This is a genomic window from Terrimonas ginsenosidimutans (assembly GCF_022012415.1).
Taxonomy (GTDB): Bacteria; Bacteroidota; Bacteroidia; order Chitinophagales; family Chitinophagaceae; genus Terrimonas_A; species Terrimonas_A ginsenosidimutans.
Genome location: NZ_JAKLTR010000007.1, coordinates 230,685 through 288,355 on the forward strand (window position 1 = coordinate 230,685; position 57,671 = coordinate 288,355).

The window sequence follows — 57,671 nt, forward strand, 5'->3', positions numbered from 1 at the left end:
GATACTCCAGGGTTTTTGATACCTGGTCGGACCGGAGATAATCCACGCCCATTACGTAATAAGCTCTCGCGAGGCCCGGATCGTCTTTGATCTTTGTCGCTAGCGCGATAGCCTTTTCTGCATAGAGCAACCCTTTCGCCGGATCCACGTACTGCTGGAAAAAAGCGATATCATTCAGTAGTTTCACGCGGATAGTATCTTCTTTCAAATACTGTCCTTCTGCTTTTATAAGGGAATCCAATTCTGGCTCCTGTGCCTGCGTGACGTTCAAGCTTAAACAAAAAAGTAAAAAGGCGGCCGTATACCTTAGGATCATAAATTCATTATTATCAATACAAATACATATCGTTTCGTTCAATTCGGACTTTTAACCCTGTCTGGCGTAGGTTCCCGCTGATTACGCAGATTCAATTATTCTTTCTCAAGAAAATATCTTTGATGTTCGATCATGTAGCTATTGGGTGTCACAGATTTCGCAGATAATATTCCGCTATCAGCCTCTGATCTGCGTTATCTGCGCTCCCAACCTGATAGATACTCCGAGGCAATATCTTGTTTCCGTTATTTCAAGCGTAAAATCTGCGTTATCTGCGGGAACCTACGCAAGTACAGGTCAAGACCTTTCTCACTTCATGACATCAATACAAATCTATTTCAAAACACCCTCCAAACCTGTCTAACCTTGCGGGATGTTCATTTTATAGGATGAACAGGTCCTGATTTTGTGTGAGCGATCCTTTACATGACACTTCCGTTTTCTTTACACAACCAAACCTTCACTCAGCCCCGCTGAGGTGTCGCCCACTCAGTCACCGGCCAGATCAGTTCGCCCTCCACTACCTTGTTTACCATCTCTAAATTATCACAACTTTCTGTCATGAAAAGAATTCTACTTCTTACCGTGCTGATTACCTGGTTCATCAGTGCCGACGCCCAGTGGAGCAATACCACCAACCAGTTCTATGACTCGCTGGATATGCCTGTGGTGCAAATGGCGAATGATCAAAAAAATCCGTTGGTACTCAAAAGCGAACCGGATGGCGGTTATGTGGTGATATGGGAAGATAACCGAGCCGGAAATACCGATATCTATGCCCAGAAATATGATAAGAATGGCCATCGGCTCTGGGCGGAAAACGGCGTACCCGTCGCCACCGGAACTGATGGTCAGGTGTATTCCTACATTGCGAATGCCCAGACCAGTGTTTACAATTATCGCAATGTAGGCCATGCGGCAACGGATGCTGCGGGAGGCTTTTACATTGCATTCACTACCTCAAATCATAATGATGTGTACGTGCAGCACATCAAAAACGACGGTACCCGGGCGTTTGCTGCCGAGGGGTATCCTGTCGCCGTTCATACAGCAACCACCGACCCTTACTATGCACAGCCACAGCTTATTGCCGATGGCAGAGGAGGTTTCTTTATAGGATATTATGTAAGAGACCCGGCCAATCATGTGTATGTGTACTGCTACAAAGACGAAGGGGGAACCCTTAAAAGGTATGGCGGCGGGATTATGAACCAATATGCCACCCAGGAGATCAGCGATGCATCATGCGGAAAGCGTTATACGATCAATTATACCAATGCCGGCACAGCCAAATCCTTTATTATTTTCCCCGACCTGCAAGACGGTTGTGGCGTTATCATGGCCCAATCGATCGGTTCAGAAAAAGTTTTTCCCGCTTATAACAGGCTCGCCCGGGTGAAATCAAATTCTCACGTAACAAAAGATATATGGGGGGAATCACCCAGCGCGATCATTTATCCTGACGGCAGCAACGGTGACGTAACTCCGGAAAGACATGAATATTTTTATAGACAAGATTCCGTGGTGAGACTTTATTCTTTCAGTCAACACCACTCGAACGTAAGTTGCAATATCATTCTCAATTACCCGGTTCCACCCGGGCAGGAACCAGACATACGCCTGGTAGAATACACCAATTTTTACGTGGGAAGTGTGGGCTATGCTGCGCTGAAAGCGCCTATTTATGATATAGACCGAGTATTGGCCACTGTGCTGCCTACTGACGGAAATATCAATGCGATGCTGGTAACCTGGAATGAACGCAATTATGTCAATAATAAAATTACCGACTTTGTGACAAAGGGATATTCGTTAGCGTTAGAGAAATACGACAGTTTACCCTATCAGTTGACAACAGACACGCTTTATCCTAATTTAGTCTATAATCCTCGTCCGCCCGACGGATTAAACAAACTCAACCAGGGATCAGGAGAATTAGACACCCTGATCGCTGTGCCTGGTTCCAACTATTTTTATGATTTTACTTTTACCGGTTCGGGTAACAGGGCTTTCCTGGCTACTGCGCCGTTGCCTGTTCTGGGACATAATACTCAGAGTAATGATTCTATTTTCTACCAGGAAATAAAATTGAGCCGGATGACGGCCGATTCCTTTGCTGTAAAAATCAATACCGATCAACCTAATGGCCTACTGATCGGTACTGGTCAATCTACCAGCAACAGCGTTTATATACCCACCCCCGGTATTGCCGGTGATGGCGCAGGCAATGCTGTTTTTTATTATGGCAAATCTCAACGAGCTATACAGGCAAGTCCTATCGGCGATCGCGGAAAGTTGTGGTGGGGGGCTACAGGTACTCCGCTGAACACGGGAAGGTGGGACCGTAGTTGGACCGACCCATCAGCACCTTATATCTATATGGATAAAGACGGGACGGGTGTGGCTGTTTGGTTTGACTCCAGGAAAACCGATGCTGGCTATACTGGCTACAATGTCTATATGCGGCATTTAGACAGCCTGCTGAATCCGGCTTATCAACCGCCGGCACAAATCCTGCGGCCCATCAGGCAGGGCGTATCTGCAAGTACTATTGCCGATCCGCAGCTCATGGCAGGTTCCAGCCAGGCATGGACTGGTTTCCGGGGGATTTCATACGACGGATTCTATTACACGCCTCTTGTTTCCATTAAAGATGACTATCCTTTAGGGACGGTCAGCACAAGTGCGTATGATCATGTTGGCGCAATACGGATAAACACGGCAGGCAGGCCTTACCTTAACCGCAATTATACCATTAACGTAACCAATCATCCGGCAAACGCTTCCATTCGTGTGCGACTGATCTTCACCAAAGAACAGTTCGATGCACTGAAAGCGCAGGATGCGTCTATACAGGACCCGGGAGATCTGATGGTGATCAAGCAACCATCCACGGGTGTTGTACCTGCTTCATATACGATTTCCTCCGGTGATCAAAACATACAGCCCAGCGGATGGGGAACCTTTGAAACCACCGTTGATAATGCGACCGTGATCACGGGTTACTATCTTGAAGTGGTGATCAGTGATTTCAGTAATTTCTTTATCACGAGATCCAACATAGTACTCCCGGTCACCTTGCAATCATTTACGGTGAAAGCGGTCAGCGGCACTTCGCTGTTGCAATGGGTCACCGCATCGGAATTGAATAATGATCATTTTGATATCGAGCGGTCTGCTGACGGAAGAAACTTTACCACGATCGGTCGCGTACAGGGTAACGGAACTACCAGCATTCGCCAGGATTACCGGTTTACGGATGCGGCGCCGCTTACGGGACAGAACTATTACCGGTTGGCGCAGGTGGATCTCGATGGCCATGCGACCTATTCGCAAACACGGTTGCTGTCATTTAATGCGCAGGCCCGTGTGATGCAGTTATCTCCCAATCCTGCAAGATCCACGCTGCATATCTTGTTGCCGCAAGCGGCTTCAGGGCAGGATGCTGTTGAATTGTACAATCTTTCCGGAAGGAAGGTATTGGTACAGTCCGTATCGGCAGGAACGGTGCAGTTGGATGCGGATATCAGTATGCTGGCACCGGGGATGTATATTGTGAAGTTTGGGGATCAGCGTATGAAGGTGATGAAGCAGTAGGAGAGATAGGGTGGAACTACATACATTATTTAAGACGGCGTCTTCCGAAGGGAAGGCGCCTTTTGTTTTGGAAGCTTCGGAGGGAGGCCGTTGCCATATGCTGAATTATTCATGGTGCATGCGTTTTTTATGGCCTGCAATGTGGGAGATTGCGCATAGCCCACGATTTCAATCGTGGGGGAGGGAATGTTCGATCGTGTTTTATAGTTCAGATGCGTTCCGCTATTGTCCGCCCACGATTGAAATCGTGGGCTGGGGTTTGGACGGCACCCCCTGTCATATGCTGAATTCATGGAACATGCGTTTTTATGACCTGCAATGTGGGAGGTTGCGCAATAGCCCACGATTTCAATCTTGGGGGAGGGAATGTTCGATCGTGTTTTATAGTTCAGATGCGTTCCGCTATTGTCCGCCCACGATTGAAATCGTGGGCTCGGGTTTGGACGGCAGCCCCTGTCATATGCTGAATTCATGGAGCATGCGTTTTATCGCCTGCAATGTGGAAGGTTGCGCAATAGCCCACGATTTCAATCGTGGGGGAGGGAATGTTCGATCGTGTTTTATAGTTCAGATGCGTTCCGCTATTGTCCGCCCACGATTGAAATCGTGGGCTGGGGTTTGGACGCAGCCCCTGCCATAGGCTGAATTTATAGAGCATGCGTTTTTATCGCCTGCAATGTGGAAGGTTGCGCAATAGCCCACGATTTCAATCGTGGGGGAGGGAATGTTCGATCGTGTTTTTATAGTGCAGATGCATTCCGCGATTGTCCGCCCACGATTGAAATCGTGGGCTCGGGTTTGGACGGCAGCCCCTGTCATATGCTGAATTCATGGAGCATGCGTTTTATCGCCTGCAATGTGGAAGGTTGCGCAATAGCCTACGATTTCAATCGTGGGGGAGGGAATGTTCGATCCCGTTTTTATAGTTCAGATGTATTCCGCGATTGTCCGCCCACGATTGAAATCGTGGGCTGGGGTTTGGACGCAGCCCCTGCCATAGGCTGAATTTATAGAGCATGCGTTTTTATCGCCTGCAATGTGGAAGGCTGCGCAATAGCCCACGATTTCAATCGTGGGGGAGGGAAGTTTCTAAATATAACGCAGCATCTCTTCCTCTATGCAAAAATGATAGTAAAGATGTACATCATTAAATTCACCAGCAGCACCATTGCATACAAGCCGTTCGTTCGTCCTTTGTTCAAGGAAAGCATTACAGTAAAAACAGAAAGTCCGAGCAAGATCATCGATTTCTGGTCCAGGCCAAGAACAAGCGGCAGATCCAGTACTGTACAAATGATGGCTACGGTAGGAATGCTAAGTCCGATACTGGCGAGCGCCGAACCCAAAGCGAGGTTAATGCTGGTCTGGTACTGATTACGCTTGGCAGCCCGGATAGCGGCTATGCCTTCGGGTAATAAGATCACCGCCGCAATGGCTACACCCACCAGGGATGTCGGCAAACCGGCCCCGACCACTCCGTTTTCGATCACCGGTGAAAGGCTTTTAGCCAATAAGATCACCACCCCTAAACAAACAACCAATAACACCAGGCTGATTACAGCGTCTGTTCGTGTAACAGCTTTTTCTTCTCCGGTGGTTTCCGCCAGGAAATAGCTGCGATGACGTACCGTTTGGGTAAATAAAAAAGAGGCATATATCACTACACAACTACAGGCGACTGCAATCAGCTGTGGACCACTATAAGTAGGCCCCGAGATACTTGTAGTAAAGTTTGGTAAGATCAACGAAAGCACCAGGATGGATACAAGGCTGACCAAAGCGATCGTAACACTTTTTGCTTCAAAAGACTGTTCTCTGAACTTCAGCGCACCCAGCAGCATGCTAATGCCGAGAATGCCGTTCAAAATAAGCATGACAGCGGCAAAAAGCGTATCCCGGGCATACGTTTCGGCGCCGGGACCACCTGTTAACATAAGCGAAACAATGATAGAAGCTTCTAACACGGTTACGGCTACTGCCAGGATAATAGTGCCGTACGGCTCGCCTACCTTGTGTGCCACCACTTCAGCATGATGGACCGCAGATAACACGCCGATCATTAAAGCAATGATGGCCAGCAAATTTATTACTGTACCGCTGCCGATTGGCGCGAACAGGTAAAAGATCCATGCAGTAACCGGTGCGATATAAGCCCACTGAAATAATTTCTTCATAAAGAAATCTTTGAAAACTGAAGCCCGAGAAGGTGATCTGATATGGCGTAAAAATGTATTAATCAATCTTTAAAGCCATCAAATTTACAAATAAGTAGTTATATCGGTGGGGATGAATTCAGAAAAAAGGGGAAGTATGGGAGGTGAAGATCAACCATGCCTAGATCATTTGCCGCATTCCAACGAAACCATGATTTCGATTTTTTGAGATAGTGCAACGGTAGCCGTTTCTGTTAAGAGAGACCCTGCTCACACCTATATTGAACCTAACAACAGTCAAGGGTTGTGCGTAGCCGGAAACATACGCACAACTCTTGACTTTAATTAGGTTCATTGCGTGTAGGGAAGAAGGTACATTTTTTTTACAAGAGAAGAACATCAGGAACAAAACATATGCGTGAGCATATTTCATCGTTTACTCACTCAGCAACCATCTTTCGGAGGGATACGTTTATAAATCATTTTACCATCCCGTTCAACATATTCGCCCGATACTATTGGATATGCATACTTAGGTGCGTGCGATACACCACGGCTTCTCAGAATGATTTTGTCATTAACTTTCAAGCTCTGCAACTGCTCCAATTGAGACTTCTCCACGTCAAATTTTACAATATAATCGACACCATCAATCCTGGCCATCACACCGAAACCCAATCGTGATCCCGGAGGAAGAGAAAGAGAAGTTATGACCGCCTCCATATCGGTATTGCTCTTTATTTTAGCAGCACCGGCGAGCACTTTTTTACCTTCGGGAGATTCTGTCCATTTTGTGTACTTTATACCCTCCGGTGTAGCCTCCCAATTGCTCAATGCGGTTTTCTTTTCTTCAGCAGGGAGTGGCTTTGGGGTTGATTCTTGAGAAGGTTCATTTTTGATTTCGCGATTGGCGAATACCAGTCCGCTTACCACGACCAGCGGTAAGATCAGCGCATAAATAACTTTTTTCATATTTTTTGGAGGTTTAGTTGACATACATTTATCTCCTGATAGACCAGATCCTTTAAGCCATTTTTTAGTTTTCAGATCTGGTAAAATTTGATAGAGCGAATCTACTTTTCTCCTTTCAGCTTGAAGGGGCTGTATGGTAAATTAAAGTGTAAACTTTGTAAATTATTGTAAAGAGCTCTCAGGGTCAGGATGGCCTGAAGTTAAATCCTGCTTTTTCCGCAGGCAGCCTTGTAGAACTCCGACCTTATCAAGGTTTTCCCGGATATAGATAAGGTAAAGAATTTCCATAGAAAAAATCTCTGCTGAATAATAGTTTTCTCTTAGCAGTTCCGAATATTTGAACGATATTGCCCAAATCGCAGCGAAAGTTTATCAGCTCTGATGGAGACATTGCAGTAATCGGCTCTGCGTTAGCGGTATTAATCATGTTCAAATAGCCAGGAGCCACCACCTCTATGAAGTCATTTAAGTTACTGCTGATCACAGCAGATCACCTGCCATATACAGCTGGGATCCGGGAATCTATTTCCCAAATAGCGCCTGATTGTTCAATCATGGCATTCGGGCAGTTTGCAGGACTGGGGGAAACTGTTATGCGCCAGGGAATTGGTGCGGTAATTTACCCATTTGATCTTGAAAAGCAATTGAAAGACGCGTTGCAAAAAGCAAGGGTGGAGCAGCCTGAGCTATTGCTTATCACGGTGATCAACCCTTCCACTGACCCTGCATTACTGAATGATACGTTCAGCGACAGTTTTGTCTTTGCAGACCAGACCGACCGGCTTGGTTTTGCACTGACCTCCGCCTCCGTAAACCGCCGGGCAGGCACGCTTGCCTCGGGTCTGGAGGCGAGATTACAGGAGGCTGAACAGATCGTCCATAATATTTTTCATCAGCATCCGCTGCCAAAATGGATCTACGATTTTAACACGCTGAGGTTTCTGGAAGTGAACGAGGCGGCTGTTGCCCATTATGGCTATAGCCGCAAAGAGTTCCTGGAAATGACGATCACAGAGATCCGGCCAGAAGAGGACGTGGCCCAACTCGCGGCTGACCTTCTCCGTGTTAAAACTGAGCCAGATGTCCGTAAAGGACAATTTCGTCACCGGAAAAAGAACGGTGAGATCATTTTTGTTGAAACAACCGCCTATTTCGCCCCGGGGCAGGGTAAAGATGCAAGGATGGTGGTCGTACGGGATGTCTCAGATGCGGTCCGCATTGCGAAGGAAAAAGAATTTGCGAGCAAGAATCTGGCTGCGCTTATCAATAATACAGATGACCTGATCTGGAGCGTCGACGCTGAACTTAAACTGATCTCCTGTAATACGGCGTTTGAACGCTTCTTTAATAAACTCAATGGACATAGCCCTGTAAATGGGGAAGATGTGCTTACGCCTTCACTCGGTGAAAGCATAGCAAAGGTGTTCCGGTCGAATTACAACCGTGCATTGTCCGGCGAATCATTTTCTGTAGTAACCCGTTTAGGCAAGCCCGTGGCCCGCTGGGCGGAAATGTCATTTTATCCTATTTATAGTGAAGATCGGATCATTGGAACCGCTTGTTTCAGCCGCGATATTTCCAGCCAAAGGAAAGCCGAACAGAGTCTGCGCCGGCTGGAAAGAAATTTGAACTACGAAAAAGTGCAGGCTCAGAAAAAGGTAACGCTCGCTATACTCGAAGGGCAGGAGCGGGAACGGAATCATATCGGGCGTGAGCTGCATGACAATATCAATCAGATCCTTGCCAGTGCGAAGCTGCGGCTTAGTACGATCGGGAAAAGCGAACAATCAGTTGCGGAACAGTTAAAAGATCCGATGGAACTGATCGACTCAGCGGTCCGTGAGATCAGGGCACTTACCCGCGGATATGTAGCCCCGCTTAAAAGTTATTCGTTAAAAGAGATGATCCAGTACCTGCTTGACACGGTACACGCAACAACCTCCATAAAAGCATCGTTTGAATACAGCCTTAAAACGGAGAATTTTAACAATGACCTCAAATTAAACCTTTACCGGATCGTGCAGGAGCAGTTGAACAATATCCTGAAATACGCAGAAGCAAAAACAATAAAGATCCACATTGGTAAGTATTATAAATTCATCAGCATAGTAATATCAGATGACGGAAAAGGCTTTGATCCGTCTGCGAAACGTGCAGGCATCGGGTTTTCAAATATGACGAACCGCGTAGAGTTGTTCAATGGCGAACTCAGCATTGAAAGCCACCCGGGTCATGGCTGCAAAATGCATATCGTAATACCAGCAACGGCGGAAAATTCGCCGGAAGTGGAAACGGTGACCAGTTAGCAGGAAATTGAGTTTTTCACGACCGGGAATTTATATTTTTCAAGCCATTTTTATTTCTCGGGTTGAGATATTTTTCTTTAGCTGAATGAACGCGGCAACTTTCAGGCGTTGCTCGGATATCTTCGGCCCAACACGGCTATCGCAACGGTCGGCCGCCAGCAAAAATCAGGGCTGCAGTTGGTTTATATAAGCCACCAATGCCCGGCAAACGCACTACTTCCCCAAACAATAATCGCGTGCATAGCTTTACAGGACTCTCCTCGAACCACCCGGCCGTCACTGCAATTATTTCAGACAGTGATAGTCGTTGCAGGGTTACAAACGACATTTTATTCCCGGCACTATGCTATCGACAGCGGAGCAACAGTAAATGATCATATACCTCTGAACCAATAAACCCTTCCCTTTCAACTACAACATTTCGACTTTTGGCTACATCCATCTTCTGATGACTGTTGAACTTCGTGTCAACAAAATATCAGAAAAATGGCATTAAAAAGCAGTACGAATAGTCTTCTCCTCACGCTCTCCTTTTGCATGATCAGTATGCTGTCCATTGCGCAGACAACTGGTAGTTTCAAAGGAAAAATCATCACACAATCTACCAAGCAACCCATCATGGGCGTTAGTATTCACATAGATAATACACAGCTTGGGACTACTACAGATACTACAGGTGTATTTACTGTTAACGGTTTACCTATTGGTACGTATGCTGTAACTATTTCGTCTGTTGGGTTTCAAACAAAAAATATCAGCGAAGTAGTTATAACACCGGGCAAGACCTACTATTCGGAAATAGAGCTGTTGGAGTCGGCTTCCAGCCTGAATGAAGTGGTGGTAAGATCATTTAAAGGAGAGAATAATCCGCTGACACCTGTTTCCACATACGCTTATTCCAGGGAAGAAATTTTCAGGAACCCGGGAGCGCAGGGCGATATTATGAGGGCTTTGTCCAGCCTGCCGGGTGTGGTAAGCAGTGGGGCTCAGTTTTCAGCCATTGCAGCAAGGGGACAGGGAACACAGGATAATGTATATATGGTGGATGATATCCCAATGTTCAATCTATCACACATGGAAGCGGAAGGCTTTAACTCGGGATTCAACGATCCTAACGGAGGACGTTTTAGCATTTTTGCACCACGGATCATCGACAATGTACAATTCCAGAACGGAGGATTTGATGCGGTTTACGGAAGAAAATCATCTTCCTATCTTGGGCTTGGCATCAAAGAAGGAAACAAAGAAACATGGTCGCTTGTAGGTCAGTTCGACTTGCTGGGAGGTACTTTAATAGCCGATGGGCCCGTCTCCAGAAAAACCAGTCTGTTCGCATCGGCAAGGTATCAGAACTTTGGGTTGTTGCAAAGGGTTCTGAATATGGAAAACCCGATAAACGTTGGCTTTGGCGACTATCTTATTAAAACCACCACACAGCTCAATGCAAAAAATAAGCTCTCGTTTATAGCTATGTATAACCCTGAAACCCCCAGCAGGGGTATTGATGATGTTGGATCGGGGTATAACATAAATGAAGATAACAGCCTGGGTACAATACTTTTTGATCACAAAAGTACCAAAACGCTGGTAGGGCTGAATTTGCGGACTTTGCTTGATGCCAAAAGTTATATCAGGAATGTACTCTACTTCCGCTCATCCACAGTGGATAATGCCTTCGGAGATTTTATCCCATCATTAGATGCTGAAGGTGTAATACTCGATCCTAAATCTGGCAGATTTGAAGATGATCTGCGCCGCATAAAAAACAATCAACAGGAGGTCGGCTATCGTTCCATCTATACCAAACGGTTTAACAAACTGACTTTTACCGGTGGTATAGATGCAGCCATGTTGAATTTAGATTATGAAAGATCGCTTAAACGCACCGATACCGTTTACACATTCCGCAGTCACGACGAAAGGCCTGGCCCAGCGCAGTATTATCAAATTTTAGACCCGGCTCTTTATAATTCAAGGTTTGATAACAATGCATTTAATGGATCTGGTTATGTGGCTGTTTCTTGGAAAGTGTCAAATGCATTTACCCTTAACCCAAGCGTCCGCTACGATTACACAGGCTTTACTGAACAGCATACTGTGTCACCACGATTGAGCGGTAGTCTTTTGTTAAGCGATAAACAAAGTATCAATTTCTCTTCGGGTATTTATTACCAGGATGCTGCATATTCTGATGTGGCGGGGCAAAGTGCGGGCAATAAACTGAAAAACGAACGCACATTTCAAAATATACTGGGCTATAAATATCAATTCTCAAATGATCTGAAATTGGTGATAGAAGGTTGGCATAAGCAATTTGATGATCTGATTGTGCAGCCCAACCGCGTTCAAAGTTACCTGAACAACAACGGCACAGGGTACGCCTATGGTGGAGACGTAAGTCTTACCAAAAGGCTTTCTCAAAAATGGTATGGAGCGATCAGCTATTCGTACATGGAAAGCAAACGTGACGATAATAATGGCCTCGGTGAATACGACTACACTTTTAACATTCCGCACAATTTTTCCTTGTTGGGCAGTTATAAACCCAATAGCAAGTGGATTTTTTCCGGAAAATTCAGATACAGTACGGGCCGGCCTATCGATGAATACATTGTTCATTCAGATGTGTTGACCAACCCGGACATGCTTCGGTATTCACAGGAGATAACTGCTATCAATGGCCGAAGGCTTCCGGATTATATCAGCCTTGATATCCGTATAGATTACACCATACCGATGAGGAAAGGCCTGTTCTCTGCATTTATAGACCTGGCTAACATTAACAATCAATTCAACATAAATGCTGAGATCTTTCTGCCGCAGACCGGCAGAGTGTTCAACAGTGGCCTGGGTGTGTTCCCGACGTTTGGTGTAAGAGTTGAAATGTAGGCTACTTACAAAAATGATGCATGTCAGAGTGAGGCAGCAGGAGATACTATCAGAATAAAAACTAAAAAATAAATTCTACAATATGAATAGCATCAGACAAGTAAATCTGGGAACGCAAGGACTTGCAGTACCGGCAATCGGACTTGGATGTATGGGGATGACAGAATTGGCAGGGCTCAAAACCTATGGGCCCGCCAATGATGCTGAGTCTATTGCCACCATTCATCGTTCGCTGGAACTCGGCGGAAATTTCCTGGACACCGCCGAACTATATGGTCCTTTACTGAACGAACAGCTGATTGCCAAAGCTATTAGCGGCAACAGGCACAAATACATTATCGCTACGAAAACCGGAGTAGAGATTGATCACAACGGAAAGTATACAGGAAAGGCAAACGGCACCAAAAGCTATGTAAAGAAAGCCGCGGAGCGTTCGTTAAAAAATCTTGGTACCGACTACATCGATCTGTATTATCTGCATCGTCTGGATCCTGAAACGCCTGTAGAAGAAACGGTAGAAGCGCTGGGCGGGTTAGTAAAGGAAGGCAAGGTAAAATATATCGGGCTTTCCGAAGTCGGCTCGCAAACTATCAGGAATGCCCATGCAGTTCACCCTATTACGGCTGTGCAATCAGAATACTCGTTGTTCGAAAGACAGATTGAAGAGCTGGGAATTATAGACACCTTAAAAGATCTGGGGATCGGTCTTGTGGCATACTCGCCGATAGGCAGAGGTTTCTTAAGTGGTGAATTAAAAAGTCCGGATGATATTGCGGCCACTGATCTCCGGAAATATTTGCCCAAATTCCAGGGGGATCAGTTTTACAAAAACCTGGAACTGGTAAATGAAATCAAGAAAGTTGCTCTCGAAAAGAATGTTACGTCAGCACAGCTCGCGCTTGCATGGATCATGGCTAAAGGCCATGTGCCTATCCCGGGAACAAAACGGGTGAAGTATGTGGAAGAAAATATAGCCGCTGTCAACATTTCGCTTACGGATGAAGAGCTGAACCGCCTGGAAACGATTATTCCATTGGGCACAGATACTGGTGCAAAGTATAGCGAAGAGGGAATGAAAAGCATTAATCGATAAGTAAAGCGCCTGGGATTCCATACGTCTGAAAATTCAACATTGTAATTCTTCAAGTAAAAAATATATAAATGAAAACTACTAATAACCATCTGCATTTGCACAGGAAGGAAGAAAAAGATAAGCTGTCAGGATTCTGGTTCATGGCTTCTAATGCCATTCCGCTTATTGGATTCTTTCTCTATTTTAAACATAGAAATGAATATCCCAATAAGGCAAAAAGAGCTTTAACGAGTGCCCTGATCGGTATCCCCTTTGCCATAGCAGCTGGCTATATCATGAATAATTATATTCTTAAGTGAATAGCTGAAGCCGGAGAAGTGAAGAGGATCAGACGACACATCAAATCAAGGATAAACGCTCTATTATGAAATACGCAAATAACCCGTCGGATCATCATAACCCTGTGATCGGGCGGGGATGTCAATCGCAAGCAGCTAAGGACATTACTGTTGAGGATTTTCTTCCACCATCCATTCTGCAGGACGGACAATTTGGAATATTTACGGATCTGTTCCATTATACAACCATAGTGGATAATGGTTTTCCGGTGTATTGCATCGGTGTGTCATCTTCTGTGGCCGAAATTTCTTTTGGCCCGGGTGAAGTTTACGAAGTGAACGCTGTGAGTGCTATAATTATTCGCCCGGGTGATGCGATCCCTTCAGTGGAAAGATCAGGGCATCTGCCCGGTGTATTTGTGTTTTTTACCAATACGTTTTTGCATGCCCTTGGGGAGGACAACCTTTCAGTTCCGGATTCATTTTTATTAGGAACAGCAGGGCCCGTTATTCCGCTTAAAGACAATGAAGCGGTCAGCATAAGGATATTATTCGAGCGGATATTTCAATTGATCACCAATCTGTCGACGTTCCCCAGGGAGCGGATCGCAAGGCATCTGGTCATTTGCTTGCTGCTCGAAACTCACAGCATCCTGTCAGGATATCAACGAACTGGTCAGCTGCCCGACAAATCCCAACACTTACTGTATCATCGGTTTAAACAGCTTGTAGTAATGCATGCAAAATATGAACGGAGTATTCTCTTTTACGCGTGCAGGCTAAGGGTGTCGCAGAACTATCTATACAAGATCATAAAGCAGGTTTCCGCTATTTCACCGAAGGTGATTGTCAATGAGCAGATCATAGTAGAAGCAAAAAAGTTGTTGAAGCAATCATGCCTGTCAGTTAGTGAAATAGCCGATTCGCTGAACTTTCCTGATCTGTTCGTTTTTAGTAAATTTTTTAAAAAGCAAACCGGCATGTCTCCATCTGTCTTCCGTAAGAAATATGTTCTGATGGGCTTGCCGCTTGCCCTCACGGGGGATAGTGGTAATGCAGAAATGCTTTAGGAAGGTTAAGGAATTATCCACGGAAGCGTAAGGAAATTCGTATTCATTTTAAAACGGGAACGGTCGCCACGAGAGGACCTTGAGTTGTACAGACAGTGCATCATGCGTCTACTGATTACCGTATTCATCAATCTTGCATCATGAGACTAACAGGGCTTATATATTACATTCTGCGGAAAATACATTCCCCGTTATTTCATTTAAAACGGATCGGCATCTCCTGTGTCGTCATTTTTCATTTAGCAGGGTGTATGCAGCCAGAGCGGGCGATATGGAGGCAAAACGCGGGTGGGGTATCAGAGCCGGTCGAGTTCTCTTTTAGTGGAGTAAGACCGATCGACAAAGCGCTGCATGGGCAGGTTGTCCGGATTCATGGCCGGCTTATGTACAACTTCGATGAGTCTGCAATTTATCCCATCTTCGAAGAGAGTGATGTGAAACCATTGTGGATGTCTCTTGATAAAATGGATTCAAACCTTCACTTTTTCTTAATGACCCATGATCAATCGGCTGTTTCTGTTACGGGTAAACTCGATACGCTGACCGGGACATTCGATCAGTATAATTATGAGTTTTCGATCAGGGATATCAACGTCATAGAAGTTGTACGGTCCATCGTCAAATAATGTTTCGCAATACAATTCATACAATAGTTTCGGATCAGTAGCCAGGTAAAGTTTTCGATTGTGGGTGGTTTTTTTATGCTCAAGCCCTTCCTGTTCAGGGAGGGCTTTTATGATCAATCTAACTGCAGGTGCTTTGTCCGCCGGTCTCAACCGAGAGGGCAGGAGAGCCAGCTCACCGTTGCAGGGATAAGAAGATACTTGAATCATAGAGAATGAGAACGGGCTTTGCAGAAACCGAACCAAGAGGGATCCTTTGGAACTATAATGCTAAACGGGTGAACAATGGTGTGCCGGGGATCAGGGTAATTGTGGTAGCACCCGACATCCCAGGCAATGAAAGAGTGCTGGAAATCACAGTGTGATCAACAGCATGTTCTGGGCTCAGCCAGGAATTTATCTGAATTGCAATATATTTTTATTGTTTATCAATAATTTTATTACATTTATAACAGGATTTGACCTGTGAAAGATCAGACGTTGTCAATAGCCTAATCAACCCAATCATTTTGGGCAGATGGTCAGGCATTTACCCTGATGGCGGCTGTAGTCTGTGTTATTGCCACTAATTAAAAGAGGGAGTTGAAATCCAAAACGAAAACAGTTCAACGGTTTGGCTGTGCCAGTCATTGGGAACCTGGATGTGATGATGTAAACTAAATGCCCCTGTAAGAGCTTTCTGAAAGAATGGATTTGACATTATTTAATCTCTTCTATCTTAAAGAAAGGGAAGGCAAGGGCGATCCGCTTTAGCACTCCAGATGCAATTTGCAAAACCTTAGACTGCGCCAGGGAGATATGCTGGAATACTTAGGTGACGACAAAAGATTTCCGAACCGCTTACAAGAGGTCATTGCAAATGACTTTGCTATAATAATACCTAACTAATTTTTGACCAGAATATCAAACAGATGGTGAAGAAGCATTCGGTTCTGATATGTATCATTACTTCAGTGATACTAGTGGTAATAGCAGCTTTGGCCTATCCAGGCGGCTCATTGCTGGACAAAAATTCTATAGGGTTTAACTGGTCGAAAAATTTCCTAAGCAATTTGTTCGCAACAAAGGCGATAAATGGTTCGGAGAACCCCGGTTGGATATGGGCAGTTATCGGAATGGCATTCCACTCGGTTGCTTATGGGATTTTTTTTATCAATATGTCAAAAAAGGTCGCTTCAGGACTACTGGCTGATATTTTTAAACTTATCGGCGCTGCCAGTATGATATTTATTTTCCTGATCGCAACACCCCTGCATGACCTCGGAACAATATCGATCATTTTGACATTGACAGGTTTATTTATTATTACGGTATTGGTCCTGAGGTCAAAACTTCACTTACTTAAATTCTGCTGTATTATTTGCTTATTGACTTACTACTGTTTCTTTTCCGTTTTTGGGTTAGGTTATATGGGTTTGTCAGTCATAATGCAGAAAGTGTATATTATATGCTCGATGCTATTGGTTTTAGGCCTGGAGTACTTTACCAAATATGAGGACTTCATACACATTAAAGCGGGAGGACAAAAAATAGAAGCAGCGAACCGCTGACACCAGGTTTGGCGGAGCAATCGATAGACAGCATATCCCACCTATACATATGGCGGACATAATTATCTCCCGGCAGTAGTTCTTAAGTTCGGCTGTCGGTTTATAATTCAGCTGCGGTTCCAAATCCGGCATTGTTTGCGTTGCAATGATCGCTTATCTCGTTCATTGTGTTGGAAGCGCGGCTCCTCCGCAGCTGATTTCCCTTACACAACAGACCCGTCGCTCAGCCCGGTTATCTGGTCACCCACTCAATCAGGGCAAATTCCCATGCCCCGGCCATTTAACTTGATCTGCCGTTAATGGCTTAAAAAATTTAATGCATGAAACACACTCACCTGCTGCTGTCTGCCACATTATTCGCCCTTATCTTCTCTTCGGGCTGTAGCAAAAACAAGAATAACAATGGGCCAGGTACGCCGGGTACTGCGAAATATCCCGCAACCATAACCAAGACTGATGCATCCGGCCGGATAGCCACCACGTATGAGTACAACGACAAAAAACAACTCATCAGCCATAGGAGGGAAGACGGGGTGAGGCGGGATTTCGGCACAGCCATCATCGTGGAGACGGTTCCTACGTTAACGTTTACGGCGACCAATACCTGGGTTTTTGAAAATATGACTACTCAAAACGTCTACGACGGCGGTTCGGTCAGTAAGATGATGTGGGAATCAAAATACGTATTCACAAATGGCAGTTCACGAACGGATAAACGCGGGATCCCTCTTTTCACAAGTACAGCGGATGGCCGGATGGAAAGCTCTCAGACCATGTTGTATGTCCCTGATCCTGCTACGACCCTTTATTACACCTATGATGATAAGAAGAATCTCAAGCAGATAGAATTTTTTCAATCCACTGACCCCTCGCGGCCATTCAACCGGTTAAAAGTGACGGGCGTAGACGATAAACCATCTGCCTTCAGTGCCGTGCGCGGTTATCAATGGTTATCTTACCCTCAGGCATATGCAGTGGATTATTCATTTGCATTCTGCGTTAACAACCCTACGCAGATCGTGATTGAATCCTACGATCGGGCCAGCAATTCCTACAAGGTGGCTGAGCAGAATGATTTTACATATGCCTATGATGCCGAGGGGTATCCCACCACGATTAATATCAGCGTTACTTATTACGGAACTACAACGACAAGAAGCAGCGCGTCGTATGCGATTGTATACAAGTAATCCGGAACGAAAACGCAAAGTAGCCGATGTTCGAGGGGAAGATCCACTCATGGTTTATTTCATGAGTGGATTTGTTATGTCTTTCAACTACTGCTTTTAACCGATAGCCAGGATACTTTTGCACAAATGATAAAGGAGAAATAGGGAAGCTTTACCTGTTTATCTGATCTCTGACATCACTTCAGCAAACAGCCGGATAGATTTTACACGGTCTCCGATATCGTACGCGGTTGAGGCCACAATAAGCTCGTTCACTCCTGTTTCGTTTATAAAAGCCTGCACTTTGGGTTTCACGCTCTCTTTGCTTCCAACAAACGAATATTTAAGCATCTGGTGAACCGAAGGGTGATTGAGTATCTCTTTTAACTCGTCGGTCATTTCGGTCGGTGGTTGCAAGGCCTGGGGCTTACCGGTTAAAACGCCGACAAACATCCTGATCAATGTGGTGAATAATCTTTCCGCTTCTTCATCAGTGTCAGCTATACAAATATTTATCCCTGCCATTGTATACGGCTGATCTGAAAATTCGGATGGCTGAAACTCCTTATTGTAAATAGCTAATGCTTCCAGTAAATGCGAAGATGCAAAGTGACTGGCAAACGCATAAGGCAATCCTTTTTGAGCCGCCAAATGAGCACTATCCGTGCTGGAACCCAGTATATAGATCGGAACTTCTGTACCTTCTGCGATAGCCGCTCTTACTTTTGCGTTTTTATTGGAGGCGGAAAAGTAGTTTTGAATTTTCTCCACTTCCCTGGGGAAAGCATGTGCAGCGCGCATAAAGTCCGGACTGATGGCCTCGGCTGTTTCCCGGTCGGTGCCTGGAGCGCGGCCCAGACCAAGATCAATGCGGCCAGGGTATAGGTGAGCCAGCGTGCCAAATTGTTCCGCAATTACTAAAGGCGAATGATTAGGAAGCATTACACCTCCGGAACCTACTCTTAAAGTATGCGTATTTTCCGCTACGTAGCCGATAAGCAATGAAGGTGCATTACTACCTATATATGGAGAATTGTGATGTTCCGCAAACCAATACCGTTTGTAACCATGTGCCTCTGCTTCCCTGGCTAAAGCAAGTGAATTATTCAGGGTTTGTTTAATTGTATTGCCTTGCGAAACGATTGCAAGCTCTAATATTGAATACGCGATATTTTCTTTTTCCATGTCAACTGGGCTGTTGTAATTAAAATCCAAACTGCCGTTTGGCTTCGCCGGTTAGTTAACAGAAAAAAACGCAATAAGTTTATTAAAGGGCAATAAAATATTGAAATGACATAGCTGTATATGGTGAATAAAGAGTTCGGTTTCTTCAATTTCAACCGATGAAGGAGTATCGCCAGTCATACATCCTGATTTTCTGCGATGTCAGCCGGTAGCTGGAAAAATTAAGCACGTCGGGCCCTTTTTCCATGCTGTTGAAGAAAATTCCTGACGCTACGGATGAATAAAATACAGAGATCTGCTTTAACTCATTTACACATTAGCAGCAGTCACGTACTCTTGCAGGGTAATCTTCCCGCTGATCAATTGGGTATATAAAAAATTGATATCAGGGTTTGATTTTTTGATCTTGCTTACCAATTCTTTGTCAAAAAGCAGGGTACTAATAATAGAAGACATAATTGTATGTTTAAAAGTTTGTACGAATTCAATAGGGTGAACCGAAGCTCAGTATTGTTAACACTATTGTGTAATTTCAAGAAAGAATTGTTAGAGAAACAACACAATCCTATACATAGTAGCTTCAAGAAACTTAAGTGTTGCTCTTTTAACAGTACAAAGATATTACTGATATGCGGGGCATTTTATCCAAATTCCAGCCGATTTGATTATTCCAAACGATCCCTTTTTTTAATAAAACCCTTAGTGGCAGCGCATTCTGCTGGCAAAAATTATGATGCCCACCGGATGAATTAGGGAAATAAATATTAGTCGATACATCGGCATGAGCAATATGCCGAAAGAAAGCCGGCCCAGGTCCAATGTCCGGATCTTAGAACAACACAAAATTGATCAGTGAAGGCGAGAACAATATCCCGGATCATTGCAATGGAACGAAAAGCAGGTTCAGTCATACAGCGAGCAGCAGCGGTCGTTGCTGGCTGATAGTTTTTTTGAAGCAATAAGACCAGACCCAGATCCCCAACATCATTTTCTGCAAAAGCATGACTGAATCTCTCAGTTCCCCAACAAAAAAAGAGCGACACAATTGCATCGCTCTTTTTTAATTTATCCTGCTTACCACTTATCTTATGATAGGCACATTAAAAGTTCCTTCCGTCATTGACATTTCCACCAGGGCTGTGCCGCTGGGATTCAATCCAAAAATGTTTCCTTTAAATGTTCCCTGAACAGAATTGGAAGAGATCGACGTGATCGTGATCTCTGTGAGATTCGGACCATCGGGAGAAGACATAAATGCATCTGTGCCATTTAATGCAAATCCGATCATACCGCCTTTCTCAGAAAAATTGGGATCATCGAGATCGCCGAAGCCGAACTTACCAGGTGCCAGGGGTTCATTGCTCACGATCATCAGCGTTACTGCAGATGCAGTTGCTAAATTTGCAGATGCACCCGCGATCTGTATCGAATAAACATTGTCCGCAGGTTGTTCCATTCTCATAGCCATTGCATTCACGCTAAAATTCTGCACTACACCATCGATCTTAACGGAGATATGGGTAGAATTCTCATCCTTGTCTTTAGAACAAGCGGTCAGTGATAAAGTAACAGCAAGAAGAAGAGTCAATCGTGTAAATAATGACTTCATGTGGTTTGGTTTTCTTAAAAAAATTGAATTTGGTCAAACCATAACGGGCCTGTAAAAAAAAAATTATGCTTAAAACTTTTTTAAAAAATTTAGGTCCTGAATGTTTTAAAGTTGACGGAAAATACAGGTGATGATCCATATCCGGCAGACATTTTAGCGGGTCTCAACTAAACTCAATGCCAGTTAGTTAAGTTGGTATTTGCGTTTGATTTGTCTGGCAGGCTTCCTTTGCCAGGACCCATCTGCTAGTATTCTTCCATACCTGTAACGAACTGCAGAAATTGACGCGTTTGCCTGAGCAGTCGATTCTTTCCAACGCAACCGAAACGGGCCAAAGAAGTTTGTACAAAATTCTTCAGCGATACTTTTTGGTAGTTCTCCCCCCGGCAGGGCTGTATATTACGGCAGATTGCAACCAAATTTAACGACCACAACAAAAGACTTGCTTATGAAAAAGATGCATTGCCTCGTGTATGAGGTAGGCTTAAAACTTCTTTCTATTATCTTCTTTACTTTCTTCACTACCACCATTTTTGCACAAACCATTACCGGAACGGTCAAAGATGAGTACGGTGTAAAACTGTATAATGTATCAGTTGCCGTCAAAGGAACATCGGCTGGCACGGTTTCCAATGACGAGGGTAAATTTTCCATTTCCGCTCCCATTGGCTCTATATTGCAATTCAGCTACGTAGGGTTCAAGCCGCTGGAAGTGACCGTAACCAATTATCAGCCACTGGATCTTGTGATGCAGGTATCCGGCGAGAATCTCGGGCTGAGCGAAGTGGTCGTGACCGCACTTGGTATTAAAAAGGAATCACGAAAGCTTGGCTATTCAGCCACCACCGTCAGTCCTGATCAGCTTACCGTGAATCGTACCGCCAATCCGATCAATGCACTACAGGGAAAGGTGGCCGGCTTAAACATTTCAAGCCTTGGGACCGGACCAGGCAGTACATCCAAGATCAGGATACGTGGTCAATCATCGATCAATGGACAGAATGGCCCGCTTATCGTCATCAATGGTGTACCGGTTGACAACACCAATTTTAACGAGAATACCAACGGAGTGAAAGGCGGCGGTGTCACGGCTGATGGCGGTGACGGTCTGTCCAGCATAAATCCGGATGATATTGAAAGCATGACGGTGCTCAAAGGTGGACCTGCCGCGGCCCTGTATGGCTCAAGGGCAAAAGATGGCGTCATCATGATCACCACCAAAACCAAAGGCAAAGCAAAAGGGATTGGCGTCAGTTACAATGTAAACTACATGAATGAAACGCCGCTTGATTTTACGAAATACCAGGATCAGTATGGCCAGGGCGAGAACGGAGTAAGACCAACCGCTCCAAACCCTACCTCCGGTCAATGGTCATTCGGTGAAAAGATACAGCCTGGTATGAACCATATCCTGTTTAATAACCTGACGGTGCCCTATGTGGCGCAGGGCAGCCGCATCAAAGAATTCTATCGTCATGCGCAGAACCTTACACACACAGTAACGCTTTCCAATACAACAGATAAGGGCGGCATATATCTGTCTCTAACCAGTTCCGACAATAAAGGAATTATCTCAAATAATTCCTTCAAGCGAAAAGGCATGAACCTCGGGTTCACACAAAACCTGTCAGATAAACTGACGCTGGCAGGAAACGTGAATTACACAAGGGAAGTGAACAGCAACCCACCCAATATCGCTAACCAGGACAACTCCATTCCAACTACACTCATGTCCATGGCCACTACCATGCCGCTAAGTGTGCTGGATGCGAACAAGTATGATCCAAACACCGGCAATGAGTACCTGTATTCCCGGTTTACCAACAGAACAAATCCTTACTGGATCCTCGCGGAACAATTTCACAACATTAAACGTGACAGGATCTTCGGGAATGTATCTGTTACTTACAAACTGCTGCCATGGTTATCTGCGATGGGTCGGTTTGGACAGGATTACTGGAGCAGGGATGAGGACGTGAATAATTTCCCTACAGGTCAGGCATCCCGTGCAGCAGCCCCTTCAGGCTTCTATAATGGCATTTACACGCAGGAGTCCTATCGTTTCAGGGAGAGCAACCTGGATTTCCTTTTGACGGCTAATAAAACCTTCAATGATCTTGGTCTGACGGTTACGGCGGGCGGAAACCAGATGCGCAAATCCAGGAACATCAACAATGTTCAGGTCACTGACTTTGTGATCAGAGATCTTTACACTGTACAGAACGGACGTGCAAAAGACCCTACCTATACGTTGATAGAGCAGGGCGTTAATTCGTTATATGGTTCAGTTGATCTGTCCTGGAAGAACCTGTTCTACCTCACCGGAACAGCACGTAATGATTGGTTCTCGACATTATCACCTGCCAACCGCAGCATCCTCTATCCGTCTGTTTCCGCTGCGTACGTATTCTCTGAATCACTGAAACAGCTCTCCTGGTTATCCTTCGGGAAATTGCGGGTAGGTTATGCGGAAGTGGGAAGTGATGGAGATGTAGCACCTTATTCAAATTTGCTTTTCTATGCTGTTAATGCCAACACGATCACGAATCCTAATGGTCAGCAGGTTTCCGTCGGTGGCCCCGTTGTTACCACCGGTACGGCTACAACACTGCCGAATGGCGACCTGAAGCCAAGCCGGGTTTCGGAAATAGAAATAGGTCTTGATCTCCGGATGTTCAGGAACAGGGTAGGGTTGGATCTTGCCGTATACAGCAAAACCACCAGGGATCAGATCGTTCCGGTACAGATCTCCGATGCATCCGGTTTTGTAAATACCCGTATCAACAGCGGTGAGAGCCGCAACCGCGGTATCGAAGCTTTGCTGAACATCGGCATCATCAAGACTAACCAATTCAACTGGGAGTTCACCGCTAATACAGGGTATAACAAAACAAAGGTGCTGAGCATTATCACCGATAAACCCGGTGAACGCATCACAGTAGGCACCCACGTATTCAATGGTGAAACTAGATTGGTAGTTGGTGAAGAAATGGGGCAGATCGCTGGATTTGGATATCAGCGTGATCCAAAGAACGGCAACCAGATGATCTACCAATCAAACGGTCTTCCACTGCGCACTTCTGAATTCGTGTTATTTGGCAGCGCTCTTCCGAAATGGACAGGCGGTTTTCTCAACACTTTCAACTACAAAGGTCTTTCGCTATCCGTGTTCATCGATTATAAGTTAGGCGGAAACGTGTTAAGCGGTACAAACTTCAACGCAGTAAGGCATGGCCTGCACGAACGTACACTCGAAGGGAGAGAAGGTGGCGTGATCGGGCAGGGTGTTAACCAGGCCGGCGCACCAAATGCCGTATCAGTACCTGTTCAAACATACTGGGAGCATCTTCGGAGCCAGCAGATCATCGAATCTGTTATTTATAACGCAGGATACTGGAAGCTTCGTCAGCTGACACTTGGATACGATCTCACCAGGTTCATTCCTGCTAAATGGCCGGTGAAAGGACTGAAGATAGATCTCGTTGCCAATAATGTTTTGATGATCAAAAAATGGATCGACAATATCGATCCGGAAAGCTTCGGTTTTGGATCTGACAACCAGGTTGGCCTGGAATCTCCCGGTCTTCCCACCACAAGAGGCATCGGCGTAAACGTAAACATTAAATTCTAATCAGGCAGTTATGAAACGAATATTCAATCTCACCTCAATTATACTGATCACGTTGTTTTTCTCTTCCTGTGACAGAAACCTGGAAGAGCTTAATCAGAATAAGGTCAACCCATCCACACTGGATCCCGCTATCCTGCTGAACCAGGCGGTCATCAACTCTTCATTTCCTTTCAAATCGTTGGTATTCGATATCGGCGTGGTGCAGCAGATCGTTACACCAAATGGAGGTGTTGTGGCAGGCGCAAACTTCAACCAGGATAATCGTGATATCACTACGCCGCAATTATGGGCCGTGTATTACCAGAGTGTGATCAAGATGACGCATGACGCCATGGTGAAGTCAAAAGACGCACCGGGCCGTGCAAACCTGTATCAGATGGTAAGGATCTTTCAAAGTTATGCCTACATGATCCTGACGGACGAGTATGGCGATATTCCATATTCACAAGGTGGTGCCGGGCTGACCGAAAATATCCTCTTACCTAAATATGACAGGCAACAGGATATTTATACAGGATTGATCAAGGAGTTGACCGAAGCCTCTGCCGCACTGAACGCTTCTTCACCAATTGAAACAGCAGACGTGCTTTATGCCGGTAATGTCACCAAATGGAAAAAATTTGCGAACTCTCTGCTGCTTCGTGCCGGCATGCGGTTGGTAAAAGTTGATCCAACACGCGGACAATCTGTTGTCGCTGCTGCGATCGCGGCGGGCGTGATCACCGATAATGCGGATAATGCCGTGATCAGGCATGATGCAAACTATACGCATCCGCTCGGTGGCGGGTTGAACGGAAGTGAGGCTGCCAATTTCTACCTTACCAAACCATTCGTCGACCGGTTGAAGAGTACAAATGATCCACGTTTGGCGGCTATCGCGGTACGCTATGTAGGCGCAACCTCTGGCAACGGACAAACTGCCGCTGCAGGTAATACGACGGCTGCCGTTCAGATCGGGATGCCGATCGGGAAAGACAATGGTACGATCGTGGCGCAGGCAACCGCAGATGGACTGGCAAGTTTTTATGATTACAGCCAGGCCGACAGAAGAAGAATACTGAACATTTCTTCACCGGCATTTATTGTAACCGCTTCGCAGACCCTGTTGCTGATGGCGGAAGCAAGATTCAGGAACTGGATCACCACCAGTACTTCCGCGCAATATTTTTCGGATGGCATCAAAGCACATATGGATCAAATGGGATCCTACCATACAGGAACTGCCGTATCAGCATCTGCAAGAGACACCTATATTGCCAATACACCACTGAATGCAGGATCGGAACTCGAGCAGATCAATACACAGTATTGGATCTCTTCCTTCCTGAATGGGCCCGAGGCATTTGCGAACTTCCGGAGAACGGGTTTCCCGGCCTTGACACCCAATCCTTACGGACAACCGAATAACCCTGATGTGCCGAATGGAACGTTCATCCGCAGGCTGACCTATCCCACATCAGAATTAGCTGTTAATACAGCCAACCTGAATGAGGCAACGGACCGGCAGGGTGCTGATAAATTGAGCACAAGGATCTGGTGGGATAAGCAATGATCATTTATAAAAGTTTTATATAGCAGTTAGTCAGACCGGATGTTTCCACACCTGGTCTTTTCTTTGATTGACAGGCGTAGGGCCCCCTCTAAATCTCCCCCTTCAGGGGAGACTTGGAACAGTCCTGATAATAAAAAGTGTCCAGGTATGTCGAACATGTTGTTCGACATATTTGATGCTGCTTTCATAATGAATGTGCGAAGTCTCCCTTGAAGGGGGAGATTTAGAGGGGGCCTGTGCCGCAGCGAAGCAAAAGCCTGATCACATGATCAAAACTCCTAATCAAAATGGGAAAAGAATTAAGAAGCCGCGGCTGGTTTGGCCGTAAAGATAAAGATGGTATCATCTACCGGAGCTGGATGAAGAACCAGGGCATGCCAACAGACATGTTCGATGGAAGGCCGGTGATCGGGATCTGCAATACGTTCAGTGAACTTACGCCCTGCAATGCGCATTTCCGTGCGCATGCTGAAGCAGTGAAAAAAGGTGTGCTGGAAGCAGGTGGGTTCCCGGTTGAATTTCCGATCATGAGCCTGGGCGAAACATTATTGAAACCCACGGCGATGTTATTCCGGAATCTTGCCAGCATGGATGCCGAAGAAAGTATTCGCGGCAACCCGATTGACGGCGTGGTGTTGCTCACAGGATGCGATAAAACAACGCCTTCAACCGTGATGGGTGCCGCTAGCGTAGGCCTGCCGACTATTGTTGTGCCCGGCGGACCCATGCTGAACGGGCATTATAAAGGGCAATTGATCGGCAGCGGAACGCATGTCTGGAAGTTTGATGAAGACATGAAGACAGGCAAGATGACCCAGGAAGAATGCGAATATGCAGAAAGCTGCATGAGCCGCAGTATCGGGCATTGCATGACAATGGGAACAGCGTCTACCATGGCCTGTATGGTTGAATCGCTAGGGCTCACGCTGAGTGGCGCTGCAGCCATTCCGGCAGCCGATTCAAGGAAAAAAGTAATGGCGCAGTTAAGCGGACGAAGGATCGTTCAGATGGTCCGGGATGATCTGACCATTGATAAGATACTGACGCGTGAAGCATTTGAAAATGCGATCATCACTAATTCAGCCATCGGCGGCTCATCAAATTTCGTGATCCATCTCATGGCCATTGCCGGGAGGATCGGCGTAGAACTCACGCTGGAAGACTTTGACAGGTTGGGAAGCAAGATACCTTTGTTGCTGAACCTGATGCCTGCCGGCAAATACCTGATGGAAGATTTTTATTACGCCGGGGGCTTGCCTGTAATTCTCCATGAACTGAAAGAACATTTACATAAGAATGTGGTGACCGTCACGGGAAAAAATCATCATGAAAATATTGTTAATGATCATTCCTGCTATAATCAGGAGGTGATTGCTGCATATACAAAACCATTTAAAGAAGACGCGGGGATCGTCGTTGTCAAAGGAAATCTCGCTGCAAATGGAGCTGTGATCAAACCCAGCGCCGCAACACCTTCCCTGATGAAACATACGGGCAGGGCGGTGGTTTTTGAAAGCATCGAGGATTATCATGCAAGAGTGGACGATCCGCTGCTGGATATTGATGAAACCTGCGTGATGGTATTGAAATACGCCGGACCAGTCGGTTATCCCGGCATGCCGGAAGTCGGCAATATGGCGCTGCCAAAAAAAATACTGGAGAAGGGTATCACAGACATGGTGCGCATTTCAGATGGACGCATGAGTGGAACAGCTTATGGCACCGCCGTGCTTCATGTATCGCCCGAATCGGCTATCGGCGGAACGCTTGCACTTGTTCAGAATGGCGACCTGATAGAACTGGATGTAGAACAACGGAAACTTCATCTGCACGTGACAGATGACGAGTTGCACAAACGCAGGCAAGCCTGGCAACCACCCAAACCTGCGGCAGAACGGGGCTATGTAAGTCTTTATATCAGGCATGTAATGGGTGCTGATAAGGGCGCCGATCTTGACTTTCTGCAGGGAAGTTCGGGATCGGAAGTGACGAGGGATTCTCATTAGGAAGTAAAAATTCAAAAGTAAAAATTAAAAAATAGGGTCTGTGTATTTGAAGTCTTAAGACAGTAAAGAATAGATATTTTTCGAGTGAAAATTCAAAAGTTAGACAGGATATGGGTAGCCGATATTTTATGATAGTAAGGAGGAGATATTCTATGCTGATCGCCGCGATGATCTGCCTGATCACGGTTTTTGCAGATGGCGGTTTTGTACATGCACAAAATACGCGTGTTGCATTGAAGGATGCATATAAGGGAGTGTTTATGATTGGCACTGCGGTAAATGATGAAATCGTTTCGGGAAAGAATAAGGGGATGCAGGATATTGCGGTCCGTGAATTCAATGCAATTACGGCTGAAAATGTGATGAAGGCGGCATTGATCAATCCTAAGCCTGGTGTGTTTGAGTTTGCAGCGGCTGATAGTTTTGTTGCCTTCGGCGAAAAGCATAAAATGTTTATCATTGGTCACACACTTGTGTGGCATAACCAGGTGCCTGCATGGTTCTTCACCAATGGGCAAGGTAAACCCAATACAAAGAAAGAACAGCTGGAGCGTCTCAGATCATATATCAGGATCGTGGCCGGGAGATATGCGGGCCGCGTTCACGCATGGGATGTAGTGAATGAAGTGATAGGGGAGGATGGCAACTACAGGCCAACAGCCTGGGTAAATGCATTTGGCAATGGAGATACGCTGGTCAAATATGCCTTTCTTTTTGCATCGCAATATGCTCCGGGTACGGCATTGTATTATAACGATTTCAATACCTGGCGTCCCGCAAAACGGGATGGGATCATCCGTTTGGTAAAGATGCTGCAAAAAGAAGGCATCCGGATCGATGGAATAGGTATGCAGGGGCACTGGGGACTTAACTATCCCGACAATAAGTATATTGAAGATGCGATCGATGCCTATGCTTCCTGTGGTGTGAAAGTGATGGTCACAGAGCTGGACGTAGATGTCCTGCCGCTGACAAAAGAAGGCCAGGTGATCGGCCAGGGAATGGCTGATAAGCAGTTCCAGTTAGAGGAATTTAAATCCTTTCTTGATCCCTATAGAAAAGGATTGCCCGATAGTGTCCAGGTCTTGCTGACCAAGCGTTATGCAGAGCTATTTTCGATCTTCTACAGAAAGCGGGATAAGATCTCAAGAGTTTCTGTGTGGGGGATTGCGGATGACATGAGCTGGAAAAATGATTACCCGGTGCCAGGCAGAACGAACTATCCGTTGTTGTGGGACAGGCAGCTGAAGCCAAAGCCGGCGTTTGATGCGATATTGAAGATTCCCGGGCAGCAATAACAAATCCGGCGGACCACTTTAAGCTATTCAGCAAGGGGACCGCGGTGCTTCCAGGAGGGATCAAAATCGACTGGCGTAGACTTCCCGGAGATTTTAAGCATTGGTCAGGTTAGAACAAGGTAGTTAGCTGTCTTGTCTGCCGCCCTGCGTAAGGCCCCCTCTAAATTTCCCCCGAAGGGCTACCGTGTACCCAGAAGTATTTGAATGGCGTAGGGGAACGCGGCGGACGCGGCGATACGCGACGTACGCAGCGAAAACAGTCATAGCAGACTTTGTATTCGCCGCGTACGTCGCGTATCGCCGCGTCCACCGCGTTCCTTTACGCCACTCGCTAGTTGCGTTAACTACCGCCTTGCTGCAATTTTTTCATTTTCCACTGAAAAAAAATCAGTTCGAATGTCAGTTTTTCAGCGCCGGAGCTGATGGCATTGTGCTTGTTCGGCAATTCCCAAATCAAATGTTATGCGACAACTCATCCAGCTATTCAAAAGGCGGATGCGTAACCGCCCTGATAAAAAGGACGGATGGCCGCATGGCGATAACCCGTTCTTAATATGGTAATCCTATTTATCAATTTAAAACATGGAGGTGATTTATGAACAACACAATTCAAAAACAGACTGCTGTAAATCCAAAGGAGCTAAGTCATGTGGTTGACGGACTTTTCAACAATACGCTCCGCCGTTTCTTTGATGGGAACTTATGGGATACAGAAATGCCCGGACATAAGAATGACGTACCTGTGAATGTACGTGAGACCGACCAACAGTATGAAGTGGATGTGATTGCGCCGGGATGCCGTAAGGAAGAGTTCAGGGTCATTGTGCAGGACAATGAATTGCAGATCTCCTTTATACAGGACGATCAGAAAAAACAAACCCAGGAAAACGCCGGCTGGGTCAGAAATGAATATGTGCTACGTTCATTCAAACGTCATTTCACGCTTGATGAAACGGTGGATTCAGCCAATGTCAGCGCAGCCTATATTGACGGCATCCTCAGGATAACTTTGCCAAAGAGTGAGAAGGCAAAGCCACGGGCGCTGTCTGTAGAAGTGAAATAAGGTCACTATCATTCAAAGCAGTCTTGCTTTGGCAGGACTGCTTTATCTTTTGACAACGTCAGATCGTTATTACCGGTGAGTATTATTGATCGAACGGTAGCCTACCCCGTGTTTTATTGCCGGTGCGCCGGTTTATTCATTCGGTCTTATTAAAATTCGTTTATATTTCTTACCCGGACCTGGGGCATATTACGGAAAATATCCTGCATGTATTTTCTATGATTGGCGCCAGCAATAACCACTATTTTCGTAACGCCTGCTTTACGTGCACGGTTTACTACATTTTCGCACATTCCTTTGTTTCTCATGAGCCACCAATGGATCTTCGAAAGCATTTCTTCTTTTGGAAAGTTGTTCATTTCATACATGTCCTGCAAATAGAAATCTCCTGATGCCGAGATGCCTGCCGCCTCGTCGGTATTCAGCCATTCGGTCACTCTTTTCGAATGCTTTTCAATAGAATCATATATGGCATAACCGCTGTTGATCCTGCCAAGATGAGACTTTAATTCGTTTTTGAATGCCAGGCTCGTATCCTTGCGGAATACATTGAATTTTGCGTCAAACGCAGCCCAGGATGCGCCCCAGTTCAAATCATAGTCCTGGCAATCCATGGAAAACAGTTCCTTTATGCCCAATTGCTGCATCAGGGGAAACGCGATCACTGCATACTCCGAGGTTTTTAATCTCTTCATGCTTCTTCCCGTCGTATCCAGCTTGGGAGAAAGTAAACTATCTACATATTTTTCGAGCAAAGTATTGGGTTCCCGCTGCAGGTGGCCGAATACTTTCCAGAATTGATAATGCGCGTTCGCGACATCCTGGTTAAGATAGTATGCGTGGGACAGATCAGCTTTGATATAATAATTTGCCGTGTCCAGCAAGGCTCGTTTCTTCAGACTGTCTATCCTGCCCGGCAGCAGCGCCTTGGGGATGTGCCGGTTTTTTTCAAGGATCTGCAGTCTTTTGATATTATCCGTTTTACACCAGTAATCCATTACAAGCTTTTCATCTTCGCTGCTGAGAAATTCTCCAAAAAAGGCAGCAGGACGGAAATCTTTAATTTTTTTATGAATGCCAGAGAAATCCTGGGCAGGATATCCGCTGTAGTTGTGGGAAACACCTATCAACATTATATCCAGCTGTTGAGCGATCACACTGTTTGAAATAAAACAAAGAAGTAAGAGTATCAATTTCATGTTGACAGATTTTATGGAACCGCTTGCTGCGGGTTAGCTTTTGGATCGCTAAGGTATGGATAATACTGGTCAGAAATGTTGCTTATAGTGTGGCTGATCTCTGGAGGTGAGTGCCGGAGGTATGATCGGATGAATGAAGGACTGGCCGATTTTTCGGTATAGCCGTCAAACGTCGACGGGTGATGTGTATTCCGGTTTTCTGGAGGTTATTAACCTATAATATGTCACAGTAGTCTGAACCACTGGTTGTCATGAGTACAGTTTATTTTGCCATAATTAGTTGCGTTTTCAACAGATTCGAACTAAGAGAAATGAATAGTAAAAATCTTTCCGAAGAAAAATAACTCTTCATGCCGTCAATACCGCTAACTTTTCCAGATAGCTTAATTAAACAGTTTTGCCGGACGCCTGGGATGCTCAATTTTTAGAAACACTACTTGTTATAAAAGAGTAAGCTTCAGATCATCACTGCCCTGCGATAAATCGACGAACACAATTCTTTTAGTACGGTTTGTTGACAGGTATTTTTTAGCAAGTTCAATGCTAAACTCGATTGAGAGGGGACCGAGTCCGGCAAGGCCGACAATAACTGTGTCATGTACTTCAAGCTCAGAAAATACACAAATAAGTAGCATTCCTGTGAAATCGTTAATCGTCCTTAGCGTTACCCCCGAGAATTTTCTGATCTTTCTGGTCATATTGTCAACAATCGAGGCGCTTAAGGTTTCGAAGTGTGGTATAATTAGCTTGTTGCCTCTAACAGGGAAGTTAAAGCACCGATATTCTGGTGAGTTGATCCATCTATCAGTAACGAACAAAAGATTACAACTTATTATGGCGCAAGCCCCGCCACGAATTTCGATCTGTGCCTTTTCAACGTCAAAACGCATATTACCATTTTCTCTTTTAGTGTTGGAAATTTATACACTTTAAAAATACCATATCCAGACGCTTTGTTTGCAGTTGAAATGTTAAGACTAGCTATCAATTGGGTAACATACTGCTATCTTTTGCCTTAAAAAATGCTGGATCCCGTTACTACCCGGCAAGATGGTACAATGAGCAATCTGATGCATCAATTACCAGGATCAAAATCAAACGATTGGGCACTTCGCCAATATGGACAAAAGGCAACCTAAAAGATCAACGATGTGTTTGAGAATAATAAAAGGATTTGCATCTCCAAATCGGGTTAATCCCTGAAAATGTTTTCATCTTTGTTTTTCAATCGCATACGATTGTATTTGCCACTAAGTGGTAATAGTAATTGGGGCATTTTAATGCGATACTCTCAGCTGCGTCCCAAAATGGAAATAATAAAGCCGCACTGCTGCGGCTTTATTATTTGAATATCGGTTACTCATTTTCAGAATAAGGCATTGAGCTCTTGGTAATGAAATTACCACTGAATTTCACCAACACTAGTTTTGAGATCTGACAAAAAGCGTTGTTTATTAAAATCATCAAACTTGTATTTACTGAACGTTGCTTCAGTTATCTCGACGATCTGGCGGCGAATAATTGCTTTTTTCTCGTCCATAGACACATTTTTAATCAAGAAATAGTCAAGAAGAATATCATACGTGAATAATGCCTCATCTTTTTTGAATCGTTTCCTTTGTTTAAAGTCATATCCCCTTAATATCAGTAATGCGTTGATCTCATTGATAGAAGTTCCATATTGATGTTCGCGAAAAAATGCCTCTATGCCGTCAACCATCGGATAAAGTTTGCTATAACTTATTCCGGTTTGCTCGTCCCATTCTAAAAAAACTCTGAAATTCATGTTAGTTTATTGAGGTGTTGTGTTTCCTGGAGGCAGTTCCCCATTGTATTGAAGAATATAATAAAGCTGCTTCATTCTTTTCACATAAGTACTTGATCAACCGGCGCAGGACCGACTCTGATACAAGGGTCAAGCCAGCACCTATAGACTTGTAATACTTAAGGGGATACCGGGTAGGGCCGTTTTTTGTTGTCCCGGTTAACCCATAGTCTTATTCCCAACCCTTAACGAACAAAACAACAATCAAGGGTTATGCGTATGTCTCCGGCTACGCATCGGCTTCGAAGAAGGCGTCCGCCTACTGTTGCCAGCCAGTCGTTGGCCGATCTATCGCCCGCTGATTTGTTTCGCGCATTTGAAGACGGCCTGTAGTGCTAAGGGACTTTTCGATGTCGGTACTATCACCTAAAATCTGCAAGCGGACGGTTTCTGCGAAACCGATGCGTAGTTTGAAAATTACGTATAACTCGTGACATGCGAAAAGTCATTCCCAATTTGAATGTACTGGAAATCGCGGTGCTGAAGTATTTGTAAAGCCAGAGGATGAAGGCGGGTTCCGCCCGGCGGAACCCATAGTTCGCTTGAATCGGTTATTGAGATGTAGAATAACTTAAGCATGTTAGAAAATTATTGAAAAGGTAAGAAAGGTAATCCTTGTTCTGGCGGATTCTCACCATTATGTGCGAGTTGATATTGACTTACAAGATAACGCTCATACAGATGAGCCATTTCTTTTGCCGGAAGAATTCTTTTTGTTATTTGCCTGATCATCAGTTGTGGATACCTGGCTCTCAGAATTTCGCCTTGAATACCACCTAATTGAGAGTCAGGTCGTCTTTTTCCTGCACCGGAGTAGGTGTCGTAATCTCCACTTGCAACTCCATATTTCAAAGTTGCCCATGTCAAGTAAAGATATTTTCATCAAGATCTTACCACCGGAATATCAAAAATAAAAGCACGACATGCGCTGGGCTTTTATTTTAGCAGAAATTCAATCATTTAAAACGCCCTTTCTTCAACTCTACTTTATTTTGTGTGAACTCCGCGTCGCACAATTTTTTATTAAGACAATCTGTCGCTCTTTGAAAGATAGGAATAAAGAGTCAGAGTTATATTTTTCGACTTTATAGTTTATGTCTCTTATCCCAATCGAATCTTTGTAAACATTCCATTTATCAGAAACGACAACATCTCCATCACTGTATTTAAAAACTGAGTCTGTTCGGGTGTCGTTACGAAAGTTGTAGTAATAAAAGAAGCATTTGCCATCTGTGAGAAATTGATAACAGGAATTTACGGGATGAGGAGAACCTTTTTCGTATATATCCCAGAAACAATCATCGGACAGGCTACTTCTCAAACTTCCGCTCTGGCTACATGCCGCAATGCTGCATGTAGATATCGCAATTATAAAGTAAGATCTAATTTTCATCTGTAATTGGTTTATAGGGTACGGTAAATAGCCTTTTGTTATTTTGATAGATAGTTGTGGTGAATTTTTCCGGGTTTCCGGGCGGAGTATCAACACTCAGTTTGTACCCCAGTTTATTGGTAGCATTAAAGCTTTGTTGAGCGACAGCTCCATTGCAAAGCAACAATAACGCAAGTACTTTTTTCATATTTATTGTTTTGGGGATTTCGGGTGCCCATCATCATATGCCCGATAAAGCATAGTGTTCAGAAATCTGATAAGGTTTCATAATCAATTGTTTCAAATTTTTGTTTCAGTGCCTGTCTTTTGACCGACCAGGTAAACAAATGACTAAATATCTCATGAATTTTCGTATTTTGCAATATAGTAAATCAATATACCACTATTAAAGTCAGGTATAATTGATCTGCTTATCGAATCTACTTCGCTCAAACTACTTTGATCCTTTTAAGTCGTTGGGACATTTTGGGACTTCCTGGGACTTTTTGGGATAATTTGGAACTTTCTGGGACCTTACACAGACTTTATTCAGACATTAATAGGACAATAAGCAGACATTGGTGAGACGCATCTCCGCATATTCTCCATGCTGTCTCCCTAATATCTCTATTGCGAAGGATATGTCAATGAATAGTTACGCGCCTGATCGTGGAATTTTCTGCCAATTTATGCGTAGCTACTTCCCAACCAATAACGAACGGAGCAACAGTCAAGGGTAATGCGTATGTCTCCGACGACGCATCGGCTTCGAAGAAGCCGTCCGCTTGGAATTGTCAGCAAGTTGTTGGCCAATATATCATGCACTGATTTTTTCGCGCATTCAAGAAGGTCTGCAATACTAAAGAACTTTAAATCACTTTAGGTGCTAAATATTGTTGCCGCTTTATCGCTCAATATTTCAAATAATCCTTCATCCAAAAAGCTGAAATAACCCTCTTCTGAAATTATGAGGTGAAAGCCTGCCCCGGGCTTGACCCGGGGAGCAGCCGGAGATTTACGAATTCACTTCCTTTCATCAACTGTTGTGTGATCGATTTGTCTGCGGGCGATGGTTCAGCCGTTCGCCGGGATGGTTGTGAATGGCGACAATGGAACAGGCGTTCTGTTGCAGCGCCAGGCCGTAAAGTTCCCGGGAATCGATCAGTACTTTGTCTTGCGTACCTAACGCGAAGACCCCAGGAGTTTGTTCCTTATTGGCAAATTTCGTTGATGAAAATCACGCCTATTTCCGTTAAAAAACCTGTACAGTTTTTAGTTAAAACCGTAGTTTTTGTACTTGTTAATGCAGTCAGAAGTGAAAAGATCTTTCTTGCAGATCTGGCCCGAACAGGCTGATAAGGGCTTTTATATCCAGAAAGATAATTTCATCTTTTGAAATTTTACTTAATTTTGTAAAGCGATTCCAGTGGTAGTTATCAGTTATAAGACGATCAAGGATTATGCAGAGCGGCACAAAAATGTTTCGGACCAATTGAACAATTGGTATAAGGTAACGGAGAAATCCGACTGGGCGAATTTTCATGAGGTAAAGCAACTTTTCAATTCTGTTGATGCTGTGGGCGATGATCTGTACGTGTTCAATATAAAGGGGAATGAGTATCGGTTGATTGCGCGGATCTTTTTTCGAGTGAGAACAGTTTACATTAAGTTTGTCGGAACGCATAAGGAATATGACAAGCTGGATCTGACCGATCTCTGAATTAGTCCATACTGAGTAGTAATTATTTAAAATTGGTGATATGTCAAACCGTAAAACGAAGATTGGAAGTGAAAAGCAATATCATGTGGTAATGAAGGAGATTGATACGCTGATGAAAAAGGGCGAGAAGAAACTCTCCGATAAAGAACTGAAATCTTTACAAAGCCTGGCATTAGCCGCACAAGCGTTTGAGAAAAGTATCTATACAATACCGGCGCCTCAAACACTGGAAGGGCTGATCGAGCTGAAAATGTATGAGCGAAAGTTAAAGCAAAAAGAACTGGCGAAGCTGCTGGGCATTGGCGAACCGAAGTTATCGCAAATCATGAGCAGAAAAAGAAAGCCGGATGTTCCTTTTTTGAAGGCCGCGCATAAGTTGCTGGGGATTGATGGTAATTTGTTACTGGAGTATGCTTGAGCGGTGGAGAGGAGAGGGGATTATAAGATATAAGAGAAGCTATCACTTGAGATTTCGTTTACTATATTTGTTATGCATTCCTGCTATTCCGCTGTTCAGCTTTAGGCTGGGTAAGATTGCAGGTAAAAGATTAAAGGGCCACTTAGAGGGTCCTTTTTATTTACATAGTATGCTGTTTTATTTTCGCCAATAGTTTAGAATCTTTTCTAACTACCTGAGGCTTTAGTCAACCATTTCAGGCGCTAAGTATTGTTCTGAAATGATCAGGTGAAAGTCTGCCCCGGGCTTGACCCGGGGAGCATTCCGAGGTTTACGAATTCACTTCCTTTCATCAATTGTTGTGTGATCGATTTATCTGGTGTATCAATCCGTTTATTACTGGTTAAAAAACATCATTTTTCGTTGAAAAAAACGCCATGCTTTTAAGGTGATCGTTTCGACTTGTCGTTCTTTTGTGGATGACAACCGGACGTTAAACCTGGCTAATTATGACTGATTCACTCAACAAATATTTGGTTACATCCGACAATTCCGCCGGAGGATTGAATTTCTATTTCCTTAGTGAAGGTAAAAGCAATGTTATTAAGGTTGTTAACTACGGTTTTGTTATTAATATGCGTGGTGAAGATATTTATAACTTTGGATTCGGTGATTTCGATTTAAGTACTGGCCGACTAATTGATAGTGTGGTAACAGAAAATGGAGATGCAATTAAAGTTTTCAATACTGTGCTAAGTACTGTGCCGCTCTTTTTCGAGAGATATCCAAATGACAAATTGATCGTTAAAGGGAGTGATAGCAGAGCTGGATTCGAAAATGATTGCAGGGCGACTTGCAGCAAAAAATGTGTGCCTGGTCATTGCAAAAAAGCTAATCAGCGCATCCGGATATACAGAAATTACATGGACAAGCATTTAGAGTCTTTAAAGACTTAATACCAGTTTTTTGTAGGCTATATCGACTTTCTCGGTAACGATTATGAAGAAGAATAGGCAAAAGGGAAAGACTATATTTCAGTATCAGTAATTAAAAGAAAAGCATAACTTTGAGCTATGGAAAATCAAATGAAACAAGATCGTAAAATGGTAAGTGTGCCGCAAAAGGATTTGTTGACTTTGGTTGCTTCTGTCTTAAGAGATAAAGTATTATTCCCGGAAAATATCGAAGATGTAAAGCAATATCTGCAGAGGCTTCAGCCTGTGAGGCGATAAATACATTTTACTTAATAAAAGGTGTTCATAATCATGAGCACCTTTTTTATTTGCTTGGTTTTATTCAAACCTGTCCCTGATCTTCCGAGAGTGACAAAAGATATTTTCAGGAGACATGTCCCGGTGAAACAACAGACGAGTTAATGCGCATCAGATTCAAATAAGAGTGCTTGTATGGAGGATATCCGACTGGCTGGTCTGCAATATGCCAAGCAGCCCCTCATCTAAAAAGCTGAAATACCCTTCTTCTGAAATGATCAGTTGAAAGTCTGCCCCGGGCTTGACCCGGGGAGCATTCCGAGGTTTACGAATTCACTTCCTTTCATCAATTGTTGTGTGATCGATTTGTCTGCCGGCGATGGTTTCAGCCGTCCGCTGGGATGGTTGTGAATAGCGACAATGGAACAGGCGTTTTGTTGCAGCGCCAGGCTGTATACTTCCCGGGGATCGATCAGTACTTTGTTCTGCGTGCCTAATGCCAGGAGTTCAAGAACTTGTCCCGGGCAATGACCCGGGATAGCAGACGGTTTGCCCGGGTCCGAGACATAAGATCCAGAAGTGTTCACGTGCGCGATCGCGCTTGGAGCAGCGGCGGAGGATGGGCTGGAGGAATTGGAAGATGTCGGTAGAGGATTGGATGCGGATTTTTTGGTGGCAGCGGAGGCGGATGGTCATGGGGTTTGAGTTTTGAAGGGTAAAATATTGAATGATTATGCATGAGATTACGGGCAATGGTAGATAGCCCGTTGATCATCGTTCATCGGACAATCTTTAGGCATCACCAGTAAATCGCATTATTTCGAATTACCAGCCCCGAAATAAGGCATGTTCCGGGTAATCTCTGTAGAATACCCGTTTTCGTCATACCTGTAAGTAAAGTCATGCTGATCACTGACCTTAGATGAACTGCGTCGGGCGGGCAGAGTCGGAACGACCAGATTCGGGCTAGCGGCTCCCTGAGCCGGGCCAGGGTGTGGTATCGATAAGCTGCACTAAAAAGAGCTAGAATCGAAGGTTTGCAATTTTCTTATCTTCACCCAGACATTCACGGCTATGAATTTTGACCTTATACTTTCCAGCATTTCAAGGCATATCTCCTTAACTCCGGATGAAGCAGAATTTTTCACTTCACTCTGGCAGGGTAAAACGTTAAAAGCCGGGGACTTTTTACTTCGGGAAGGGGATGTATGCTGGCATGAAACTTTCGTAGTCAAAGGTTGTCTAAAAACGTACTATCAGGGTGATGATGTATCAGAACATATCATAGATTTTTCTATTGAAGAATGGTGGGCTGATGATTTACATAGCTTTTTTACACAAACTCCATCCCGACTAGCCATTAAAGCAATAGAAGACACAGAAGTTTTACAGATAAGTAAAAACAACCTGGAAATATTATACCGGAAGATCACAAAATTTGAGCGGTTTTTCAGGATAGTGTTCCAAAATGCATACATTGCTCAACGGGAACAAATAAACCAGGCTCTATCTGCATCTGCCGAAGAGCGATATCTTTTATTTGTAAAGAAGAAACCATACGCCGAAAAACGATTTTCTCAAAAAGACATTGCTTCTTATTTAGGCGTTACACCACAATTTTTATCTACTTTAAAGAAAAAACTGGGCAAAGTTAATGTAGATTAACTTTCTGCTCCTGTTATCTCATTTATTTTGTGCTAAAGGAGGCGAGATGACAAAAGAACTACTGCATGCGCAGGAAATTTCAATTCAATTCTTCAAAGCTATTGAAGAGAACAAGTTAATTATTCCCGGAAAATCAGAAGAACAACTAAGTGAGGAGGTTTGTGACCTGGCTTTGCAAAAATTTGGAATAGAACAACACTGGCATAAAAAAATCGTAAGAAGCGGAAAAAATACGTTAGCAAAATATCCCGACAATCCGCCCGTCCGGATAATAGAGAGAGATGATATTGTATTTATTGATTTAGGTCCGATTGTGGGAAATTATGAAGCTGATATTGGCAGAACGTATATATTAGGCAACGATTCCCGGAAGCTAAAACTAAAAGCCGATGTTGAAAGGGTCTGGTATGAAATACAAAAATGGTATCAGCAACAAACTGTATTGAAGGCATCCGATTTATTTCAATATGCAGTTAAAGAAGCAGAAAGATCAGGATGGGAGTTCGGAGGAGAAATTGCGGGGCATATTGTCGGGAAGTTTCCTCATGAGCAACCGGCAGATCCCGGCAGCCTGGAATTGGATGTCCACCCGGACAATCATAATGATATGTTCCTGCCTGATGCTAATGGTAATAAACGTCATTGGATTTTAGAACTTCAGTTTATCGATAAAAAAAACGAGATCGGTGGATATTTTGAGCAATTGCTGTAACATGAGTATTTCAAAAATAGCCAAGCCTCCATTAATACTGATTGACGAAATGGAAGATCAATGCGGTTATCGATGGGGAGATTTGCGTATTGAATAACCAGGGTATAGCGAATTTGGTTCGCTACAGAACTGGCGGAGTGAAGCCGACGGTGATCTGATCTATTACGTATTTAATCTCATGTATCTGACGGTTATGATTTAAAGCATTTAGCCCTTACCGAACGGAAGGCGTTGCTTGAAAAACATTTTACCGGTATTCATCCAGGCCTGTCAGTGTCCGACGATACCTTTTAGTATATTAACTATTGGATTTGGGAGTTCCTGATCGGTAAGTGGTCGAGCTTGAGTGCTTGACTTTTTATTTCGATTAGGGTTACCGGTTACCCGTACTTTCTTCGCAACCAATAAAGAACCCAACAATTGTCAAGGGTTCTTTGCGTGGGGTAAATTGATGAATAAATGAAAAAAATGAAATGCTGCAGTGAATTGTAAGAACTTGTTCAGGCAGCATTCTCATGCAATGCCTTAATCGAACTAATCGAATTCTTCTTCGCATTTGTCTCTTCCTCCAGATCATAATCATCCTGCAAGCCAAGCCAGAGAAGAAGTGTGGCTTATCACAAAAGCAGGAGGACTGTTCAAGATCCATCGCAGTATCGTATTCGACGACAGTATATATGAGCGATTAAAAGTAGTATAAACAGGGAGGGCGATTGCCTCTGTCGAGGTAATCGCCCTTCTGCGTTGGCTTCTAGTCGCAACCGAAGCAGTACAAAGATATAATTCTTAGGTTAAAAAGAGAAATTTTCAGCTTTGAAAATTGTTTAGCAAACCCGGCTTTAGTTTCGGGTATAAATTCACGGCGGTTCATTTTGTCAATTGTGTCCTTGCCTGTAACGAACCCGACAACTCTCAAGCGTAGTGCGTATGTCTCCAACTACGCGCCGGTTTGGTAGAAACCGTCCGCCTATAAAGACAGGAGGGCAGCATTTCCTTCATACAAAGAAACAATCTCCCGAAAACCGCATTTCCTGTTCCCAGCTGTATCGACGGCGCTTTCTATAGTTAGAGAGGGGACGGTTTCTGCGAAACCGATGCGTAGGTTGAAAACTACGCATAACTCGTGCAAGTGATAATAACTCGTTTGCAGCATACCGGCAAGCCTGATTACATCAGGCAAGGGACCACAGCAAAAGCAAAAACTTTAAACTTTTAAACCATTTAATATCTAAACAAACAACCCACAACTTTTACGCTTGATCCGGGCCTGTGCCCAAGCTTTAGCGAAGGTATACGTAGCCTGCCCGAAGATCAGGATGTATTACAAAATGAAAAACCGGCCGTCGCTTTCGTTTCGGCGGGCAGAGTCGGGACAACTAGATTCGAACTGGTCTCGTAATGAGTTATACATTAGTAGCTTTTTAAGATCATTTTCAAAAGATTCATGGAATGACTCAAGAAACACCGTCTTTTAGTCAAGAGCTTATCAAAGCTACTCAATTTATACATAATCGGATCTATTGACCTTTGCACCTTTTAAAATGCAAGGTGGCAATTCAGTAGCACTCAGTTGATCATTGTCGAAAACCACTTAATGATAGCAGGATCGCTATGGCTAAAAAACTGACTCTCCCGGGTGTCAAGTGTTTGAATCAATGCCATTTCGTCATCCGTTAACTCAAAATCAAAAACACTGAGGTTTTCTTTCAATCGATCTTTCCTTACCGATTTGGGAATAACGACAAAGTTTCTTTGCACCAGCCACCGCAGCACTACCTTGGCTATCGATTTTTTATACCTTTTGGCAATTTTTGCGGAATGGGGGATGGGCGGCGAAATTGGAATGACAGTGACATGGAGTTGCCACATAAAACGAGTTTTCAGTATTTTTAATCCATGTATGAAATTTTTCGGCAATATCTCGATACAAAGATCAAGCTAACCGCAGATGAATCGTTGAAGATCCAGGAATGTGCGATCATTAAAAAGGTCAGAAAGCATCAGTATCTGCTGCAGGAAGGTGATGTCTGGAAATATGACGCATTTATCAGCAAAGGATGTCTGCGGACCTATGCAATCGATGAAAGAGGAGATGAGCATGTAATCGGCCTGGGTATCGAAAACTGGTGGATTGGTGATCGTGAAAGCCTTTTGTCTGGAAATCCCTCCAAGTTCAATATCGATGCCGTTGAGGATAGTGAACTGGTGTTATTTGCCCATCAGAATTTTGAGAAATTATGTATGGATATTCCAGCCTTCGGAAATATGGTCAACCAGATCTTGCAGCGCAGTTTCATTGCTTCGCAAAACCGGATACAGGCCGCCCTAAGTTACTCAGCGGAAGAAAAATACCGATCATTCCTTGAAAAGTACAGTGTATTTGCAACGCGGATTCCACAGAATATGATCGCCTCTTATCTTGGTATCTCCCCGGAAACACTTAGCCGCGTCAGAAAGAGCGTTTCAAAAAAGCATTGAATGCGTTTTTAACCCTTACTGAAGGGTATGCTCTTGACCTATGTCAAGATTTTTCTTGTTTTACCTCAACGTGCAGGTTCGGCAGGTTTTTCATTTTTGTGGTGTCAATAAAGACACACTAAAACAGAAAATCATGTCAAAGACAATTTTTATTACAGGAACCAGCACAGGGTTTGGAAAATTGACCGCCATTACACTTGCTAATGCAGGCAATTCGGTTATTGCAGGAATGCGCAATACCACTACCAAAAATGCGGCGGTAGCAGCGGAATTAAATGCCGTTCCGAATATCGAAGTGGTGGATATAGATATCACGGATGATAACTCCGTAACCCAAGCATTTACGGCGGTTCTCTCTAAATACGGAAAAATAGATGTCCTGGTAAACAACGCTGCTGTTAGCGGCTTTGGTTTGCTGGAAGGATATTCTCTCTCACAGATCCGCGATATGTTCGAGGTGAATTTTTATGGAGTTCTCCGGACTTACCAGGCAGTACTGCCCTCCATGCGTGCAGAAAAGAGCGGATTGATTATTAATATCACCACAGGAGCAAGCGGACATACGTTACCGTTCATGATACCGTACATCGCATCAAAACTGGTGGTTGAAAGTATAACTGAAGGAAGTCAGGATGAACTCGCTCAATTCGGGATCGAAAATGTAAGTATCCAGCCAGGTGTTTACCCCACTGAAATGACAAACGGCTCTAAAGCAGGTCTCAATGCCAATCGGGAGGAAGTTGTGGCTGCGTATGGTGATACGGCCACACAACAGTTCAATGCGCTGGGCGCAGCCTTATTTGGTAAGATGGCGCAGTTCGAGATGAACCCTCAAACTATTGCAGACGGTATACTGGAGCTGGTAGAAATGAAGAAAGGAACCCGCCCACTCCGATTCCCACTCGATGCCATTGCCCAGGGAACGGATAAGGAATTCATCGAATCACGTGCAGCTATTAAAACAAAATGGCTGGCGGCATACACCAACTAATTTTTTCACTTTCATCAACTTTCTTATATGAATACTGATAAGCCTAGGGGCTCAAAGCACCCTGCAATAATAAATCTATCCGCATTACTATTTATGCTGCTTTCCGCACCGCCTTTAAAGGCTCAGCAAAAAGCAGGCATCCGGGGTATTGATCATGTAGGTATCAATGTTCCTAATCTTAAACAGGCGGTGTCTTTCTTTTCAGAAGTACTAGGTTTCACCGCGATTACACAGATTGGACCAATCACGTTGGACGAAAGATGGAAAACATCCAATCGCCTAACTGCAGCGACCAAATCCGTCACCATTAAGATGGTAAGGGCTGAAACAGGTGCGAATATTGAGCTTTTCGAGTATACACCGAAAGCAGGCAAATCAATACAGCCCGGCGGAGACAATCCGGCAGCCACTCATATAGCTTTTTATGTGGACGATATTAATGCAGCGACAAATTATTTGAAATCGAAATCAGTAAAGGTTTTGGGAGAGCCATTCCTTACCCCAGTCGGCGATACGAAAGGGGAGAGCTGGGTTTATTTCGAAACACCATGGGGCTCTAAAATGGAATTCGTGTCTTACCCTGAAGGCAAGGAATATGAAAAGAAAAATCCGCAAGTTTTGCTATGGTCTCCTAAAGACGTTCAACCTAAAAAACAATCAATCAACAATATGTCAGGTACCGAAATTTTAGCACTATTGGAGCAACATCTGGCTCTTTGGAACGAACACGATGAAATGAAACGTAACAAAATTGAGAAAGCGATCTATTCTCCGGATATCGAGATGGTAGACAGGCATTTCATTGCAACGGGCTATCAACAGGTCGATTCTTTTGTAAAAGATCTGCAACAAAAAAATCCAGGAGCGAAATTCACTCATTCCCGTCCGGTTGATACGCACCATAATATTGCCCGCTTATTCTGGCAGTTTGGCCCAACCGATCAGCCGGCAATGGTAAAAGGAATGGATCTTTTTGTAATGGAAGAGGGCAAAGTGACTAAACTTTATGTTTTTGTAGAAGAGCAATAAGCAGATCCAGGCCAGGCCTCAAGAAATCAGCAATCACGCTATTCCAGTCCGGAAAAATAGCTTGGATTGCTGATTTGTGCTGTGCACAACAATCACCTTGCGATGTTGAAGGTAAGATCAGAATATACCTGGAATCTGTTACAGACTCATTGCAGCATAAAAACTGTCCGTTAAAAATCGACTGCGTTCAATGTACTCTTTTATTAAAACATTAAATCGCCGGACCTGGGAGGTCCGGCGATTTCTATACTCCAATACAGACATGCGTTGTACTTCTGGATTTCGTATCCTTATCCTAAAGCGCCGATCTGTTTTAATAAAATGGTTGCTGCTGTATAACAATGGAAGAATTTCACTTTACCATCCTCCACTAAAAAGAAATCAGCGCAAGGAGTATTGATCTTCCTGCCAGTTGCTTCAATTACTCCGGTGGGTAGCTGAAGCGGGCCATTGTGTGTCCCATTCAGGGTCAGCTCAACCATCACCATATTTTGGGCGTCTGCAGGATATACTCTCAGCAATTCACGATGCATGTCGGGAAAAGCTTTGGCATATATATCGACCACCATGCCCGTGTCTTTGCCGTAATATTTTTTGTCGGCGGATACGTCCCAGAAATAGCCATCGTCAGCGAACAATGTCGCGAATTGTTTGGAATCCTGGATCTCTGCTACTTCGTAGAGATGACGAATGATCTCTTCATTTGTTTGTTTTGTACTCATAGTGAATATGTTTTTGAAGCAGCAAACCTATTTACTCATTAAGCAGGGATTATTGATGTAAGGCAAGAAACATATTGATCTATATCAATACAAGATATTGATTCAAACATGAGGAGCTTGAATGAGTTGGCTGAGAGTCAAACCTAATCTGAATTCAGTCTTGACTTAAACATATCATGACAGACTTCCTCGATCGCGAAAAAAGGAGCAAAGGTTTCATAAAGGCATTTGTTCTCATCTGCAACAGATTCGAATTAAAGAATATGAACAGTTGACTTTCAGGCAATTTTCAATATTGAGCACGTATGAGCTCATGAAATGACTCAAGTTTTACCTAGATATTGCAGGATGTATGTTACGAGGAAATGATGTAAAGTATACTAATCCGCATGTATATTTTTCACATACGACTAGAGCCAAACTGTTGTCGTAATGAGTCATATATCATTTGCTTTCTCTGATCATTTCAAAAGACGCATGGAATGAATCAAGAAGCTTCGATTTAAAAGAGTAGTATCAAATTTCGTCTTTTGTATCAGTCAATCATACTTGTTTATTCCATGATTACGGTCTTTCGCTCAAGCCATGCGATCATGTTAATGACTAGATAATTCCAGTTTTGAAACCCTCTATTTAAAACGGGCGTACCTTGCTCGGGCTCATAGTACTCATGAAGTGCGCCGTTCTTTTCGAAGTCACGCCCAAAGAGCCGAATGGTCTTTAAAGCAAGATCCATAGCATCGCGATCAAATTTATAATTTATCAAACCCCTGTACACTAAGTAATTACTGATTCCCCAAACAGGTCCCAGCCAGTTAGATGGGTTTCCTGACGCGCGGACACTGTACATCTTTTCCATTTTTGATAATGTACGGATGCCATAAGGTGCAGCAAATGTTTTTTCATTTTTCAAATGCTCTGCAACCATCCTGCGAGCTTGTTCAGGTGTGGCGATCTCTGCCCACATAGCAAGAAATCCTGACCATACACCGATACGTTGTATCAGTGCATCGTAATTACGTGGGAAGCCACTATGCAGGGAAAACTTTATACCGAGATTTACTTCCGGCTTGCTGGTGACGGGGAAAAGATTAATGTCGACAGAATAAAAGAACCCATCGCGTTCATCCCAGCAATGTTCCTGGATAGCCGCCTTCAAGTCATCGGCCATTTTATTGTATTCCCTACCGATCTCGCTGAGTTGTAAACGGCCGGCAAGATAAACCATCGCCTTTAACTCTTTATACATAAAGCAATTCAGAAGGATGGAGGCAGAGCTCCCGGGTGGACGATAGTATGTGCTCGGATCATTATCAACGCCTATGGCGAGATCATTTTGCCAGTAATATAAGCCGGTGGGTTTATGCTTATGAAAGGCTTCATAGTTGTTCATGAACGACTGCAGCAGGTTGAATTTCTCTCGCAGCCATTCAGCATCACCGTTCTGCTGACGCGTAATAAAAGCGGCATGTTGCGCCAGAACCGGCTTATGCATATTAGCTTTATAAATATCCGGTGGCATTTCCCCGCGCGGATTTGAACCCTGCCAGATCACAATAGGAATATAGCCATCACTTCCCGCATATTTCAGAAAGTTGAGCACACAGCCTTGTTCGTAGGCCAGCAGCTCTTTTGAATCCGCCGGATTCCCCTGATCTGTGATGATCTGCCGCAACGCAATATTGGTGAGCCAGGAATCCCAATCCCAGAGATCCTTTGCATAGGCATCGCTGCCTGGTGTAATGAACGGATAGGGGAGAGAACCTCCCGCAGGTTTCAGCATGCCTTTGTAATCCTTATACACATACTGCTTGATCAGCTCTTTGTATTTACTGATATCAGGTGGTAATTGAGCGCGGATCGTAATGGAGAAAAGGACTCCGATGCATAGCGTAGCGATCCGGATTAACTTCCTGTTTGATGACGCGAACATTTCTATCGTTTAAAAGTATTTATCGATCGTATTCCAGATTGCTTCGGCTATCAACCGCATCCCTTTGTCTGATGGATGAGACGCAACACCTTCGTGTTCGAATTGTCCTATTGCCATATTGGTCTTGTCGGCGGATAACCCAGCTATTGATACAAAATCATATCCTCTGTCTTTGGCGAGATCTTTAACGATGCCATTCACATGATGATTTGTCCAGAATCCATCTACCAGTACTTTGATCGCCTTGTTTTCTGGATCCAGGTAATCGATCAGCTTTTTGTAGTATCCTGCAAAATCGTTTGACACCGCAGAGCTGTCTTTTACATTTTCAGCAATCTTGATGATCAGCAGATCGGGTTTCATCTCCCTGAACGGCTTCAATTGAGTAAGATCATAGGTAGGATAGAAGTTTTCGAACACAGAGATGTTCTGCCGTTTGACAACTGCTTTTTTTCTTTCAAGGTGAATGTGTTTGGTTAGTATACTGACGAAATCACTGTCGGCAACAGATGCTGCCATTCCCCAGGATGCATTCCAGCCTATCGCCGGGCTGGGATCATGCGCTACGATGCTGTTCCCCAATATCAGCACCTTTTGGATCTTGCGATGTTTTACCTGTTGCGCCTGTGAACAGGCGCAACAGCATAAAAAGAAGAGTGTAAGAATGATCTTTGTTCTCATAAGTAATAATAGATGATCTTGTTGATTTATTTGTCTGCCTTTAATATCCTTTGGATATAATATCCGTGATCAGATGAACGTAAAGAAAGGATATACATTCCCGGGATCAGTGCCCTGGTGTCGATCGTATTACTTCCGCCATTTAAACGTCCCTGTTTGATCATTGCACCTTGAATACTGATCAACTGGTATGTCCATTCGTTTTGACCGGACGGTATATTTAGTGTAAGCCTGTCTGTAACGGGGTTTGGATATATGTTTATCTTAAATGGTTGTTCTTCTCCAGTTTTAATTTTTTCCGGTATGGGCTGCGTCGCATTTTTTTGAATGACGCCATTCCCTGCATAAATATCAAAAGCATCCCAGTCAGAATAGTAATCTGATGAAGATGCATGTTTGTCATTCCTTACAACCATCCGAAGCGTATGTTCTCCGTTGGCGAGACCGGTTTTCTGATAGCAAATAGCCTGCAGCATATCCACAGCGTTATACGTGTCAACTGTAGAATCGAATACACCATCGATATAGATATCTGCTTTTCCATGATCGCTGCTTTTCTTCCCGATCCATCGAACTCCGGTGCCAGTGAATTTGAACTCTGCATAGCTGCCGGCAACGTTTGAATAATGGGCATCCTGCAGATAATATCCGGTAACGGGAGTAGCGGGACAATTGTAATAATAGGCGGCTGTTGCGTTATCATTGCGTCTTGACCAGCTGCTGCCGGTGGAATCGTTATAAACCTCCATTTCAAGAACAGCATATCCCCAGGTTCCACCAGCATCCAGTACGCAGGATGTTGGATTCAACCGCAGATAACGATAAGCGGTATTTCCAAAGGCATTATATGTTTTGGTACCACCGGCTCCCGCCGCTTCTGTCACCAATGTGTGCCAGGTATAGCGATCGTCTGATGCCTGGATTGTATAAACAGATGCGTAGTTGGTCGTCCCTGACTTGAACACGATCCGGTTGAACGCCTTTACTGCTCCGAGATCAATGGTCAGTTTCCAGGGTGTTGTCCTGGAACTTGCCTGCGCGTAGGTTCCGTCATTGCCGTCATTGGTTTTATCCGCATTGTAACCGGTATACATTTCCTGGTCGGAGAGTACAGGTTTGTTCAAGGCGAGGTTTGCGGTGTTTGGCGCTGTTGCAGAATCGTTGTAAATCTCGAAGTCGAGAATGGTATGCCCCCAATCGCCAGAACTCAATACCGTTGCAGTCGGATTCAGTCTGACATACCGGTAAGTCACACTGCCAAAGTTCTTGTAAGTTTTGGTAAGGCCGCTGCTGGCTGTTTCTGTAACGAATGTTGTCCAGGAAGAACCATTGTTGGATCCCTGTATGGTGTACTGCGATGCATACTCGCTGGCACCTGATTTGAATACAACGCGGTTAAATTTTGTACTGCTATCGAGATCTATTGCAAGTTTCCACGGCGTGGTACGCGAACTGCCTTGTGCAAATCCGGTGATTGTTCCATCTACCGCTTTATCGGCACCATGACCTGTATACATTCCCTGGTCAGAGGTGGCGGTCTTGTTCAAAGCGAGATTGATCAGCGCAGGTAAAGCGCCGTGCGTGATATTCAGGTTGGAAACATAGCTTTGAACATCGATATTGCCATTTGTTGCGTCCGTTACAACAGCGCCTTCTCTTACATAGTTCACGAAATTCACTCCATTGACATCATGTGATCCGTCTACGCCTTTTAAAAGCGATTGTCTTTCGTACTTACCGTTATAGGTAAGGTTTGAAACAGTAATATTCCTGATCGATCCGGCATTTTCACCGGGGAAGCGCTCATCTGTTCTGAACTGGAAGATGGATGAATTACCGGCAGCTCTGAATGAATCGATCCGGATATTGTCAAATACCACATCGGAGATCCGGTTACCGCCATTCGGCCAGAGCTTGAAACAGCCATTGAATTTGTCGAGATCATACACGCCCTGCTGGTTTACGATATCAATATTCTGAAAGCTGAGATTGCTGATGGGTTGGCCGCCGCTGCTGCCGCTTAAACCGATCAGCGCAATATGAGCATCGTCTCCAAAGAACACGCTGTTCTTAAAAGTATTGTTATTGCCGGCAGCATAGTGATACATTACCAGTAAGTCATCGCAGGCTCTGAAAAACACATTGTCGACAATTCCATTGGTTGAGCCACTGAAGTGTACACCATCTGAATTCACATCACGCCCAAACAAATGAACACCTTTTACAACAGGTCGTGAAGAGAAGTTCATTACGATCGACCACATCGGCGGATCAAGGATCGTGATCCCTTCCACTCTGTTGTCTGAACCACTGATCATCCAAATGGCACCGGTACGTCCTTCACTTTGCGGAGTGGTGAGCGTATGCCGCAAACCACTGCAATCCAGTAATCCTCTTCCTTTAACGGTGATCCTGTCCACCGCATCACTCATGATCGAACCTTTCACACTTGCACCACCCGGAATATAAACAGTGGTGCCGCTTTTACCAAGATAGAAGGCTTCGCCGGCATGCCAGTTGCCATAAGCGGTAGGTGAGATATAGGCAGAGATATTACTGCCATCAACCGCATATTCGTAGCCCGGCATTGCCCCGCTGATGGCTTTGTTCAGGGCAAGATTAACAGTGCCTCCTACGGCATACACCATGAACTCATTGATCACAGAGGCGAATACATAGGATGATGCCGCATTGTTACCCAGTAATTTCAATCGCACATATCGCGCATTAACGGCGGAGAAGGTCTGCGTGATCGTACCCGTACTGGTGTTGCCTGTTCCATCGTATGCGGTGATGTAAGCATCACCAGCATTCAGTTTTGTCTCCACCACGTATTTTACTTTGCCGGTATTGGTCTGGTAATTTCCCTGGTTCAACCCGATCTTGTCGATGGAGTAGCTGGCGCCAAGATCAAGCTCAAGCCATAGGCCACTAGGCAGTGTGTGCGCGCCCGGCTTAAAGTAATACGTATTCTTTCCGGCTGGTAATTCATAGGGTATCGGATCACCAGGATTGATCGCGTATACGTTGGATGCACTTACGGATGGTGCATCTGTTTCAGGAAGATTGGTGTTAATGTGCAGCACGTCTGTTTCCCAGTCATTATTGATCCGGACAACGATCTTCCTTGGCGCATTCGGGTCCTGTGCCACAGGAAAGGTGAGTGTGCTGCCGCTTTGTGTGGCATTTATGGCGTATGACCATGGCCTGATATCATAGGAAGAGATGGAGCCCCCATTGTACGTAACCTTTATCTCCGCGGAACCGGAGAAATCAAAATTAACCATGGATGAATTATTGACCGATCCATTCTGATGGCCAACTTTTACATTGTACTCAAACAGATCAGTCCAGGAAATATCTCCCTGTTTCCTCACCTGGACGGTAAATTTAGTATTGGCCGTCGTGCCTGATGGGGGCGTCCAGACATTCAGCACGTTTTGTGCCGTTGCGATCATGTTGCTAAAACAACAGGCAAGCACAAGCATTAAGGGGTATTTTTTTCGCATGGCAGGTTTATTTGGTGATTAATTGGATGGCTTTTTAGCATTCGGATCGAATGGATTCAGCATCGATTGGGTATTCGCGCCTTTGTTGGTTCCTGGCTCAGATGCAAACTGCAGCCTTGTCATTAGGTATGCATGCTTGTTGAAGGTGAGTGCACCAACCGGACGGAGAACGCTTTGCAGATCCGAGGGAAAACCCGAATGACTGTAGCGAACAGGAAAACGAATGCCCGTGATTGCCGGAGACGCTAAAACCGGAGTAATCGCTTTCAGATAGACGGTGTTATCATTCGGCTCGGCAACAAAGATGGGATCAGTTTTATCATCCGCCCCCATGAGGTAAGGGCCATAATGCAGGCTTCCTGCTACCGGGGAAGAACTGAGTTGCGAAGGCGTAATTGATTTGGCATTGCCTGTATGTATCGATACGCGGTATTTAAAACCTACGCGAATCACAGTGCCGGCGGAATGATTGCCAAGCTGTAGGTAATCATCTTTAGCCGGTGTAGAAATCTTTTTGCCGTTTATCATCACTTCCATTTTTTCTGCCCATGAAGGAACCCGAAGAGCAACCGGTCCGGCTTTGGCATCAATGGAGTTCAACCTGATGTGGAAGAACTGCAATCCATCAGAAGGTTTGTCTTTTGTGATGGTATAGCCGATCTTTTTATCTGTATACGTTGTTTCGATATAAAGATTCAGCCTGATCCCTTCTGCTGTATGTTCTGTCATGTATTCATTCCTGACTTCATACATCGCACGAAGTCCATGCATCGTGCAGCACCACCAGGATGCATGAAGGAAGTCAGGGCTTGACCCTTCTGCGTTCAACACGTGGTGACCGAAATCACCGGTGTAATACTGATTGAAGTAAAGAGCATTCAGTAAGGAGAATTCACCTTTATCGAGATAGGTTTTGTTCCCGGTTACTTTATAAAGATCAAAACTCAACCGCAGGAAATCGGCGGTGGAACATCCTTCATCACGATCCACATCCATGTGTCCGAAATATTCTCTCACGCTGCCGAATGAAGTGTAATCATCCGAACTAACCAGGTCGTCATATTGTTTGCGGACAAAATCAAGGTGTTCCGGTTTGTGATCATAATTGTAAAGCATCAGCACACCGCGCAGCGTACTCAGGTAGCCATGCGTGTGTTGTTTGCCGCGGGGTGGAAGTACAGGATATGTTTTCGCTGCAATGTTTGCGTATTTTGCATCACCGGAGAATTCGGTAAGCATGATCAGTCCTTCGATGTACTGTGTAAAACAAATAATGCCCATGGCCATCATCCCTTCGAGTCTTTTGGAGACGGCAGGGGTGGAGCATACTTCATAGGAACTGATAAAGAAATCTCCAAGGCGTTTGGCAGCCTGTAAGGCATTGGGGTCATGGTATTCTTTATAATACTGCATCAGTCCCACCAGCAGACGACCATTTCCCCAGAGAAGTGCCATGTGTTCGCCGCTGATCTTATCTTCTGTGAAGATGAGGTCTTTACTTCCGAATCTGCCGTCGGCCTGTTGAAAACTGATGAGTTTGCTGACGAGTTGTGGTAATTGAATACGGTTTGATTTTTTGGGCGCCATTGAGAGCACTTCTATATAACGGCCCGAAAGATCACCGGAGAAATTATAGAATCTTCTCGGATTGGCGGGATCAAGATTGACGTCTGCGAGAATGAATTGCTCTGTGTATTGTGGGATCATTTTGCTGGTCGTAAGCCGGTTCAGGGTCATTTGCATACGATAGTCAAATTCATGGCGAGACAGGGAATCGATGTTACCTGTATTCTCCTGAGCGAAAGCTTGTCCGAGTATGTTGAGGCTAATCGTTAGGGTGAAAAGTTTAAAGCTATTGATCTTCATAGTTGCTGTTTTATTATTGAGTGGCGTAATCTCCCGCAGATTACGCAGATGGAATATTCATTCGGCCTGACAGCCGTTTGCTAAATGAACTTTACAGACATAGGGAGGTCATTGGCAGATTACGCCGATCGTCTGCGTAATCTGCGAGGGTTTTCGAATTATCAAATGTTCGAAAAACAATGCCTCTGCAAGTTTGAGAACTGTATAATCTGCGAAATCTGCGGGAAACTACGCCGGTCGTTTAATCAGTTAATTATATCCCGGATTCTCTTTCAAATTCGGATTACTTGCTGTTCTTGGAATCGTCAGCGGGAGATAATAGTTCCTCGGGTAGAACGCCAATGGAATACCATCGATATTGTTTTCGATCAGTAGAATATATTTTCTCGTATTATAATCCAGTACATACCTCAGCCCACGCATTGTTCCCGAAAAAGTATTCTCTGCAATTCGCCATCTTCGTGCATCCCAGTAGCGGTGACCTTCATAAGCAAGCTCTACTTTTCTTTCATGCCTGATCTTATTCCTGTCTATAGACGTTAGTTTCGCTATACCTGCCCGTTCACGGATAGCATTCACTGCCTCCAGTGCATCAGCAGTTCTGCCGGTCTCAAAAGCAGCTTCTGCATAGTTCAACAGTATCTCGCCTAATCTGAAAACCTGGATACTTGTGGTTGAATTGCTGTAAGTGCTGATATCGTTGTTCGGATCGAGATATTTCAATACACTGAATCCGCAGTTATTCTGGAACTGATTTCCCTGTGGAAGAATACCGTTATAGCTGTTGCTTAATTCAACATCGCCGTTTGACTTGATGATGCCGTTATAGAAAGTAAGTGTCCTTCCACGCCATTGCGTATTTTCTGTAGCGATGGTAGCGAAGAAGCGTGGATCTTTATTCGCCCAGAGTTCTTCAGTTGTCCAAAGGCGGCTCGAGATAGTTGCATCATCAAGCTTGCCGGAACTGCCATCAATGTGTTCATATTCTTCGATCATTTCAAGATAGGGGACAAGTATTTGTCCTGCACCCCATCCATTCGGCTTTGGTGTGCCAAGGAAATCATAGGCGATACCGGTTCCGCCGTTCTCCATGGGAACATTATTATGATCGCGGGCAAGGATCACTTCTTCGTTCCATTTGTCGGTGAACAGGTTTCTGTAGTTATTGATCTTGTCTGAAGGGAGTTTATTATAAAGTGAGAACTTCTTACTGTCGATGATCTCTTTGGCGGCATTATAAGCCTCAGTGTAGTATTGTTCTGTTTTAGTTGGATCGATGCCGAGAACGCCGTCCATTTGCACGGAGGCAAACTGTGCGATACTCCCTGCATAGAGCGCAGCGCGGCATTTCAGTGCGATCGCTGCATATTTTGAAGCGCGGCCACGATCGGTGCCGGATGAAATTTCTGGAAGATCTCCTGCGATGGCATTCATTTCCGAGATCACAAAATCGTAGATTGTCTGTTCTTTATCCCTGGCAGGATTAAGCGTTTCAGGAGGATCGGTAATGGATTGCGCTTTTGTGATCAATGGTACGCCTCCATATCGTTTTACCATGGCGAAATAAGAGAAGGCGCGGAGATATCTTGCTTCGGCCAGGCGTTTCTTTTTCAGGTCATCGCCGAGTGTGGTGGAAGGGATCCGGTCAATGAATTCATTTGCTTTCCGGATCGTGTTATATCCCCAGTAATCAAGCAGACCGCCGTCAATCCTGAGGTTGCCATATTTGCGGAAAGCGCGGCTTCCCCACCACCATCCACCGTCTTTGCATTCATCGGTAACGGTAGTGATATCGAAGAATCCAGATTTATAATCATCTGCGGCGAGAGGATTGAATTCAAGATCCCAGATCGTCATTTCGGCATAGATCTGTGTGAGGAATGCGTCAGCTAATGTAGGATCATTCCAAAGCACCGCATCTGAAACGATATCCAGTGGCGTTTTATCCAGCACGCTTTTCGTACAGGAGCTGAATGCAAACGCACTTATCAGTAATAATTTATTGATCTTTTTCACTGTAATTAGTTTGTGGTTCTTAAAATGAAATGTTCACGCCCAGGGTCACCGTCATTTGTTGCGGATAGTAGTAGCCGCTGCTGTTCGATGGCGCTTCAGGATCTGTTTCATATTTACGCAGCGGGTTGAAGGTGTAAAGATTTGTTCCTGCCGCATACACTCTTACCTGGTTGAACTTGATGCTGCGCAGAATATGAGCCGGAAGGTTATAACCAATCGACAATGTTTTCAAACGCAGGTAACCTGCTTTCTTGTAATAATGATCGGAATGAAGTGAGTTGGTGGCGGCGGTGCTTCCCAGTCTGGGGATGAAGGCATCTGCTGTGTTGTTTTGTTCCGTCCAACGCAATTCATAGTACACTCTTGGTGCGAGGCCATTTGCCTGCAGCAGATTGATATTGTTATAGTATCCGAATGCTCCCTGGAACAGTGCAGCAAGATCGAAGTTTTTGAATTTAAGATTGGTGTTGATACCAAACATCCAGCGGGGAACTGTTCCCTTGCCTATCTCCACCTGGTCTTTCCAATCGAGCAGACCATCTCCGTTTACATCTTTGTAGCGGATATCGCCGGGTTTCAGTGATACGTTGCCTCGACCGTCCTGGTCAAATTTCAAACCGGAGATCTCATCTTCACTGGTGAAAAGGCCATCGGACAGATAACCGAAATCCCTGTCCGTCCAGGTGCCTGACCTTTTGTATACTCGGGCCTGTTCCGGGTCTGTATAATCTGGCTCTTCAAAATGCCCCCACTTCGCTCTTGAGAATGATATGTTGCCGCTTATATCCCACATGAAGTCGGCAGAACTTCCTGATGTCCCCAATTGTAATTCGAAACCGCGGTCGCTTAAGCTGTTCAGGTTTTCAGGTGGAAGATTTGCACCGAAGGTGGATGGCAGACTTGTCAATCTGTTTGTCGGTATACCCGCACGCTCCCGATAGAATGCTTCGAACACACCATACAGTTTCCGGTTGAACAAAGAGAAATCAACACCCGCATTATATATCTTGATGCGTTCCCAGGTAAGATTGGGATTGGCCAAACCCGTTGAGGTCATACCGGTTTGCTGACTTCCGCCGAGCATCACGGGACTACCCGATACATATCCTGTGAGGTACTGGAAATTACCCACGCCATCGTTTCCTGACTGACCAAAGCTGGCGCGAAGTTTCAGGTTATCCAATGTATTGCTGATACCATCCATGAAGCTTTCTTCTGTTACTCTCCAGCCGAGTGAAACACTCGGAAAATATCCCCAGCGTTTATCGGAAGGGAATTTTGCAGAAGCATCAGCCCTCACCGTTGATTCAAGCAGGTATTTTCCTTTGTAAGCGTAATTCAATCTTCCTACAAAACTTTTCCTTCCCATTTCGGCAGCGTAGCCATTGATCGTTGCGCTTTCCAGTGTTCCCATGAATAACTGGTCAATGGCAGTGGTGAGAAAATCCCTTCTTCCCCCGGAGAAGCCATCATTGGCATAGTCGATGATCTCCATCAGTGCAAGAGCTGATACATGGTGATCTGTTGCCAATACACGGTCATAATTCAACGAGAACTGGCTGGTCAGAATGCGGCTGCGACCTGCACTTTGCGTAAGGAACGCTTTTTCGTATAAAGAGCCCGCTTTTGTATATGTTTCGCTGGCATAGTCATACGTATAGAAGGTAAGTGGTTTTACAAATGTCTTTCCATAAGAGCTATACTGAAGATAGTTGACAAATGCTTTTGCAGAAAGGCCCCTGACCGGTTTGATAGCATAGGTCAATGCGATCGTGCCTCTCAGGTTCTGGTTATCGGTGTTGTCATAACCGGCAATATCGCTATTGGTCATGAGGTGTGCACCGCCTGTGCCGCCGCCTTGTGCAAACGAATACATTGTAGGGTCGGGGAGTGTGGCTGGATACATCGGGAAGGTTTGCCAGAAATCTGTCCATAATGCGCGCTCCTGTGAGCGCCAGGGGAATCGGCGGTATTCGTTCGTTGCA

Annotated in this window: 44 protein-coding genes and 1 pseudogene (2 of these 45 cut by a window edge); 24 read left to right on the top strand and 21 right to left on the bottom strand. The window is 44.6% G+C overall.

From position 1 onward, the window contains the following. On the bottom strand, positions 1 to 208 hold the 5' portion of the coding sequence (locus tag LZZ85_RS12945; RefSeq protein WP_237872338.1) for a tetratricopeptide repeat-containing sensor histidine kinase. It extends 1,604 nt beyond the left edge of the window; the window shows 208 of its 1,812 coding nt (coding positions 1–208); its start codon is at positions 206 to 208; its stop codon lies beyond the left edge, outside the window. A 669-nt stretch (positions 209 to 877) separates the two neighbouring features. Between LZZ85_RS12945 and LZZ85_RS12950 the strand changes: the two genes are divergently transcribed. After that, entirely contained in the window at positions 878 to 3,913 is a 3,036-nt protein-coding gene (locus LZZ85_RS12950; RefSeq protein ID WP_237872340.1) for a T9SS type A sorting domain-containing protein, read from the top strand. A 1,115-nt stretch (positions 3,914 to 5,028) separates the two neighbouring features. Here LZZ85_RS12950 and LZZ85_RS12955 read toward each other — a convergent pair. Both LZZ85_RS12955 and LZZ85_RS12960 read right to left on the bottom strand, forming a co-directional pair. Then, complete coding sequence (locus LZZ85_RS12955) at positions 5,029 to 6,087, bottom strand: calcium:cation antiporter (RefSeq protein ID WP_237872342.1); 1,059 nt, start codon at positions 6,085 to 6,087, stop codon at positions 5,029 to 5,031. 423 nt (positions 6,088 to 6,510) lie between these two features. Beyond that, the gene (locus tag LZZ85_RS12960; protein WP_237872344.1) at positions 6,511 to 7,038 is read right to left on the bottom strand and encodes a hypothetical protein; all 528 of its coding nucleotides are present in this window, start codon (positions 7,036 to 7,038) and stop codon (positions 6,511 to 6,513) included. 455 nt (positions 7,039 to 7,493) lie between these two features. Between LZZ85_RS12960 and LZZ85_RS12965 the strand changes: the two genes are divergently transcribed. From LZZ85_RS12965 to LZZ85_RS13005, 9 genes are all read left to right on the top strand, one after another. Beyond that, the gene (locus tag LZZ85_RS12965) at positions 7,494 to 9,344 is read left to right on the top strand and encodes a PAS domain-containing sensor histidine kinase (RefSeq protein WP_237872346.1); all 1,851 of its coding nucleotides are present in this window, start codon (positions 7,494 to 7,496) and stop codon (positions 9,342 to 9,344) included. Between the two features lie 486 nt (positions 9,345 to 9,830). Then, positions 9,831 to 12,233 carry a TonB-dependent receptor gene (locus LZZ85_RS12970; protein ID WP_237872348.1) on the top strand — a complete coding sequence of 801 codons (2,403 nt, stop codon included), beginning with the start codon at positions 9,831 to 9,833 and terminating at the stop codon, positions 12,231 to 12,233. Positions 12,234 to 12,315: 82 nt separating this feature from the next. Beyond that, the gene (locus LZZ85_RS12975) at positions 12,316 to 13,326 is read left to right on the top strand and encodes an aldo/keto reductase (protein ID WP_237872350.1); all 1,011 of its coding nucleotides are present in this window, start codon (positions 12,316 to 12,318) and stop codon (positions 13,324 to 13,326) included. 68 nt (positions 13,327 to 13,394) lie between these two features. Continuing rightward, positions 13,395 to 13,625, top strand: coding sequence for a hypothetical protein (locus LZZ85_RS12980; RefSeq protein ID WP_237872351.1), 231 nt, complete (start codon positions 13,395 to 13,397; stop codon positions 13,623 to 13,625). Between the two features lie 65 nt (positions 13,626 to 13,690). Next, the gene (locus tag LZZ85_RS12985; RefSeq protein ID WP_237872353.1) at positions 13,691 to 14,674 is read left to right on the top strand and encodes a helix-turn-helix domain-containing protein; all 984 of its coding nucleotides are present in this window, start codon (positions 13,691 to 13,693) and stop codon (positions 14,672 to 14,674) included. A gap of 251 nt (positions 14,675 to 14,925) precedes the next feature. Beyond that, on the top strand, positions 14,926 to 15,300 hold the full coding sequence (locus LZZ85_RS12990) for a hypothetical protein (protein ID WP_237872355.1): 375 nt from the start codon (positions 14,926 to 14,928) through the stop codon (positions 15,298 to 15,300). 212 nt (positions 15,301 to 15,512) lie between these two features. Then, positions 15,513 to 15,662 (top strand): hypothetical protein, encoded by a 150-nt coding sequence (locus LZZ85_RS12995; protein ID WP_237872357.1) that lies wholly within the window; start codon positions 15,513 to 15,515, stop codon positions 15,660 to 15,662. A 546-nt stretch (positions 15,663 to 16,208) separates the two neighbouring features. Then, positions 16,209 to 16,847 (top strand): hypothetical protein, encoded by a 639-nt coding sequence (locus LZZ85_RS13000; protein WP_237872359.1) that lies wholly within the window; start codon positions 16,209 to 16,211, stop codon positions 16,845 to 16,847. A gap of 320 nt (positions 16,848 to 17,167) precedes the next feature. Beyond that, the gene (locus LZZ85_RS13005) at positions 17,168 to 18,037 is read left to right on the top strand and encodes a hypothetical protein (RefSeq protein ID WP_237872361.1); all 870 of its coding nucleotides are present in this window, start codon (positions 17,168 to 17,170) and stop codon (positions 18,035 to 18,037) included. Positions 18,038 to 18,196: 159 nt separating this feature from the next. Here LZZ85_RS13005 and LZZ85_RS13010 read toward each other — a convergent pair whose 3' ends face one another. From LZZ85_RS13010 to LZZ85_RS13020, 3 genes are all read right to left on the bottom strand, one after another. Next, a complete protein-coding gene (locus LZZ85_RS13010) occupies positions 18,197 to 19,201 on the bottom strand; it encodes an LLM class flavin-dependent oxidoreductase (protein ID WP_237872363.1) in 1,005 nt (334 codons plus the stop codon). A 309-nt stretch (positions 19,202 to 19,510) separates the two neighbouring features. Then, the gene (locus tag LZZ85_RS13015) at positions 19,511 to 19,657 is read right to left on the bottom strand and encodes a hypothetical protein (RefSeq protein ID WP_237872365.1); all 147 of its coding nucleotides are present in this window, start codon (positions 19,655 to 19,657) and stop codon (positions 19,511 to 19,513) included. Positions 19,658 to 20,282: 625 nt separating this feature from the next. Further along, entirely contained in the window at positions 20,283 to 20,810 is a 528-nt protein-coding gene (locus LZZ85_RS13020) for a hypothetical protein (RefSeq protein WP_237872366.1), read from the bottom strand. Between the two features lie 448 nt (positions 20,811 to 21,258). On the opposite strand from LZZ85_RS13020, the gene LZZ85_RS13025 reads away from it, so the two are divergent. The 5 genes from LZZ85_RS13025 (at position 21,259) to LZZ85_RS13045 (ending at position 30,360) form a co-directional block, all read left to right on the top strand. Beyond that, positions 21,259 to 24,441, top strand: a complete 3,183-nt coding sequence (locus LZZ85_RS13025; protein WP_237872367.1) for a SusC/RagA family TonB-linked outer membrane protein — start codon at positions 21,259 to 21,261, stop codon at positions 24,439 to 24,441. 10 nt (positions 24,442 to 24,451) lie between these two features. Then, positions 24,452 to 25,993 carry a SusD/RagB family nutrient-binding outer membrane lipoprotein gene (locus LZZ85_RS13030; RefSeq protein ID WP_237872368.1) on the top strand — a complete coding sequence of 514 codons (1,542 nt, stop codon included), beginning with the start codon at positions 24,452 to 24,454 and terminating at the stop codon, positions 25,991 to 25,993. Positions 25,994 to 26,280: 287 nt separating this feature from the next. Beyond that, on the top strand, positions 26,281 to 27,999 hold the full coding sequence (locus LZZ85_RS13035; RefSeq protein ID WP_237872369.1) for an IlvD/Edd family dehydratase: 1,719 nt from the start codon (positions 26,281 to 26,283) through the stop codon (positions 27,997 to 27,999). Between the two features lie 128 nt (positions 28,000 to 28,127). After that, entirely contained in the window at positions 28,128 to 29,297 is a 1,170-nt protein-coding gene (locus tag LZZ85_RS13040; RefSeq protein ID WP_237872371.1) for an endo-1,4-beta-xylanase, read from the top strand. Between the two features lie 595 nt (positions 29,298 to 29,892). Beyond that, positions 29,893 to 30,360: an Hsp20/alpha crystallin family protein gene (locus tag LZZ85_RS13045; RefSeq protein ID WP_237872372.1), complete on the top strand. Its 468-nt coding sequence runs from the start codon at positions 29,893 to 29,895 to the stop codon at positions 30,358 to 30,360. Positions 30,361 to 30,509: 149 nt separating this feature from the next. Here the strand turns inward: LZZ85_RS13045 and LZZ85_RS13050 are convergent, their stop codons facing one another. The 6 genes and pseudogenes from LZZ85_RS13050 to LZZ85_RS28805 all read right to left on the bottom strand — a co-directional run. Beyond that, positions 30,510 to 31,559 carry a DUF5694 domain-containing protein gene (locus LZZ85_RS13050; protein WP_237872373.1) on the bottom strand — a complete coding sequence of 350 codons (1,050 nt, stop codon included), beginning with the start codon at positions 31,557 to 31,559 and terminating at the stop codon, positions 30,510 to 30,512. A gap of 440 nt (positions 31,560 to 31,999) precedes the next feature. Then, positions 32,000 to 32,449 (bottom strand): hypothetical protein, encoded by a 450-nt coding sequence (locus tag LZZ85_RS13055; protein WP_237872375.1) that lies wholly within the window; start codon positions 32,447 to 32,449, stop codon positions 32,000 to 32,002. 509 nt (positions 32,450 to 32,958) lie between these two features. After that, the gene (locus tag LZZ85_RS13060) at positions 32,959 to 33,345 is read right to left on the bottom strand and encodes an Imm44 family immunity protein (RefSeq protein ID WP_237872377.1); all 387 of its coding nucleotides are present in this window, start codon (positions 33,343 to 33,345) and stop codon (positions 32,959 to 32,961) included. Between the two features lie 627 nt (positions 33,346 to 33,972). Continuing rightward, positions 33,973 to 34,251: a hypothetical protein gene (locus LZZ85_RS13065; protein ID WP_237872378.1), complete on the bottom strand. Its 279-nt coding sequence runs from the start codon at positions 34,249 to 34,251 to the stop codon at positions 33,973 to 33,975. 515 nt (positions 34,252 to 34,766) lie between these two features. After that, positions 34,767 to 34,964, bottom strand: a complete 198-nt coding sequence (locus tag LZZ85_RS13070; protein WP_237872380.1) for a hypothetical protein — start codon at positions 34,962 to 34,964, stop codon at positions 34,767 to 34,769. Between the two features lie 828 nt (positions 34,965 to 35,792). Then, positions 35,793 to 35,936 (bottom strand): annotated as a pseudogene (locus LZZ85_RS28805) (JAB domain-containing protein); the annotation flags it as partial. Positions 35,937 to 36,182: 246 nt separating this feature from the next. Between LZZ85_RS28805 and LZZ85_RS13075 the strand changes: the two are divergent. The 4 genes from LZZ85_RS13075 (at position 36,183) to LZZ85_RS13090 (ending at position 38,105) form a co-directional block, all read left to right on the top strand. Next, complete coding sequence (locus LZZ85_RS13075; protein ID WP_237872382.1) at positions 36,183 to 36,476, top strand: type II toxin-antitoxin system HigB family toxin; 294 nt, start codon at positions 36,183 to 36,185, stop codon at positions 36,474 to 36,476. A 40-nt stretch (positions 36,477 to 36,516) separates the two neighbouring features. Then, positions 36,517 to 36,894: a helix-turn-helix domain-containing protein gene (locus LZZ85_RS13080; protein ID WP_237872383.1), complete on the top strand. Its 378-nt coding sequence runs from the start codon at positions 36,517 to 36,519 to the stop codon at positions 36,892 to 36,894. Positions 36,895 to 37,382: 488 nt separating this feature from the next. Further along, entirely contained in the window at positions 37,383 to 37,829 is a 447-nt protein-coding gene (locus LZZ85_RS13085) for a DUF6934 family protein (RefSeq protein WP_237872385.1), read from the top strand. A gap of 117 nt (positions 37,830 to 37,946) precedes the next feature. Further along, positions 37,947 to 38,105 (top strand): hypothetical protein, encoded by a 159-nt coding sequence (locus tag LZZ85_RS13090; RefSeq protein WP_237872387.1) that lies wholly within the window; start codon positions 37,947 to 37,949, stop codon positions 38,103 to 38,105. 257 nt (positions 38,106 to 38,362) lie between these two features. On the opposite strand, the gene LZZ85_RS13095 is transcribed toward LZZ85_RS13090, so the two are convergent. Then, positions 38,363 to 38,671, bottom strand: coding sequence for a JAB domain-containing protein (locus LZZ85_RS13095; RefSeq protein ID WP_237872389.1), 309 nt, complete (start codon positions 38,669 to 38,671; stop codon positions 38,363 to 38,365). Between the two features lie 487 nt (positions 38,672 to 39,158). On the opposite strand from LZZ85_RS13095, the gene LZZ85_RS13100 reads away from it, so the two are divergent. Together LZZ85_RS13100 and LZZ85_RS13105 are read left to right on the top strand one after the other, a co-directional pair. Further along, positions 39,159 to 39,749 carry a Crp/Fnr family transcriptional regulator gene (locus LZZ85_RS13100; RefSeq protein ID WP_237872392.1) on the top strand — a complete coding sequence of 197 codons (591 nt, stop codon included), beginning with the start codon at positions 39,159 to 39,161 and terminating at the stop codon, positions 39,747 to 39,749. Positions 39,750 to 39,795: 46 nt separating this feature from the next. Continuing rightward, a complete protein-coding gene (locus LZZ85_RS13105) occupies positions 39,796 to 40,461 on the top strand; it encodes a M24 family metallopeptidase (protein WP_237872394.1) in 666 nt (221 codons plus the stop codon). Between the two features lie 1,566 nt (positions 40,462 to 42,027). On the opposite strand, the gene LZZ85_RS13110 is transcribed toward LZZ85_RS13105, so the two are convergent. Next, positions 42,028 to 42,330 (bottom strand): aldo/keto reductase, encoded by a 303-nt coding sequence (locus tag LZZ85_RS13110; protein ID WP_237872396.1) that lies wholly within the window; start codon positions 42,328 to 42,330, stop codon positions 42,028 to 42,030. 27 nt (positions 42,331 to 42,357) lie between these two features. Here LZZ85_RS13110 and LZZ85_RS13115 point away from each other — a divergent pair, with 27 nt between their 5' ends. From LZZ85_RS13115 to LZZ85_RS13125, 3 genes are all read left to right on the top strand, one after another. Next, positions 42,358 to 42,939: a Crp/Fnr family transcriptional regulator gene (locus LZZ85_RS13115; RefSeq protein WP_237872398.1), complete on the top strand. Its 582-nt coding sequence runs from the start codon at positions 42,358 to 42,360 to the stop codon at positions 42,937 to 42,939. A 133-nt stretch (positions 42,940 to 43,072) separates the two neighbouring features. Continuing rightward, positions 43,073 to 43,930: an SDR family NAD(P)-dependent oxidoreductase gene (locus LZZ85_RS13120; RefSeq protein WP_237872400.1), complete on the top strand. Its 858-nt coding sequence runs from the start codon at positions 43,073 to 43,075 to the stop codon at positions 43,928 to 43,930. A gap of 27 nt (positions 43,931 to 43,957) precedes the next feature. Next, positions 43,958 to 44,959: a VOC family protein gene (locus tag LZZ85_RS13125; protein WP_237872402.1), complete on the top strand. Its 1,002-nt coding sequence runs from the start codon at positions 43,958 to 43,960 to the stop codon at positions 44,957 to 44,959. Between the two features lie 290 nt (positions 44,960 to 45,249). Here the strand turns inward: LZZ85_RS13125 and LZZ85_RS13130 are convergent, their stop codons facing one another. The 7 genes from LZZ85_RS13130 to LZZ85_RS13160 form a co-directional block, all read right to left on the bottom strand. Continuing rightward, positions 45,250 to 45,681, bottom strand: coding sequence for a nuclear transport factor 2 family protein (locus LZZ85_RS13130; RefSeq protein ID WP_237872404.1), 432 nt, complete (start codon positions 45,679 to 45,681; stop codon positions 45,250 to 45,252). Positions 45,682 to 46,234: 553 nt separating this feature from the next. Next, on the bottom strand, positions 46,235 to 47,614 hold the full coding sequence (locus LZZ85_RS13135) for an MGH1-like glycoside hydrolase domain-containing protein (RefSeq protein WP_237872406.1): 1,380 nt from the start codon (positions 47,612 to 47,614) through the stop codon (positions 46,235 to 46,237). A 9-nt stretch (positions 47,615 to 47,623) separates the two neighbouring features. Continuing rightward, positions 47,624 to 48,295 (bottom strand): SGNH/GDSL hydrolase family protein, encoded by a 672-nt coding sequence (locus LZZ85_RS13140; protein ID WP_237872408.1) that lies wholly within the window; start codon positions 48,293 to 48,295, stop codon positions 47,624 to 47,626. Positions 48,296 to 48,321: 26 nt separating this feature from the next. After that, the gene (locus LZZ85_RS13145; RefSeq protein WP_237872410.1) at positions 48,322 to 51,804 is read right to left on the bottom strand and encodes a discoidin domain-containing protein; all 3,483 of its coding nucleotides are present in this window, start codon (positions 51,802 to 51,804) and stop codon (positions 48,322 to 48,324) included. A gap of 18 nt (positions 51,805 to 51,822) precedes the next feature. Continuing rightward, on the bottom strand, positions 51,823 to 53,670 hold the full coding sequence (locus LZZ85_RS13150) for a beta-L-arabinofuranosidase domain-containing protein (protein ID WP_237872412.1): 1,848 nt from the start codon (positions 53,668 to 53,670) through the stop codon (positions 51,823 to 51,825). Positions 53,671 to 53,919: 249 nt separating this feature from the next. Next, a complete protein-coding gene (locus LZZ85_RS13155) occupies positions 53,920 to 55,686 on the bottom strand; it encodes a RagB/SusD family nutrient uptake outer membrane protein (RefSeq protein ID WP_237872414.1) in 1,767 nt (588 codons plus the stop codon). Between the two features lie 19 nt (positions 55,687 to 55,705). Continuing rightward, on the bottom strand, positions 55,706 to 57,671 hold the 3' portion of the coding sequence (locus tag LZZ85_RS13160) for a SusC/RagA family TonB-linked outer membrane protein (RefSeq protein ID WP_237872416.1). It continues 1,385 nt past the right edge of the window; only the last 1,966 of its 3,351 coding nucleotides appear in the window; its start codon lies off the right edge, out of view; its stop codon occupies positions 55,706 to 55,708.

Coding starts and splice junctions, on each gene's coding strand:
- LZZ85_RS12995 (WP_237872357.1), top strand. CDS start 15,513: ATGAGAACGGGCTTTGCAGAAACCGAACCAAGAGGGATCCTTTGGAAC.
- LZZ85_RS13130 (WP_237872404.1), bottom strand. CDS start 45,681: ATGAGTACAAAACAAACAAATGAAGAGATCATTCGTCATCTCTACGAA.
- LZZ85_RS13115 (WP_237872398.1), top strand. CDS start 42,358: ATGTATGAAATTTTTCGGCAATATCTCGATACAAAGATCAAGCTAACC.
- LZZ85_RS13125 (WP_237872402.1), top strand. CDS start 43,958: ATGAATACTGATAAGCCTAGGGGCTCAAAGCACCCTGCAATAATAAAT.
- LZZ85_RS13055 (WP_237872375.1), bottom strand. CDS start 32,449: ATGCGTTTTGACGTTGAAAAGGCACAGATCGAAATTCGTGGCGGGGCT.
- LZZ85_RS13140 (WP_237872408.1), bottom strand. CDS start 48,295: ATGAGAACAAAGATCATTCTTACACTCTTCTTTTTATGCTGTTGCGCC.
- LZZ85_RS13110 (WP_237872396.1), bottom strand. CDS start 42,330: ATGTGGCAACTCCATGTCACTGTCATTCCAATTTCGCCGCCCATCCCC.
- LZZ85_RS13105 (WP_237872394.1), top strand. CDS start 39,796: ATGACAAAAGAACTACTGCATGCGCAGGAAATTTCAATTCAATTCTTC.
- LZZ85_RS12960 (WP_237872344.1), bottom strand. CDS start 7,038: ATGAAAAAAGTTATTTATGCGCTGATCTTACCGCTGGTCGTGGTAAGC.
- LZZ85_RS13025 (WP_237872367.1), top strand. CDS start 21,259: ATGAAAAAGATGCATTGCCTCGTGTATGAGGTAGGCTTAAAACTTCTT.
- LZZ85_RS13000 (WP_237872359.1), top strand. CDS start 16,209: ATGGTGAAGAAGCATTCGGTTCTGATATGTATCATTACTTCAGTGATA.
- LZZ85_RS13050 (WP_237872373.1), bottom strand. CDS start 31,559: ATGAAATTGATACTCTTACTTCTTTGTTTTATTTCAAACAGTGTGATC.
- LZZ85_RS13145 (WP_237872410.1), bottom strand. CDS start 51,804: ATGCGAAAAAAATACCCCTTAATGCTTGTGCTTGCCTGTTGTTTTAGC.
- LZZ85_RS12985 (WP_237872353.1), top strand. CDS start 13,691: ATGAAATACGCAAATAACCCGTCGGATCATCATAACCCTGTGATCGGG.
- LZZ85_RS13135 (WP_237872406.1), bottom strand. CDS start 47,614: ATGTTCGCGTCATCAAACAGGAAGTTAATCCGGATCGCTACGCTATGC.
- LZZ85_RS12980 (WP_237872351.1), top strand. CDS start 13,395: ATGAAAACTACTAATAACCATCTGCATTTGCACAGGAAGGAAGAAAAA.
- LZZ85_RS13060 (WP_237872377.1), bottom strand. CDS start 33,345: ATGAATTTCAGAGTTTTTTTAGAATGGGACGAGCAAACCGGAATAAGT.
- LZZ85_RS13045 (WP_237872372.1), top strand. CDS start 29,893: ATGAACAACACAATTCAAAAACAGACTGCTGTAAATCCAAAGGAGCTA.
- LZZ85_RS13100 (WP_237872392.1), top strand. CDS start 39,159: ATGAATTTTGACCTTATACTTTCCAGCATTTCAAGGCATATCTCCTTA.
- LZZ85_RS12990 (WP_237872355.1), top strand. CDS start 14,926: ATGCAGCCAGAGCGGGCGATATGGAGGCAAAACGCGGGTGGGGTATCA.
- LZZ85_RS13010 (WP_237872363.1), bottom strand. CDS start 19,201: ATGGAAAAAGAAAATATCGCGTATTCAATATTAGAGCTTGCAATCGTT.
- LZZ85_RS12975 (WP_237872350.1), top strand. CDS start 12,316: ATGAATAGCATCAGACAAGTAAATCTGGGAACGCAAGGACTTGCAGTA.
- LZZ85_RS13015 (WP_237872365.1), bottom strand. CDS start 19,657: ATGTCTTCTATTATTAGTACCCTGCTTTTTGACAAAGAATTGGTAAGC.
- LZZ85_RS13080 (WP_237872383.1), top strand. CDS start 36,517: ATGTCAAACCGTAAAACGAAGATTGGAAGTGAAAAGCAATATCATGTG.
- LZZ85_RS13090 (WP_237872387.1), top strand. CDS start 37,947: ATGGAAAATCAAATGAAACAAGATCGTAAAATGGTAAGTGTGCCGCAA.
- LZZ85_RS12955 (WP_237872342.1), bottom strand. CDS start 6,087: ATGAAGAAATTATTTCAGTGGGCTTATATCGCACCGGTTACTGCATGG.
- LZZ85_RS13085 (WP_237872385.1), top strand. CDS start 37,383: ATGACTGATTCACTCAACAAATATTTGGTTACATCCGACAATTCCGCC.
- LZZ85_RS13040 (WP_237872371.1), top strand. CDS start 28,128: ATGATAGTAAGGAGGAGATATTCTATGCTGATCGCCGCGATGATCTGC.
- LZZ85_RS13035 (WP_237872369.1), top strand. CDS start 26,281: ATGGGAAAAGAATTAAGAAGCCGCGGCTGGTTTGGCCGTAAAGATAAA.
- LZZ85_RS13150 (WP_237872412.1), bottom strand. CDS start 53,670: ATGAAGATCAATAGCTTTAAACTTTTCACCCTAACGATTAGCCTCAAC.
- LZZ85_RS13120 (WP_237872400.1), top strand. CDS start 43,073: ATGTCAAAGACAATTTTTATTACAGGAACCAGCACAGGGTTTGGAAAA.
- LZZ85_RS12965 (WP_237872346.1), top strand. CDS start 7,494: ATGAAGTCATTTAAGTTACTGCTGATCACAGCAGATCACCTGCCATAT.
- LZZ85_RS13005 (WP_237872361.1), top strand. CDS start 17,168: ATGAAACACACTCACCTGCTGCTGTCTGCCACATTATTCGCCCTTATC.
- LZZ85_RS12970 (WP_237872348.1), top strand. CDS start 9,831: ATGGCATTAAAAAGCAGTACGAATAGTCTTCTCCTCACGCTCTCCTTT.
- LZZ85_RS13020 (WP_237872366.1), bottom strand. CDS start 20,810: ATGAAGTCATTATTTACACGATTGACTCTTCTTCTTGCTGTTACTTTA.
- LZZ85_RS13030 (WP_237872368.1), top strand. CDS start 24,452: ATGAAACGAATATTCAATCTCACCTCAATTATACTGATCACGTTGTTT.
- LZZ85_RS13070 (WP_237872380.1), bottom strand. CDS start 34,964: ATGAAAAAAGTACTTGCGTTATTGTTGCTTTGCAATGGAGCTGTCGCT.
- LZZ85_RS12950 (WP_237872340.1), top strand. CDS start 878: ATGAAAAGAATTCTACTTCTTACCGTGCTGATTACCTGGTTCATCAGT.